We start from the raw sequence: 57,671 nt of genomic DNA, 5'->3' as shown, positions 1-57,671 counted from the left end.
AGTGAAAAAATCCGTAAGGGCTTTGCCTTTACGGATTTTTTTTGTGTATTTTATGGATAATTTTACAAAACTGGTATAATTATATTGATGCTTGTATAAGTAGAAGTGTACAACAATTTATATTTCATAAAGGGGATGAATCAATGATTGGTGAAATGAAGCGAGAAGCATTGTACTCTTTAAAGGGAAAATGGGGACTAGGTGTTGGATCAACAATTTTATATTTTATTTTAAGTTATGTTGTTTCGATGGCTGCAATGCTTATACTATTAATTCCAGGAATTATTATATTTCTCTTATTTGCTGGTTTAGTAGGTTCACTTGAAGGGCAAACAATATCAAATGGAGCAAGTGTTACATTCGGGATTTTTTATTGCATTATGATAATTTTGAGTAGTGCATCCTATGGGATTACATCATACGGTTATACAAATGTATTTTTACAGATTAGTAAACGAGAAGATGCTAAAGTAGATTACTTATTCGAAGGATTTCGTGGCTTTAAAAGAATGATGAAAACAATATGGGCAATGCTTGCAATTTTATTATATACAGGTACATGGATTCCGATATTGTTAGTAGCCTTATTTGCATTTTTTGGTGAAGAAGGAAATGCGTCGTTTGCTATTGCTATCTGTGTACTACTAGCTATTTCAATCGTTGGTATGATTGTGATGTATTTTTCTTATGCACTGACGTACTATGTGATGATTGAAAATCCAGAATATAGTGTTTCGCAGGCGATGAAGGAAAGTAAGAATCTTATGAAGGGTCATAAGTTAGATTTGTTTCTTTTATGGCTGAGCTTCATAGGATGGGCTATTTTAGCGCTTCTTACTTTTGGAATAGGACTTCTTTGGCTTAGTCCGTATATGAGTACGACGACAGCACACTTTTATCGCTATATTTCAAAAGGTGAATTTCAATAGGAACATGCTATACTAATAGAATTATTGTGTATAGGAGGCGAGGCTACGCATGATTAGTGATTTAAAAGGAGAAGCACTAGATTCATTAGAAGGAAAATGGGGATTAGCTGTTGGAGCTACACTACTCATTTCAATTCTTATCACGGCTTTTAGTTTTAGTGTTGATTGGGGATTTTCTTTGATTTTCGGTTGGCAAAAAACAAATGGTTCACTTTCAACGAATATTCTTACATTTTTTGTTACTGGACCGTTAACTTTAGGTGGATATTACCTTGGTTTAAATATCCTTCGTGAAAAGCAAGCTAGTATTGGTAATGTATTCATTTGGTTTTCAGAGGGAAAGAGATTTCTAAAATCATTTTTATTATATTTATTAGTAAATCTTTATCTTTTCTTATGGACGTTATTGTTCATTATTCCAGGTATTATTAAATCATTTTCTTATGCGATGACATACTTTATTATAAACGATCATCCTGAGTATTCACTGAACCAAGCTATTACAGAAAGTCGTCGTATGATGGATGGACATAAGATGGAGTATTTCATTTTATGTTTAAGTTTTATTGGCTGGTTTATATTAAGTTGTATTACGTTAGGGATTGGATTCTTATGGTTAATTCCATATTTCTATACGACATCTGCAGCTTTTTACGAAGAGATTGCAGAAGAATATTATGAGAAAAATATTTAGCACTAAAAAACCCCCGGTATGAATTATTTGTTCATACTGGGGGTTTTTTGTAGAAACTTTATAAACTGATTGCTAGTAAGTGGTTTACTGAAATAGTAACCTTGCATATATTTACAGTTATGTTTTTGCAGAAACTTAAGTTGTTTTTCGGTTTCAATTCCTTCGGCGACGACTGAAAGATTTAAAGTATTCGCGAGGGAAAGTATTGTAGAAACGATGGCTCGTTCTTCAGGACGATGATCAGCTAATTGTGTAAATTCTCTCGGTACTTTTAATGTGTCGATTGGAAAAATTGATAAATAAGCAAGAGAAGAGTATCCAGTACCGAAGTCATCAATGGAAGTTTGGATACCGTATTCTTTTAATTGCTTCAGTCTTAATAACGTTTCTTTCTCGTCAACCATTGCAATTCTTTCTGTTAACTCAAGTGTTACATATTTTGGATCGACTTGCACGTCGTTTAATATTTGTGAAATGCTTTCAATTAATTGATCTTGCCGGAACTCTTTTGCGGATAGATTAACACTTATTTTTAAATTTTGGTAGCCAAAGGTATGCCATATTTTTAATTGGAGACAAGCTTCTTGTAATACCCAATGTCCAAGTGGGACTACTTGTGGCGTCTCTTCTACAATTGGAATAAACTCACATGGTGAAATGTCACCTAATAGTGGGTGTTTCCAACGTATTAAAGCTTCAGCACCGATAATTTTATTTGTTGTCGTATCAATTTGTGGTTGATAAACGAGATAAAATTCTTTGTTTACTAAAGCGATTGGCAAATCTTTTTCAATTCGAGCTTTTCGTTCCATTTTTTTATATAGTTCTTTCGTGTAAAGAGAGCTACCGTTTTTTCCTTTATTCTTTGCTTCGTACATGGCCATATCAGCATGCTGCAAAATGGATAGCGCATCTTCACCTGCTTCAGGATATATTGCAATTCCGATGCTCGGTGAGATTTGTAAATGTTGATTTTCGATTTCAAATGGCTCATTCATGGCCGTTACAATCCTATCAGCTATTTTTTGGACATCTGGCTTTTTTTTGTAATTCTCGATAAGGATTGTGAACTCATCCCCAGCTAGCCGCGCGAGTTTCATATTTGATGTTGCTATTCTTTCGAGCCTTTTTGCTACTGCGATGAGCAATAGGTCTCCTACTCGATGACCGAGGGTATCATTAATAACTTTAAAACGGTCTAGGTCGAGAAACATAACAGCAAAAGGCTTTTTCGATATTTTTGCTCGCGCAATTGCCTGTTCTAAATGTTGATGAAATGCACGTCGATTTGCAAGCTCTGTTAAAGTATCATGGTATGCTAGGAAATTAATTTGTTCTTGTTGTTGTTTGCTTTCTGTAATATCTTTAATCATTAAATAAACCCCAGAAATTTTCTCCTTTAAAAAGATCGGTACGGCGGTAACGTGCAAGTAGTAAATATCTCTGCTTTTATGGTAAGCCCGTATTTCTAAAGAGATAGAATACCCCTTTTTCACGCGATGAAAGGCGTTAATCATTTCTTCTAAATCTTCTTCGTATATGAGTGAATAGTAAGGCTGGTTTAATAATTCATTCGTTTGATAACCGAGTAAAGTAGTGCCAGCGTTATTTACTTTGAGAAAATTACCGTACAAATCTAATGTGAAGATTGGATCTGGATGATGCTCGTATAAAGATTTAAACATTTGTTGATTATGATAGAGTTCATTTTTCTGTTCTACTAAATCTTCTGTACGTAGTTTAATTTGTTTCTCGAGTTCTGAGTTGAATTGCATTTGAGCAAACAATAATATTTTATTTTGTTTTCGAACTAAGCTATGACGTATGAGAACGAAAGAGAAAGTTATTATAAGTCCGATTACTATAATAGGCGCAAAAACGTATTCAACTAATATAAAAACAATAAGCATTACTACCGAAATATACGGTAATGATAATCGGATTGATTCACCAATTTTAGGTGTTAGTAGTACTTGTTCTTGTTTTTCAGGCTTTTTTGTATGGAGAATACAGGCGATTGCTACTAGTACTAAGGTTACTTGATAGAAAGGAGTAACTGTAAACATAGAATACTCTGGTATGAAGTATTTTATATACGCATAAATCGCATCTGTAGTAGCATATAAAATTAAAGCACTGCCAAGAAGTGCACCGACCTTTTTAGGTAATAAGGATAGTGGTTTGAATAAAAGGTTGATTCCTATTAAGAGAAAGAGTAAATCAGCCATTGGATAGGTAAGTTGAACAAATATGTCGATATAGGATGTTGTAAAGATATGAATAGTTCGTTCAATAAGTAAGTAGTAACTTAAAGTAAATTGGGCTGTAACGATAATACAAATATCGCATAGCATAAAAAGTTTTTCTAATAAATCTCGGTTATAAATGATTTCGTATAGAAAGGCAAACGTAAAGCTAACTAAAAAAAGTAAGTAAAAAAAGTCAGATGGATCAACGAACGTATAGAAGTCCTTTACAATTAAACGCTGATAGGCAACGACTATATCACCGATAAAATAAGAGAGAGCTCCAACAGATAATATGATCCAAAATAAACGAGATAGCCCTTCTTTCATGTTTGAAAAATAAAGTATATAACTACAAGCGATAATATCAATTAATAGGGTACTCGTTCCGATTAATAGCTGAAAAGAAAATGAGTATTCATATAGAAAAGGCATCGCTACATAGTGAAGCGTTATAGACAGCAATACAATGCTTATAAGAATACTTACATGTGTTTGTTTTTTCATTTATATCACCTACGGTTTCTTGAAAAGCATATATAAGTTTATATTTATTTTGCACAATTATAGCAAGTTGTAAAGATAGATTTTAATAATTCTTGTTTCTGCCTCCCAACATATCGACATAGGAATTTGAAGTTTGCTATAATGGTTAGAATAGTTGCATTATTTAGAAAAATTTAAAAATAATAATTACTGCAACTAGGACATATTGTTTACTATGTGAACTTGTTCTTAATTTAGGGGGGAGGGTTTCACAATGGCAAGTGTATATGAAAATAGTTATATGATCGTTTTGATTTTCTTGCTATTAGGTATATTGCTGCCGGTAGTGGCTCTTACATTAGGAAGGATGCTGCGCCCAAATAAACCAAGTGCAGCAAAGGCGACGACGTATGAGAGTGGAATTGAGCCTTTTCATGATGCAAATATTCGGTTTCATGCTCGTTATTATATTTTCGCTTTATTGTTTGTGATCTTTGATGTAGAAACTTTATTTTTATATCCTTGGGCTGTTGCGTATGACAAGCTAGGTTTATTTGCATTAATTGAAATGCTCATCTTTGTTGTAATGTTGCTAGTTGGATTAGCGTATGCTTGGAAAAAGAAGGTGTTACAATGGTTATAAATTTTGAGGAATTACATCCAAATGAGCGAGCAGAATTAGAACGAAATATCTTTTTTTCTACATTGGAACAGTTGAAAGGATGGGCGAGGAGCAATTCTTTATGGCCGATGACATTCGGACTGGCGTGCTGTGCAATTGAAATGATGGGAGTAGGCTCATCACATTATGATTTAGATCGATTTGGGTCATTTTTTCGGACTTCACCAAGGCAATCGGACGTCATGATTGTATCGGGAACGGTAACGAAGAAGATGGCTCCTATTGTTCGGCGCTTATATGATCAAATGCCCGAACCGAAATGGGTTATTGCGATGGGATCTTGTGCAACAGCAGGTGGTCCGTATGTAAATTCATATGCTGTTGTGAAAGGTGTAGACCAAATTGTACCAGTTGATGTGTATATTCCTGGTTGTCCCCCAAATCCAGCTGCTTTAATTTATGGAATTAATAAATTAAAAGAAAAAATTCGTTACGAAGCAAAGACCGGGAAGCAGGTGACGAATAAATGAGCAATCCAAATAAAGATTTAGAGGAGCTGAAAAAAGAAGCAGCTAGGCGTGCAAAAGAAGAAGCGAGAAAACGCCTTGTAGCGAAACACGAGGCGGAAATAAGTGAGCTTGAGGAAGAAGATCAAGAAAAAGAGAAAGCGCTACCAAAAAAAGATGATATTACTATAGAAGAAGCAAAACGACGTGCAGCAGCAGCTGCAAAAGCAAAAGCGGCGGCGTTAGCGGAGCAGAAAAGAGAAGGAACCGAGGAAGTAACGGAAGAAGAAAAAGCGAAAGCCAAGGCGAAGGCGGCAGCAGCTGCAAAAGCAAAAGCGGCAGCATTAGCGAAGCAGAAAAGAGAAGGAACCGAAGAAGTAACGGAAGAAGAAAAAGCGAAAGCCAAGGCGAAGGCAGCGGCAGCTGCCAAGGCAAAAGCGGCGGCGTTAGCGAAGCAGAAAAGAGAAGGGACAGAAGAAGTAACGGAAGAAGAAAAAGCGAAAGCCAAGGCGAAGGCGGTGGCAGCTGCCAAGGCAAAAGCGGCAGCATTGGCGAAGCAGAAAGCCTCGCAAGGTGATGGGGATTCGGGAGATGAAAAGGCAAAGGCAATTGCAGCGGCAAAAGCGAAAGCAGCAGCGGCTGCAAGAGCGAAGACAAAGGGGGCTGAAGGTAAGAGAGAGGATGAGCCGAAGCAGGAAGAACTGTCCGTAAATCAGCCGTATTTAAATCAGTATGTTGAGGCTATTAGGGAGAATTTAGGAGAGGGTGCATTAGTAGATTCCTACATTAATAAACTGTCAAAGGATGTGCCAACTCTTGTGGTGGATCACGAAAAATATTATGAAGTGATGGAGTCACTGCGATTCCATGAGGGACTTGCTTTTGATTATATGTCAGAGCTACATGCGACGGATTTTGTGACACATATGGAAGTGTATGTTCATTTGTTTTCATATAGTAAGAAACAATCGGTAGCGGTGAAGGTAAAGGTAGACCGGGAAACGCCGCAAGTCGAATCTGTGACAGCGCTTTGGAAAGGGGCTGACTGGCCGGAGCGAGAAGCATACGATTTGCTCGGCATTATATTTAAAGGGCATTCGAATTTAACACGTATTTTAATGCCAGAGGATTGGGTAGGATATCCGCTTAGAAAAGACTATGAACCGTATGATGTGGAGGTGTAGCTATGATCCGCACGGAAGAGATGCTTTTGAATGTAGGACCTCAGCATCCGAGTACACATGGTGTGTTCAGGCTCGTAATTAAGATTGACGGGGAAATTATTAAAGAAGCTACACCTGTTATTGGGTATTTACATCGCGGGACGGAAAAGATCGCTGAGAGCTTACAGTATACGCAAATTATCCCTTATACAGATCGAATGGACTATTTATCAGCTATGACGAATAATTACGTCATTTGCCATGCTGTAGAGACGATGATGGGGCTTGAAATTCCAGAGCGTGCCGAATACTTGCGAGTACTTGCGATGGAGCTAGGAAGAATTGCGAGCCATCTCGTTTGGTGGGGGACGAATCTTCTTGATATAGGAGCGGTTAGCCCGTTTTTGTACGCGTTTCGTGAACGAGAGATGATTATAAATTTATTAAATGAATTATGCGGGGCACGGCTTACTTTTAACTATATGAGAGTTGGTGGTGTGAAGTGGGATGCGCCAGATGGTTGGATTGAAAAGGTGGAAGAGTTTGTTCCGTATATGAGAGAGCAACTGGCAGGTTATCATGATCTTGTTAGCGGTAATGAGATTTTCTTAAATCGTGTGAAAGGCGTTGGTATATATAGCGCGGAAGAAGCGATTTCGTATTCTTTAAGCGGAGCAAATTTGCGGTGCACTGGAGTAAACTGGGATCTTCGCAAAGATGAGCTGTATTCGATTTATGATCGTTTTGATTTTGATATTCCTGTTGGAAGCGTGGGAGATGCTTGGGATCGCTACGTTTGCCGAATGCAAGAAATCGAGGAGTCTTTAAAGATTGTTGAGCAAGCGGTTCAGCAGTTCCCGAAAGATGGAGCTGTGCTGGCAAAAGTACCGAAAATTATTAAGGCACCTAAGGGAGAAGCATTTGTACGTATCGAATCGCCGCGCGGAGAGATTGGTTGCTATATTGCTAGTGACGGAAAGAAAGAGCCGTACCGCTTGAAGTTTCGTAGGCCGTCTTTTTACAATTTGCAAATTTTACCGAAGTTATTGAAAGGTGAAAACATCGCCAATTTAATTACGATTTTAGGTGGAGTTGATATTGTACTTGGGGAGGTTGATGGCTGATGATTGAAACGCTCTTACAATCACCTTCAAGCTGGACGAATTTCTTCATTTTTTTCGGATTAGCGGTACTTCTACTATTTGCAGTCCTTGGCTTCGTTACATATGGAATTTTGGCAGAACGGAAAGTGATGGGGTTTATGCAAGGGCGGATTGGACCAAACCAGGTTGGAGGCCGATTCGGTTTACTGCAAACGGTAGCTGATGTTTTAAAACTATTATTGAAAGAAGATAGTATTCCAAAAGCAGCAGATAAACCGCTGTTTATATTAGCGCCTGTCATTGCATTTGCGCCAGCATTTATGGTGCTTGCAGTTATCCCGTTCACTGATAAATTTCAATTTGCAGATATTGGAGTTGGGCTACTTTATTATATTGCTGTTTCCGGTATTACGACGATAGGTGTTGTAACTGGGGGATGGGCATCGAATAATAAATATTCCCTTTTAGGAGGAATGCGTGCGGCGGCGCAAATGATTTCTTATGAGATTCCGCTCGTAATGAGTGTAATTGGTATCGTTTTGCTAGCTGGTAGTCTGAATTTAAATGAGATTGTAGCGGCGCAGGAGAAGGTTTGGTACATTTTCGTACAGCCAATTGGCTTCGTCGTTTTCTTAATCGCAGCAGTTGCAGAGTTAAATAGAACGCCATTCGATTTGCCAGAAGCGGAGTCAGAACTTGTTTCTGGATATCATACGGAATACTCAGGTTTTCGCTGGGCGTTTTTCATGCTTTCAGAGTACGTATATTTCTTCGGGATGGCATCGTTAATTACAGTGCTCTTTTTAGGCGGATGGAATCCAGTCATGTTTCTTGGATTTATCCCAGGTGCCGTATGGTTTGCTTTGAAATTTAGCAGTGTAGTCTTTCTATTAATTTGGTTCCGCGTTACGTTCCCGCGTATAAGAGGTGACCAGTTAATGGAGTTTGGTTGGAAAGTATTATTGCCGATTGCACTTGCAAATATTTTCTTAACGGCATTGATTAAGGAGTTATTCTTCTAATCTATGAGGGGGGTGCCAGTAAGAGATGAAAGGACTATTTAAAGGATTAAAATATACATTAAGTAATTTGAGCAAGAAGAAGGTAACGTATGATTATCCAAATCAACCGTTGCCGTTGCCAGACCGTTTTCGTGGAATTCAAAAATTTTATCCGGAGAAATGTATTGTTTGTAATCAGTGCTCTAACATTTGTCCGACAGACTGTATTCAGTTAACAGGAAAGAAACATCCGGATCCTACGAAAAAAGGAAAAATTATCGACACGTATGATATTAATTTTGAAATTTGTATTCTTTGTGATTTATGTACAGAAGTTTGTCCGACAGAGGCAATTGTCATGACAAATAACTTTGAACTCGCGGAATATTCACGTGATGACTTATTTAAAAATTTGCAGTGGCTTGACGAAAACGACGAAAACGTCAGGAAGGAGAACAAGGCATGAATGGCGAGTTTGTAGCATTCTTTATACTATCCTTGTCTGCAATTATCGGTGGTGTTCTTATGTTGAACTTAACGAAAGTTATGCACATGATGCTAGCTCTCGTTCTGACATTTCTCAGCATTGCAGGTTTGTATTTTCTTTTATCAGCTGAATTTATAGGCGTTGCACAAATTTTACTTTACTCTGGTGCAATCACAATTATTATGATTTTCGGCATTATGTTAACGAAACATAACGCGGAAAATGAATCGCGTCTTACTCTTCGAAAATGGATTATCTTCTTTGCAGTTGTAGCATTTGGAGCGGTTATGTATTTCGCTGTTAATAATGTTGATTTTGCAAATGAAAGCACACAAGGAAGTTTACCTCTCCATGAAAACAACACACTTCAAATCGGTACGCTTCTCTATTCAAAATATATTATCCCATTTGAACTAACTTCAGTTATTTTACTTGTAGCACTCGTTGGCGCGATTGTACTTGCGAAAAAGGATGAGAAAGAGGAGGATTCCAATGAGTAGCGTTCCAGCTTCTGCATATTTAACACTTGCGATTATTTTGTTTTGCATCGGTCTATTTGGAGCTTTAACAAAGCGGAATACAGTAATCGTATTAGTTTGTATCGAATTAATGCTGAATGCTGCCAATTTAAACTTAGTGGCGTTTAGTAAATTAGGCTTATTTCCGAATTTAACAGGTCAAATTTTCTCACTGTTTACGATGGCTGTAGCGGCAGCGGAAGCGGCGGTAGGACTCGCTATTTTAATTGCTTTATATCGTAATCGTACAACAGTTCAGGTGGATGAAATGGATACGCTTAAAGGATAGCATTGTGACCGAAAAAGGGGGAAGGAAACAATGATCGATTATGCATGGCTCATACCGCTTTTCCCACTCGTTTCGTTTTTGTTACTTATTATATTCGGGAAGAAAATTAGAGAAGGAAGCAGCGTACTTAGTATTTTTTTCGTCTTTCTCTCCTTTATACTTGCGGTACTTGTGTTAATAGAAAGGTTTTCAGAAGCAAGCGTGAAGCATAAGTGGGTGTGGCTTAGAGCTGGAGATGTGGATATATCATTCGGCTTTGAAGTGACTGCATTAGGAGCTTTAATGTTATTTATCGTGACGCTTGTGAGTCTACTTGTACATGTGTATTCGAAAGGTTATATGAAAGGTGATGAACGATTACCAACCTTTTACGCATATTTAGGACTCTTTACATTTGCGATGTTAGGGCTTGTTATATCAACGAATTTATTACAGCTTTATATATTTTGGGAATTAGTTGGCCTTGGTTCATTTTTACTTATCGGTTTTTATTTCTTTAAAGAAGAAGCGAAGGCTGCTGCAAAAAAGGCTTTTATTATGACCCGTATTGGGGATGTTGGTTTATTTATCGGGATGATTTTAATTTTTTGGTACGCAGGTAGTTTTGAATATGACGCAATATTTAGGGCGATTTATACAGGGGATCTACCTCCTTACATGATTACAATAACAGCGATATTAATTTTTATCGGGGCGATGGGAAAATCAGGTCAGTTCCCGCTTCATACGTGGTTGCCAGATGCAATGGAGGGGCCAACGCCCGTTTCGGCACTTATTCACGCGGCGACGATGGTCGCAGCTGGCGTATATTTAGTAGCGACGATGTTTCCTCTGTTTTCAGCAAGTACAGTGGCGATGCAGACAGTGGCAATCGTTGGAGCTTTCACTGCAATCTTTGCGGCCTCTATCGGTCTTGTGCAAACAGATATAAAGAGGGTGCTTGCTTATTCTACAGTTAGCCAGCTCGGGTACATGATGCTCGCGTTAGGTTCTGCCGGTTATGTAGCTGGTATATTCCATTTAACGACACACGCTTTTTTTAAAGCACTACTATTTTTGGCAGCAGGAAGTGTAATTCATGCTGTGCATACGCAAAACATTAATAAAATGGGCGGTTTACAGAAGAAGATGAAAGTAACTGGTACGCTATTTTTAATAGGTACCCTTGCCATTAGCGGTGTTCCGCTGCTTTCCGGTTTTTTCAGCAAAGATGAAATTTTAGCGGCGACGTGGATGAATGGCAATTACGTTTTATTTACTTTAGCGGTAATTGCGGCGTTTTTAACAGCATTTTATATGTTCCGCCTATACTTTCTTGTCTTTACTGGAGAAACGAAGACGAAGGAAGAAGTGCATGAATCGCCTCGCGTTATGACGTATCCAATGATTGTTCTCGGCGTTCTTGCGGTAGTGGCAGGATATATAAATACACCGTGGTTTGGGACGTTTCTCGGAGATTGGTTGACGAAAGATGTAGGGTTTAAGGTTGAAGAAGCGCATGGACCAGTTTGGATTATGATTGTTGCGACACTCGTTTCATTTGCGGGAATCGCTCTTGCATATTTCATATATGGCAAGAAATCAATTTCTAGAGATTGGGCTGGGGGTACGGAAACATCTCTTTATAATCTTTTGAAAGAAAAATATTATGTGGATGAACTATACAACATGACGGTGATCCCTATTACGAAAGGAATCGCTCATGTGCTTCGCTTATTTGAAGTGTATGTAGTCGAAGGAATTGCAGTTTTAATTGGAAGTGTAGTTAAAGGCACAAGTAATCTTGGATCGAAACTTCAAAACGGGAATGTACAAGTGTACGGTACTGTAACGGCGGTTTCGCTCGCTGTACTCGTCATTATTTTGCTCTATACGGGAGGGGATTTACGATGAATGATTTGTTGTTAACGTTCTTCATTTTTTCCCCGCTTTTAGGAATTTTATTGCTTGTATTAACACCGAAAAAGGAATTGCGTACAGTGCGGGCGCTTGGCTTATTTGGGACGGCACTTCCATTTGGAATTGCTATCGTCCTCGCTTGTACATATGCTTCTGGAAAGAATTTGTCACTATTTGATGAAAAGGTGAAATGGATTAAGTTCGGCGATTTTACAGCGGTGGATAAAAGGTGGTTTTCTATTTATTACGAGCTTGGTATTGATGGTTTGTCGCTTGTCATGATGGTACTGACGGCTCTTCTAGCAACGCTTGCAGCAATTGCAGCCTTTTCTATTAAAAGAAATTTAAAAGCATTTTATATGCTGTTACTTATGCTAGAAATAGGAATGCTCGGCGTCTTTGCTGCTCAAAACTTAATGTTGTTTTTTATCTTCTTTGAAATTACGTTGCCACCAATGTTCTTATTAATTGGAAAGTGGGGAAAATTGTCGAGTGAAAAGGCTGCGTATAGTTATTTAATATATAACGGTATTGGCTCAGCTATTTTGCTCATTGTTTTCTCAATTTTGTTCGCGAAAACAGGTACAACAAATATTGTGGAGCTGAAAGAGATATTAAGAAGCGTAAGTGCAGAGGGAGCACTCGTCATCCCAAGTAGTTTGCAGCTTAGTGTATTTATTGCCATAATGATTGCTTTTGCAATTAAACTACCTGTTTTTCCGTTGCACCGCTGGATGGTCAATGTACACATAGAAGCGCATCCAGCTGTAGTTATGCTTCATGCGGGTGTTTTGCTAAAGATTGGAGCGTACGGTATTATTCGCTTCGGGAAAGGGCTATTCCCGGAATATTTTCACGATGTTGCAACGCTAATTGCGATATTAGGCGTAATTAATTTATTATACGGTGCCTTTTTAGCGCTCATCCAAACGGACTTTAGGAAAGTACTGGCTTACTCTAGTATTTCGCATATGGGAATTGTGTTAATGGGACTTGCGTCACTTAATGCACCTGGTACACAAGGAGCGTTATTCCAAGTTGTATCACATGGTTTAATTGCAGCCTTGCTCTTCTTCCTACTGGGTGTTATAGAACAACGATTTGGAACTTCGGACATTACGGTGCTAGGCGGACTTGCGAAAAGTGTACCGATACTTAGCGGATTCTTTTTAGCAGGAGGAATGGCATCGCTTGGATTACCAGGGATGTCTGGGTTTGTTAGTGAATTTCTTGCCTTTCTCGGTTTATTTCAAGGAGAGCCCGTCATTGCTGCAGTCGGTGTGATTGGCATCATTTTAACCGCTGTATACGTATTAAGGGCGACACTTCAAGTGACATTTGGAAAGAAAGAGTGGGAAGAAAAATCTGATATACACGGATGGGAGTATGTCCCTGTTTTACTACTTATCTTTTGTATTATTGCAATTGGAGTTATGCCAGAGGTACTAGGGGATCCGCTTCAAAATACATTGAAAACATTGGGGGTGAAGTAGGATGGATATGAATACGTTACTTAGCTTATCGTGGCATCTAATGGTGCCAGAATTTATTATTCTCGGCGCCGCCATCCTCCTTTCCATATGTGATTTGTTTTTTAAGCTGAATCATAGATATGTAGCTCTTGGTGCGATTGCTGCTATCGTATTAGCAATCGTGTCATTAATTACGCTATATAGCGAACCAGCTGGAGATATTTTAAACGGATCGTTTGTGTTAGATGGATTTTCAAAAGGGTTTAAAACATTGCTATTAGGTGCCTCAGCTCTCATTTTATGCACCGCAATGAGCGATGATAAGAAGAATCCAATTGAAGATAAGGGTGAATATTATTACTTATTTTTAATGGCACTTCTTGGTGCGATGTTCATGGCTTCTAGTGTTGATTTCATTACCCTTTTCGTTGGTTTGGAGTTACTTTCACTTTCTTCCTATATTTTAGTAGGAATACGAAAAAAGAGCCGTGCATCAAATGAAGCGGCAATGAAATACGTCATTAGCGGAGGAATTGGAACAGCGATTACGCTCTTCGGAATGAGTTATTTATACGGTATTACAGGTTCAACTAACATTATAGATATGCAAAAGGTACTCACTGGGGAGCTCGCTAGTGGTATTCAGTTATTGTTAGCTCTCGCATTTCTTTTATTGCTAGTCGGTCTCTCATTTAAAATTGCCACAGTGCCGTTTCATATGTGGGCACCTGATGTGTATGAAGGAGCGGCTACACCAGTTACTGCTTTTCTTGGAACGATTTCTAAAATTGCTGGGTTCCTGCTCATTATTCGTTTGTTCCTTATGGTTTTTGCAAGTGTATTAATACAAGGAGATATGCAATCTTTATATGGGCATATGAGTATATATATTGCGGTGCTAGCAAGTATTACGATGATTGTTGGGAATGTAGTCGCGTTAAAACAATACAATATAAAGCGTTTATTTGCTTATTCGGGCATTGCTCATGCAGGGTATTTACTCGTTCCACTTGTGGCATTATCACCATTTACGATGGATAGCATGTGGTTTTATATGCTGGCATACATGCTTATGAATATAGGTGCATTTGCTATCATCCACGGCTTAATCTTACAAAATGATGAGGAAAATATAACGATTTTCACAGGTTTATATAAAAGGTCACCATTTGCAGCGATTATGATGACAATCTTTATTTTATCGCTGGCTGGGATACCAGGAACGGCTGGCTTCATTGGAAAGATTAACATCTTTTTAGGCGCGCTTCATGTAGAGCCAGCACATTACGTACTAGCTTCGATTATGATGGGTACGACAGTTGTTTCATTCGTATATTATTTCCGTATTTTACAACAAATGTTTTTCCGCACAGGAGAGACAGAAGAGAGGATACGGTTACCGTTAAATATAAAGGTTGTTATGAGTCTTTGTGCAATTTCGATTGTAATACTAGGGATTATGCCGATGATTGGGTACAATTTCTTTTATGAATATTTTCCATTAATGAAAGATTTCTTCTTCTTAGGGAACGTGGTACAATAGTGAAAATAAAAGGTGTGGAGTCAGTACTCTGCGCTTTTTATTTTGTGTTAACTTGTAATGTAGATATACGTTTTTGGAAAGAAAATCACGATGTAAAATGTAAGATGTCTATGTGCATTTGAAAAAGTGTAGCTCCTACTTATTATGGTATCGTTTTTATATTCTTTCATAAGTAGTAGCTGAGTAAAAAGGGGTCGATTTTTTGGCACAACTTTTAGGGCAACAAGCACTGATTGCCATTGTTTCGCATTTATTGTTTATTACCATTACGTGGTGGGCCTTACAAGGCATTCACATTGAGCGTTTAATGAAGTCCGGAAAAGTGCTGCAGACGCGAGTATTACTCATCTTAATTACAATTGCAATTGGGACATCTGTAAGTAACTTTTTCCTTGATTATTTAGGCTATTCGAAGAGTTTAACGTATTTAGTAAAGTAAGTGTATAGAACCTCAAATCTCCGTTAACAATGGGGATAGGAGGGGATGAAATTGAAGCTTAAAGCCATTCTTATTGTTGCACTTAGTGTTGTTTTATTTTTGGTTGGATATAGAGAGATGAAACCGATAAGCGATGAACAGAAAATGGAGAGCATGATCAAGGCTTTAGAGAAAAATGATGCTAAAGTAGAAAAATGGTCATGGTTAGCGAGAGAAACAAAAACAATTTCTAACATACATACGTTTCAAAAGTTGTTAAACGATGTGAAGGAAAAGGCAAATATTCAAAAGTGGGAAGTAGAGCAATCTCCAGATGGATATAAAGCTACATCCTATAAAAAGCTTTCTTCTTATGAAGAACGAGTAGTAGTAACTTGGAGTAAAGAAAATACTAAAGAAAACACTTTCATTATCTTTGAAGTAAGTGGGGCGAAATGGGACCCGAAGTATGTTCAAAACATGAATAAAATTTTTAGTGAAAAACCTATAATTTACACTTGTGTTCAAGGTGTACTGAATGATAAGATTGAAGGTGTTTTGCAAAATAAAACCAATCAGGTTTTGAAAGATCTTTCAGCAAGAGCGATCGAACAAGTAGAAGAAAGAGCATTTGTGTCAGTCTCCGCATACAATAAAAAGTGGGATGACGCTCTTTCAACAAATAGAGAGAAAATAAATGTGCAAATAGCAATACGTTCTACAGACAACAAAGATACAATTGTGGTTGGCACACCGATCATAACTTCTGAGTATTGAGTGAATAGATACTGAAAAAAGGACACGGAGGGGAATAATTTGGAAAAGATCATCGTCCGTGGCGGAAAGCGGTTAAACGGCACAGTGCGTGTTGAGGGCGCAAAAAATGCTGTATTACCTATAATCGCTGCAGCCCTATTAGCGAGTGATGGAAAGAATGTACTATCTGAAGTACCAGTTTTGTCTGATGTATACACAATTAATGAGGTATTACGTCATTTAAATGCTGAAGTCGTATTTGAAAATAATCAAGTAACAATCGATTCTTCTAAAGAACTAAACATTGAAGCACCATTTGAATATGTACGTAAAATGCGTGCATCTGTTCAAGTAATGGGACCATTATTAGCACGTAACGGTCGTGCTCGTATTGCACTTCCTGGTGGATGTGCAATTGGTTCACGTCCAATTGACCAACATTTAAAAGGCTTCGAAGCAATGGGAGCAAAAGTACAGGTTGGTAACGGTTTTGTTGAGGCATATGTTGAGGGAGAACTAAAAGGAGCTAAAATCTACTTAGACTTCCCAAGCGTAGGCGCGACAGAAAACATTATGTCTGCAGCTACATTAGCAAAAGGGACAACAATTCTTGAAAACGCAGCGAAAGAACCAGAAATCGTTGACTTAGCTAACTTCTTAAATGCGATGGGAGCAAAAGTACGCGGAGCTGGAACTGGAACGATTCGTATCGAAGGCGTTGATAAATTATATGGTGCAAACCACTCTATTATTCCTGACCGTATTGAAGCGGGAACATTCATGGTTGCAGCAGCAATTACTGGTGGAGACATCTTAATTGAAAATGCTGTACCTGAACATTTACGCTCAATTACAGCGAAAATGGAAGAAATGGGTGTTAAAATTATTGAGGAAAACGAAGGTGTACGTGTTATCGGCCCAGATAAGTTAAAAGCGGTTGATATTAAAACTATGCCTCACCCAGGTTTCCCAACAGACATGCAATCACAAATGATGGCATTATTACTACAAGCTGATGGAACAAGCATGATTACAGAAACGGTATTCGAAAACCGCTTTATGCACGTTGAAGAATTCCGTCGTATGAATGCTGATATTAAAATTGAAGGTCGTTCTGTTATTATGAACGGTCCAAACAGCTTACAAGGTGCTGAAGTAGCAGCAACTGACTTACGTGCTGCAGCTGCATTAATCTTAGCTGGTTTAGTATCAGAAGGTTATACTCGTGTAACTGAGTTAAAACATCTTGACCGTGGCTATGTAAACTTCCATAAGAAATTAGCTGCATTAGGTGCAACTATTGAACGTGTAAACGAAAAAGTAGAAGAAGTGAAAGAACAAGAAGTTTCTGATCTTCACGCTTAATTGAAATAGTCTCTATGTCTTTTGACATAGGGGCTATTTTTTTGGGTTATTACTGTTATAGTCAATAAATTCTGTACTTATGCACGTACCAGTAAAAATATTTAGAAAATTTCTGTTTTATACTCTTCCCCTTAAGTATGTTCTAAAAGAAAGAGTTGTTCCATAAGAATGAATGGAGTAAAGCTTTTATATTGGGGGAAAATAGGATGAAATTTTCAAAGCCACTTTTTATTACAGTAGCGCTCTTAATAGCGCTCGTTATCATTGTACCTGCAGCCCTTGTTATTCCATTTGCGAAAGCAAAAGTAGGGGAAGAAACGGCCTCTAAAACTCCTCCAGCGATAGAAAGTATACCAGCTCCAGGAAAAGTAGATACAGCTGTTCAAGTTGCTGTATATCGCGAAAAACAGAAGAAGGTAGAAACATTACCAGTGGAGGAGTATGTGACAGGTGTAGTAGCTTCTGAGATGAATGCCAGTTTTGAAATAGAGGCACTAAAGGCGCAGGCATTAGCAGCGAGAACATTTGTAGTACAACGTATGCTAAGCGGAGGAAAGAAAAATAATGCGGACGTGACAGATACGGTGAAAGATCAAGTGTACAAAAGCAAAGATGAATTGAAGAAGCAATGGGGCAATAACTACGAAAATAATTTGAAGAAAATCGAAGAAGCCGTTTCGAAAACAGCAGGACAAGTTTTAACGTATGATGGAAAACCGATTTCAGCATCCTTCTTTTCAACGAGTAATGGCCGAACAGAAAATGCAGCTGACTATTGGGGAAATGATTATCCGTACTTGAAAAGTGTAGATAGTCCGTGGGATCAAGCCTCTCCAAAGTTTACGAGCGAGCAAACATTTACAGTAGCTGATTTTCAAAAACGTCTCGGTGTGAAAGTGCTAGCAGACGGGAAGGTTGGAAATATTAAAGACCTTACGGAAGGAAAGCGCGTAAAGGATGTAGCTTTTCAAGGAAAAACATTAACAGGAAAAGAAGTTCGTGAAAAGTTAGATTTACGTTCTTCTGATTTCACGTGGAAACAACAAGGTGATAAAATCATCGTTACAACGAAAGGCTTCGGTCACGGCGTTGGTATGAGTCAATACGGGGCGAACGGCATGGCAGCGGAAGGAAAGAAATATACAGATATCGTCGCTCATTACTATAAAGGCGTTGAAATAAAGACGATGAATGATTATGAAGGAAAACTGATGGTGAAGAAATAGGTGTCAGAACTCTGGCACCTATTTTTTTCTGTTTAAAATATCATAATTTTCCATTAACTGTTTGATATAATAGGATAAAAAGGCATTTGGGGGAGATGAAATGGCGTTACTAGAGTTGAAACAGTTAGGGAAGACGAACCAGTTACCGGAAATTGAGCTAAAGGTTGAAAAAGGACAATGTATTGTTTTGCAATGCAATAATCATACAGCTAAAGTGTTACACCGCATTATTATTGGTGAAGAAGAAGCTTCAACTGGCAACGTACTGTTTGAAGGGGAAGCAATTGGAAAGAAAAATTATTCTCGCATCGGTTTTTGTTTTTTGAAAGATGAAGCATATGATCGTTTGAAGGTGAAGGAATACTTTAAGTTTCTATTAGGACTTTATGAATCAAAGGTAAGTATAGAAGAAGTCGTACAGTATGTTGGTCTCCTAGATAAACTAAACGTTAAAATAGAAAAATTGTCATTTTCAGAGAAGCGCCGTCTTCATATAGGACGAATTATGATTCATCATCCAGATTTAGTCATTTTGGAAGAGCCAGAGCAAAATGTAGATATAGAGAGTACGATTATTATTCGAAAAGCAATTATGAAAATGAAAGAGCAAGGAAAGGCAATCTTTATTACGTCATCTTTCCTATCGGATGCCCTTTCGTTAACAGAGGATGTATACATATTAAACAACGATGGTGTGAAAAAAGTAGAAATTGAACAAGAGGAAGTGGAAGAAGTCAGTGAAGAAAAAGTCATTCAAATGATTCCGCAAATGAAGTTAGAAAGAATACCTGCGAAAGTGAACGATAAAATCATTTTACTTGATCCGATGGAAATCCATTTCATTGAAACGCAAAACGGAGTAACGCATATTCACGTTCGTGAAGGCGATTTCGTATGTGCATTAACATTAAGTGAACTAGAAGCGAGATTAACAGGTTTTGGTTTCTTTAGATGTCATCGCTCGTACCTTGTGAATTTACAAAGAGTGCGAGAAGTGATTACTTGGACTCGTAACAGTTTTAGCTTAATTTTAGACGACGAAAGAAAAAGTTCAATCCCGCTTTCAAAAGGACGAATGGATGAATTAAAAGGTGTTATTGGACTATAAAAGTGCTCCAATAAGCTCAACATGCGATTCATTCACCGGTAAAAATACTCCTTTTACCGGTATTTTAATGCGCCTACCCTTTGTTTTTCATATGATTGAGTCAAGAAAAGCGAAACAAACGAACGAAAAGCGCTAAAGCGGCTTTCATCTATAAAGAAGAAAAACAAAGGGGATGAAGAAATGACATTGGCAATTGAAATGAAAGATGTAATGAAAAGTTTCAGTGGAAAAACGGCACTTCGAAATGTAAATATTGAGGTGAAGCAAGGAGAGATATTCGGATTCCTTGGACCGAGTGGATCTGGTAAGACGACAACAGTAAAAATTTTAACTTCTCAATTGCTTCATAGTGTTGGAACGGTAAGAGTATTAGGGAAAGATATTACAGGACCAAGTAGCATCGATTACAAACGAATTGGTATTTTAACAGATAACAGCGGCTTATATGAAAGACTTAGCATTTATGATAACTTACTATTATTTTGTGACTTATATGATTGCAAAAAAGAACGAATCGATGAAGTACTAGCACAAGTGAATTTATTAGATGATAAAAAAACACCAGTAAAAAAATTATCAAAGGGAATGAAGCAACGCGTCACACTAGCAAGAGCAATCCTTCATAAACCAGATATCCTCTTCTTAGACGAACCAACATCTGCACTTGATCCAGTAAACGTACAAAATATTCATAAAATCTTAAAAGACTTAAATAAAGAAGGAACGACGATTTTCTTAACGACTCACAACATGGACGAAGCAGAAACGCTTTGTAACCGCATTGCCTTCCTGTGTGGCGGAGAGATTGTAGCACTTGATACACCGGAGAACCTTCGCTTACAATACGCGAAAGATCAAATACAAGTCGTGTTAAAGGATAAGAAGAAAGAAACGGTACAAAAAGATGAATTAGGTGCAAAACGTATTTCAGAATGGATGAACAAAGGAGAATTACTATCCATTCATTCACACGAACCAACTTTAGGCGATATTTTTATTGAAGTTACTGGGAGGGGATTATAATGACATTTTCAATGAGACGTGTATCAGCTATTTTTAGAAAAGAAGTACAAGATTTTAAGACAAATTCACAAGTGTTGTTAATGGCATTTTTACCAATTATACTTTCATTTTTGTTTAGCAGATTTGGAGCGGGAAAGGAAATGTTAGGCATTACTACTATAACGGCCTTCCTATTTGTCGCAGGCTTTGTTCAATCTATGGTAATTGCAGAAGAAAAAGAAAAACATACATTGCGTGTATTAATGCTATCACCGGCATCTTCGGTTGAAGTTCTACTTGGAAAAAGTATATTAACAGCATGTTTGACATTGGGCATTTGTATTGTGAACTTATTTATTTTGGATCAATTCAGTGGAAATCTATTATTGCTAGGATTTATTTTCTTATGTGGAACAATTTTATTTATTGTGATTGGAACAATGATTGGATTGTTAGCTGCATCTGTACCACAAACATCAATAATTGGAATGCCGATATTAATGACGATGTATTTGGCTGTACAGTTTGAGCCAATGGTTGAAAATAAAGTAATTAAGACGATGATTGGATATCTTCCAACATCTCATATTGTGAAAGCACTTAACAGTTTAGTAGGTGGGACGGGATTTGGTAGTATTAGTGGGCATGTATTAAATGTTGCAGTTTGGCTTATTATATCGCTCTTTGTATGTTTAATCGTATATAAAAAGAAACAATTAGATTAAAAACTGAGCCAAAAGTGCTCAGTTTTTTCTTTTTTCTATCATTTCCTCGGAAATTTTGCAATTCTCATACATATTTTTACAGATTTTGTCGAAAAGTAATTAGTTATACGTTGTATAGGATACGTGAATATTGTTCAAAATGATTGCTGAGGTGATGATGGAATGCGAGGAAGAAATAATAAAAAGTCGCAAAAGGTAGTACATTTATTTCAAAAAAGATGGGTGTTTCCGGCACTATACATTGCTTGTGCAGCGGTAATCTTAATGGTTGCGCTATGGTTCCAAGGAGCTAATCCGAAGAAGACTCCAAACCACGATCAAGCAACACCGTATACACAATCGGAAGATCCAGCAGTACCAGTAACAAAATCTTCAGAAGTAGTGAAAATGCCAGCTGCCGCGAATGCGGAAGTAGTCGTACAGAAGAAATTCTATGAAGATGCAGCAACTGAGGCGGAACAAGAAAAAGCACTTGTCTTTTATAACAACACATATTCCCCGAACAAAGGAATTGACATTGCTGCGAAGAATGGAAAAGAATTCAATGTTGCTGCTGCTTTAAGTGGTACAGTAACGAAAGCTGAAAAAGATTCACTTCTTGGTTATGTTGTAACAGTTGATAGTGGAAATGGTGTAGCGGTATCTTATCAAAGCTTAGGCAGTGTGAAAGTAGAAAAAGGTGCAAGAGTTGCACAAGGTGAAGTATTAGGAACATCCGGTCTAAGTGCAATGAATAAAGAGGCAGGTTCTCACGTTCACTTTGAAGTACGTAAAGACAATGTGGCTGTGAACCCTGAACGTTACTTAAATAAATCAGTAACAGAAATTAAAGCTGATGCAGGTGCTGCAAAGGCTACGAATGCTTCTGGTAAAAAAGCTGATGACAAATCTCAAAAAGAAGAGAAGTCAACGAGCACGAAACCAGAAAGTAAAACAGAAGACAAGTCTCAAAAAGAAGAGAAATCAACAAGCGGTTCAACTAGTGACAAAAAAGAAGAACCGAAGAAAGAAGAAAAATCAACAAATGGTTCTACAGAATCATCTAACGATTCTTCTTCACAAGAATAAGAAAGTGAAAAAATCAGTTCCCACTAGGGGAGCTGATTTTTTTATTTTTATATAAAAATACTCAATTTCGAGAAAAAAGTTGCAATAACAAGGAAAAATGACGAGATTCTCGAATATATATTACAAAAGGGAGGGGATACTGTGTCATTTTTGTTTGTTCTGTCGACTGCTATTATTTTATTGTTTGTTTTATTCACTTTATATTATTATATTGCCGGTAAGAAAGAGGTTCCCCACCATCAATTATTAGAAGAAGAGTTTGAAAGAGAAGAATGACGCCTTATATATAAGGTGTCATTTTTTTTCGCCAAAATAGTCACTGTTAACGTATTTCTCACAAAAAAATGTAATTTTTCTTAACTTAGTCCGCAAAAATAGTGAACATGTAGCATATATCAGTAGTGCGGGCAATACAATGGTATAAACCAAAGCAAAGAGAGTGTTTGAGGTGAGAAATCGTGAATCATTTCATTATAAATCCAAGAATGTTTAACGCTTACAAACAGCACTCACACTTACTTCTTAGTCGTATGCAGCGAGGCTCATTTCACCCTTCTCACATCCAAATTAGGGAGGCGAGTGGTGTGCACGATTACATCAAAGAGAGAACTATCAAGATTGGTAAGTATATCGTGGAGACAAGAAAGACAGTGCGTGTCATTGCAAAGGAATTTGGGGTATCAAAGAGTACAGTCCATAAAGATTTAACAGAACGTCTACCAGAAATTAATCCAGAGCTCGCAAATGAAGTGAAAGAAATTCTTGATTATCATAAGTCTATTCGTCATTTAAGAGGTGGAGAAGCAACAAAACAAAAGTATAGAAAAGAAGATGTAGAGAAGCCTGTACGTCAATAATGTTACAGTAGCAAACATTCCGTTCACATTCGGTAATATTTTTCAGAAGAATTCTTTTTGCGAATATTACGTTTCTGTTAAATTTATGATAAAATCAGAAATTAGGTGAAAAGAATTCGGGTGTAACCTGATTTTGAATATCGAGGAGGAAAAAACGGGAATGTTTGCGCGAGATATCGGAATTGACCTAGGTACGGCTAACGTATTAATTCATGTTAAAGGTAAGGGTATTGTATTAAATGAGCCATCTGTTGTGGCAATTGATCGTAATAGTGGTAAAGTATTAGCAGTAGGTGAAGAAGCGAGAAGTATGGTGGGACGTACGCCTGGTAATATTGTAGCAATTCGTCCACTTAAAGATGGTGTAATCGCAGACTTCGAAATTACAGAAGCAATGTTAAAGTATTTCATTAACAAATTGGACGTAAAGAGCTTCTTTTCAAAACCTCGTATTTTAATTTGTTGTCCAACAAATATTACATCAGTAGAACAAAAAGCAATTCGTGAAGCTGCTGAACGTTCAGGTGGTAAAACAGTATTTTTAGAAGAAGAACCAAAAGTAGCCGCAGTTGGTGCTGGTATGGAAATCTTCCAACCAAGCGGTAACATGGTTGTTGATATTGGTGGAGGTACAACAGATATTGCTGTACTATCTATGGGTGATATTGTTACCTCTTCCTCTATCAAAATGGCTGGCGATAAGTTTGATATGGAGATCTTAAACTATATTAAACGTAAGTATAAGCTATTAATTGGAGAACGTACTTCAGAAGATATTAAAATTAAAGTTGGTACAGTATTCCCAGGTGCACGTAGCGAAGAACTTGAAATTCGCGGACGTGACATGGTAACAGGCTTACCACGTACAATTACAGTATGCTCTGAAGAAATTACAGAAGCATTAAAAGAAAATGCAGCTGTTATTGTACAAGCTGCAAAAGGTGTATTAGAGCGCACACCACCAGAATTATCTGCAGATATCATCGACCGCGGTGTTATTCTAACAGGTGGCGGAGCTTTACTACACGGTATCGACATGCTTCTAGCAGAAGAACTAAAAGTACCAGTATTAATTGCTGAAAACCCAATGCACTGCGTTGCGGTTGGTACAGGTATTATGTTAGAGAATATCGACAGATTACCAAAGCGTGCTTTGAGATAATTTGAAAGAACTAAGGCTAATGCCTTAGTTCTTTTTTCGTTTTTATATTTTTTTATTTTGTTTTTTTGCGAAAATGGAAGGAAAATAGAGAAATATGAAGGAAACAGGTAAAATATTCATATATATGGTTAAATTTAATATTTCCTTAATTGAAAACGTTTATAATATAATGAGTCGAATACGACATTAAGGCAAATAATGTTTCAATACATATTGCCTTTCCCTAATTTGGGCATACACTCTTTTCCACCTCCGTGTCAGTTGCAAAAATGTGCAACTATTTTAATGGAATAGAGTGTGTGCATTTTTTTTAGGAAGTTGTGCTAAATATAAAATGTTACTTTGTAATGACAAACAATAAACAAAATGGGATAATAGCAATATGTCCAAGTGGTAAGACCAATATTACAAAAGGGGCGATTGTTACATGCTAAATATAGAACAAATTAAAGAAATCATTCCTCACCGCTATCCATTTTTACTTGTTGATAAAATATTAGAAGTAGATGAAGGAAAAAGAGCGGTTGGGATTAAAAATGTATCCGCAAACGAAGAATTCTTTAACGGACACTTCCCTGACTATGCAGTTATGCCTGGTGTACTTATTGTAGAAGCATTAGCACAAGTCGGAGCAGTTGCAGTATTAAAGAAAGAAGAAAACCGCGGAAGACTTGCTTTCTTTGCAGGTATCGACAATTGCCGTTTCAAAAAACAAGTACGCCCAGGTGATCAGCTTCGTCTAGAAGTAGAAATGACACGCGTACGCGGCCCGATTGGAAAAGGAAAAGCAATCGCAACAGTAGATGGTGAAGTTGCATGTGAGGCAGAAATTACATTTGCGATTGGTGATAAAAAAGAATAGATAGTACTAAAAAATCTCCTTGTAAAAAGACAAGGAGATTTTTTTAATTTCTGCTATATAACGATGAAACGATAATATACAAACTAATCAGAAAATTACTTGTAAATAGATGGTAATTACCATATACTTACTTTATTGTTTATCTAGAAAACAGGATAAGTGATAAAGGTAATAAAGAAATAAGGGCATTGTCATATTGTTAAGGTACTTAAATAAGACAAAGTAGAATGTTATTGATTATGATGAAATGTAGGGAAATCAGCAAGAATATTAATTAGACGTATGAAATCGAGCATAAGAGAGAGAAAAGGGAAATGTCGCATTTCACAAAAGGAGATTATGAATATGTTCGGGAGAAAGAAAAGAAAACCATTACGACAATTAATTACACATAAAGAGCCTAAATCGCGTATTACAGAACAATACCGTAACATTCGTACAAACATTGAGTTTACATCTGTAGATAATCATGTTCGTTCTATTATTGTTACTTCAGCCGATCCAGGTGATGGGAAAACAACGACAATCTCAAACTTAGCAGTTGTTTTCGGACAACAAGGAAAGAAAGTTTTATTAATTGGAGCTGACTTGCGGAAGCCGACGATACAAAACTTATTTGCTATTCATAGTTCAAATGGATTAACAAACTTATTATCAGGACAAGCAAAACTTATGCAATGCATTCAAAAAACAGATATAGAGAACGTATACTTAATGGCAGCAGGTCCAATCCCGCCAAACCCAGCAGAACTATTAGGGAGCCGGGCAATGGACGAGGCGTTGCTAGAAGCATATAACATGTTTGATATTATATTAATAGATACACCACCTGTCCTTGCGGTTACAGATGCACAAATACTTGCGAATAAATGTGATGGAATCGTACTCGTTGTACGAAGTGAAAAGACAGAAAAAGATAAAATCGTAAAAGCGAAACAAATATTAGATAAAGCATCAGGAAAACTACTAGGTGTTATTTTGAACGATAAAAGAGAAGAAAAAGAACAATATGGTTATTACTAAAATATGAAAAAGCCAACAAAAATTTTGTTGGCTTTTTTGTTTTCTGATAATTATTTATCAAGTTATACATTATAAAAACGTGATAAAATAAAAATTTTGGGAAATGATTGGAATGTGTTGTCATATTTAAGATTATTTTGTAAGATTAAACTTGTTTCTTGTGAACAAATATAGAACTGAATTATTAAAAATAAAAAATGTAAGATTTATATGTTATAATTTTTCCTATGTGTAAATTTTAGAAAGTTGGAGGAACCTATGGAAGAAACAATTAGTCTAAAAGAGTTATTTCATATCTTAAAAAAACGTTTAGCAATGATCCTCGTAATCGCCTTTGGTGCAGCTATTGTAAGTGCTATCGTTAGCTTTTTCTTTATGACACCAATCTATCAATCTTCGACGCAAATTCTTGTTAACCAAAAGAAACAAGAGGGTACAGCAATTCAGTACAATGAAGTACAAACAAATATTCAATTAACAAATACATATAAGGTTATTATAAAAAGCCCTGTTATTTTGGACCAAGTGAAAGAAAAATTAGGTTTAAACATAACAACACAAGAATTGAACAAAAAAATCGAAGTGGCTAATGAAAAAGATTCACAAGTCGTAGCGGTAACTGCGCAAGACAAAAATCCGAAATTAGCTCGTGACATTGCTAACACAACTGCAGAAGTGTTTAAAGGTGAAGTTGCGAAGATTATGAGTGTGGATAATGTTACGGTACTTTCTAAGGCAGAGTTATCAGAAGAATTATCGCCAATTAAACCACGCCCAATGTTAAATGTAGTAATTGCTTTCATTGTTGGTTTAATAGCTTCAGTTGGACTTGCATTCTTACTAGAATACTTAGATAACACAGTGAAAAAGGAAGAAGATGTAGAGAACTTACTTGGCTTGCCAGTGTTAGGTATTGTAGCTCGTATGGATGAAGAAACAATGAACGTGAAATCACACGCTCCATCATCAAGAAAAGTGAGGGGACAAACAATTGGCTCTTAATTTATTTAAAAAGAAAAAGAATCATCGTCAACGTCGTCAATTAATTGCTCATCAACAACCGAAATCACCAATTTCAGAACAATATCGTAATATTCGAACGAATATTGAGTTTGCGGCTGTTGATACGAATTTACATTCATTAATGGTAACATCTGCGAACCCAAGTGAAGGAAAAACGACAACGACAGCGAATATGGCAGTTGTGTTTGCTCAACAAGGAAAAAAAGTATTATTAATTGATGCAGATATGCGTAAACCAGCAATGCATCAAATGTTCCAAGTAGATAACATTTTCGGATTAACGAACGTATTAACACATAGTGAACGTTTAGAGAACTGCGTACAAACGACATCTGTAGAAAATCTGAACTTTTTGGCATGTGGTCCAATCCCACCAAATCCAGCAGAATTATTAGGTTCAAAATCAATGAAAGAACTTCTTGGACAAGCATACAGCATGTACGATCTAGTTATTTTTGATATGCCACCAATTTTAGCTGTAACCGATGCGCAAATTATGGCAAATGTATGTGATGCTTCTGTTCTTGTTGTTCGTAGTGAATCAACAGAGAAAGAAACAGCAGTAAAAGCAAAAGGATTATTGGAGTCTGCAAAAGGTAAATTGTTAGGTGTTGTTCTGAACGACCGTGAACGTGAAGAAGGCTTACATTATTATTACGGTGTAAACTAATTAAAAGAGTGAGATATGGTTGAAACATATCTCCTTTTTTCCCTTGAACATGAGAAATCTCTCATATTCAAGGGAAAAAAGATCTTTATAGGAGAGAGGGAGGATGAAACAAATGATAGATTTACATTGTCACATTTTACCTGGTATCGATGACGGTGCACAGACAGTAACAGATAGTTTAGCGATGGCACAACAAGCCGTGTCAGAAGGAATACATACAATTGTCGCAACGCCGCATCATCAAAATGGAAAATATGTAAATGAACGTACCTCAATTATTCATCACGTAAAACAACTAAATGATGAACTACAACAACATAATATCCCGCTTACTATTTTACCTGGGCAAGAGGTCAGGTTATATGGCGATTTATTAGAAGACTATGAAGCTGGTAAAATCGTTACTCTAAATGAAACAAATAAATACATATTCATTGAATTTCCATCGAATCACGTACCTCGTTATGCCGAACAATTATTATACGAATTACGTGTAAAGGGAATGATTCCAATTATTGTTCACCCAGAACGTAATGCCGAGTTAATCGAGCGGCCAGATAAGTTATATAACCTTGTTAATAAAGGTGCACTGACGCAAGTAACAGCAGGGAGTTTGCTAGGGAATTTTGGTAAAAAAATTAAAAAATTCTCACTACAGCTTGTGGAATATAACTTAACACATATGATTGCATCAGATGCGCACAACACGACATCGAGAGGATTTCATTTAGCAGAAAGTTATGAACTAATTGAGAAAGAATTCGGAATGAATGTTATGAGTGATTTAAAAGAAAATCCGTACTTATTAATTAGTGGGAAAGCAATTTACAAAGAAGATCCAGAACAAATTCGTCGTAAAAAATTGTTCGGTATTTTTTAAATAAAGAATTGGTGATGTCTCCTAACCGTTATCAACGGGGGCACTCGGTCATGCTGTGGGTAGAAATTTTTATTTCGAACCTACCTTAGACGCTTGTCGTCGGGAGTATGACGTGAGGATGGGTTAGATGCCCATAATTATTTGTAACAGAAACTCTACCTATGTAGTAATAACTATGACTTTATAGGTAGGGTTTTTGTTATTGTTACATATAAATATAATAATTTATTTTTGGGGGTACTAGATTTGAAAAAAGTAAGGAAAGCAATTATTCCAGCAGCTGGTCTTGGGACAAGATTTTTACCAGCAACAAAAGCGATGCCGAAAGAAATGTTGCCAATCGTCGATAAACCGACAATTCAATACATAGTGGAAGAAGCAATAGAATCAGGAATTGAAGATATTATTATTGTTACTGGAAAAGGTAAACGTGCCATTGAAGATCACTTTGATCATTCTTTTGAGTTAGAGCAAAACCTTTTAGAAAAAGGAAAGTATGAGGTGCTTGAGAAAGTCCAAGCTTCTTCTAAAATTAACATTCATTACATAAGACAAAAAGAACCAAAAGGTTTAGGACATGCAGTATGGTGTGCTCGTAAATTTATTGGAAATGAGCCATTTGCAGTATTACTTGGTGATGATATTGTACAAGCGAATACACCATGTTTACGTCAATTAATGGATCAATATGAAGCAACACAATCATCCGTTATTGGTGTACAAACGGTTCCGGAAAATGAAACACATCGTTACGGTATTATTGATCCAGTTGAACAAAATGAACGTCGTTATCAAGTACGTCAATTTGTAGAGAAGCCAGCGCAAGGAACAGCACCATCCAATTTAGCCATTATGGGTCGTTACGTATTAACACCAGAAATCTTTATGTTCCTTGAGAATCAACAAACAGGTGCAGGCGGTGAGATTCAATTAACAGATGCGATTCAACGTTTAAATGAAATTCAGCGTGTATTTGCTTATGATTTTGAAGGGATTCGTTATGATGTTGGGGAGAAGTTTGGATTTATTAAGACGACAATTGAGATGGCACTTCAGCATGAATCCCTAAGAGAAGAATTAATGAGTTATATGAATGAACTTGTAAAAAAAGAAAATGTACATATTTAAAGTGAGGTGAAAAGGCATTGGCCTTAATTAAAGTATCAAGTGGAACTGTAAAAGAACAAAGAATGCTTGTTGCTGAAGAAATCAACCAGAATGGGACTTATTTATTTATCAAAAGGTTTATAGATATATTAGCTTCTTTGTTTGGTCTTATTCTCCTTTCACCTATTTTTCTTATTGTGGCATTGCTTATTAAACTGGAAGACCCAAGAGGTCCTATTCTGTTTAAGCAAGTTCGTATCGGAAAGAGCGAAAAGGAGTTTGGGATGTACAAATTTCGTTCAATGGTAACAGATGCAGAAGATCGACTAAAAGATTTATTACAGCATAATGAAGTTTCGGGCGCAATGTTTAAAATGAAAGATGATCCTCGTGTGACGAAGATTGGTAAATTTATTCGTAAAACGAGTATAGATGAGTTGCCACAATTATTAAATGTACTAAAAGGTGATATGAGTTTAGTAGGCCCTAGGCCCCCATTACCAAGAGAAGTAAAAGAATATACTTCTTATGATAAACAGAGGTTATTAGTAACACCTGGGTGTACTGGACTCTGGCAAGTTACGGACAGAAATAGTGTCGGTTTTAAAGAGATGGTTGAATTAGATTTAACATATATTAAAAATCGTAGTTTAGGGTTAGATATTAAATTAATATTAAAGACCGTGCTGGTGTTATTTGGATCTAAGAATGCTTTTTGATAGCATTCTTTTATATTTTTGTAATTCAAAATAGGGTTTATTTGAAAAGTTTATGGCGTATGCTCTAAATTGTTTTCGAAATAGAATGATTGCAAGGGAGATGTACTAATATGAATATAGCAGTAGTAGGAACTGGTTATGTAGGGCTAGTTACAGGTGTGGGTTTATCTGAGATTGGCCACAATGTTATTTGTATAGATACTAATGAGAAAAAAGTAGAGCAAATGAGAAGTGGAAAATCACCCATCTATGAGCCAGGGTTAGACACTTTAATGTTAAAAAATATTGATGCAGGGCGTTTAAAGTTTACTACAGACCATTCTATGGCATTTGAAGAAGTAGAGGTTATTTATATAGCAGTAGGAACTCCAGAAAATGAGGATGGAACAGCAAATTTAACATATGTAAATCAGGTTATTAAACAAATTGCTCGAAATATTAAGAAGAATATTATTGTAGTAACGAAGAGCACAGTACCAGTAGGGACTAATCATCATATTAAGAATAAGCTAAAGGAAATCCTACCATCTAATATTGAGGCTGAAGTTGTATCAAATCCAGAATTTCTTCGTGAAGGTTCAGCTGTATACGATATATTTAATGGTGATCGTATTGTAATTGGAGCAGATTGTGAAAAGGCATCGGCAATAATTCGCAAAGTTAATGAACCATTTGGCATTCCTATCTATGAGACTGATATCTGTAGTGCAGAAATGATTAAATATGCATCCAATGCATTTTTAGCCACAAAAATTAGCTTTATTAATGAAATTGCTAACGTATGTGAAAAAGTAGGTGCAGATGTTGAGAAAGTAGCAGTAGGAATGGGGCTAGATAGTCGTGTGGGTAACCAATTTTTAAAAGCAGGTATTGGATACGGTGGTTCTTGTTTCCCTAAAGATACAAAGGCTCTTAAGAAAATTGCAGAAAATGTAGAATATGACTTCAGTTTATTGAGTGCAGTAATTGAGTTTAATAATAAACAACAACGTAGACTACTTGACCAAGCAGTAAAGGATTTTGGTACTTTGGATGGGAAAAAGGTAGGTATATTAGGATTGGCTTTCAAACCAAATACGGATGATATTCGTGAGGCAGCATCTTTAGTTATTGTTCCAGAATTAATAAAAATGGGGGCTCATGTAAAGGCCTATGATCCAATTGCAATGGATAATGCAAAGAGGGTTTTACCAGGTACAGTAGAATATGTGAGCGAAGTCATTGAGGCTATTAAAGATACTGATATTGTATTTATCCTAACAGAGTGGGATGAAATAAAATCAATGTCGCTAGAAATATTCAAAAATGAAATGAAAGAAGTAAATATATATGATGGTAGAAATTGTTTCTCAATAGAAGATGCTCAAAATAGTGATATAAGATATCGTTCTATAGGAAGAGTATTGGTTGATAAAAAACATGTATGTGTTTGATTTAAGTTATAAAAAGTAGGAGAATCGAAAATAGCAAATAAGCCATCTTACTAATTTTTCAAGGAAATCGAGTGAAAGAGGGAGCGCTTTGAAAATATGTTTCGCAGCTTCATCAGGAGGGCATTTAGAACAATTAATGATGCTGTATCCAATGATGAAAAAGAATGAGAGTTTTATTTTGACAGAAAAAACAAGTTATCAATTTAACTCAAAAGATATCAAGCATTATGATGTAGTTCAAATTAATAGAAGAGAGCTTACTTTCTTTTTTAAATTAATAATCTTATTTGTACAAACTTTAATAATTTTATTAAAAGAAAAACCGGATGTTGTTATTTCAACAGGTGCATTGGCAACAGTGCCAATGTGCCTGTTAGCTAAGGTATTTAGAAAGAAATTAATATTCATTGAATCTTTCTCTAAAATAACTTCACCAACTATTACTGGGAAATTATTGTATAAGCATGCAGATTTATTTTTAGTGCAATGGGAAGATATGAAAAAGTTTTATCCTAACGCCAAGTATGGGGGGGGAATATATTGATTTTTATAACAGTAGGTTCCCAAAAATTTCAATTTGATAGACTGTTAAAAGAAATTGACCGTTTAATTGAAGAAAAGAAATTGAATTCTGAGGAAGTATTTGCTCAAATTGGCTATTCAACATATGAACCGTGTCATTATTCTTATCAAAAGTTCTTAAATAAGGAAGAATTTCTGAATTTAATAGATAAAAGTGAAATAATTGTTACCCATGGGGGAACAGGATCTATTATTAATGGAGTAAAGAAAGAAAAAAAGGTTATTGGTATTCCTAGAATGATGGAACATGGCGAACATGTAGACAATCATCAATTTGAAATAATAGAGCAGTTTAAAGATTCTAATTTAATATATGGAATTTCTGATGTTTCTGAAATCGAGAGTGCATTAAAATCCGTAAAGAATATGGAATTCAGAAAATATGAGTCTAATACTGAGAATATTATAGGTATATTAGAGGATTTTTTAATAGGAAATTAAAATATAGCTAATAATTTTAGTGGAAATAATATTAGAAAAAGGTGAACTAATGAATGTTATCATGATCGGATCCCACATAAAAGTAACAGGCGGGATTACAAGAGTTGTGAAAAATTATATGCAAGCTGGCCTTAAGGAAAAGACAAATTTGGAATATTTCCCAACTTATTATGGCAGCAGTCATCTCGTAAACATTATATTTTTTATATGGCAATATATAAAGTTATTTTTCCAACTAAATGCATTAAGTCGTAAGTATGACGTAGCGCATATTCATATGTCTTATAGAGGTAGTTTTATCCGTAAGAGAAAGATTATAAACTTATTGAATCAGAAAAATATCCCCATCATATTGCATATGCACGGATCACAATTTAAAGATTTTTACAATGAAAGCTCGGATAAGAGAAAGAGACAAATTGTTGATACGTTAAATAAAGTCACTGTTATAATTGCTTTAGGGGAACAGTGGAAAGAATATTATAAATCAATCTGTGAAACGGAAGTTGTGTCATTAGATAATGCAGTATTTCCAAAACAGGTATCCGATGATCCCGAAGAAAGAATATACATTACAACTATGGGAGTACTTTCTGAGAGAAAAGGTACATATGATTTGATTCAAGTTGGTGCGAAGTTAAAAGGGAAAATAGATAGCAAATATAAATTTGTACTAGCTGGTGATGGTGAAATTGAAAAAGCCAAGCAAAAAATCAATGAATTGGAACTAGATGATTTGTTTATTCTTCCTGGTTGGATATCAGATGATAAGAAAATAGAAGATATTTATCGGAAAAGTATTATATATACATTACCATCGTACAATGAAGGTATGCCTATGTCTATTTTAGAAGCAATGAGTTATGGGCTACCTGTTATATCTACTAATGTTGGATCTATTCCCTCTGTAGTTGAGAAGGAAAATGGATTTATTACTAAACCTGGGGATATAGATGAGTTAGCAAATAAAATTATCTTCCTATTAAATAATAATGAGATAAGCAAATCAATGAGTGAGCGTAATGTTGAGAAAATAAACTCAAATTACAATGTTTATAGTTCTTTAGATGAAGTTATCTCATTATATGAAAGAATTATGAAGAAATCAAAATAAAAGTTATAGCTAAAAATTTTAGTTAAAGTGAGTTGAGCGTAATGCCTGGATTTTTTGGCTTTATTTCAAATAGAGAAGAGATATTAGATAATGATATTAATATTTATGATATAGTTGATGAAAATCAGCACTTAATTGAAGAAGAAAGAAAAATTACTACTTCAATGTTATATGGGAAATTTTTCAGAAATGCAGTTAAGAAATTTGAAAAAGATAGAGCTTTTTATGAAGATCAACATAATTTTTCTATATTAGATGGTGTAATTTTAAATAAGAGTGATTTATATAAAGAGTATAGTGTTAATGAAGATAGAATAGAGATACTATTAAACAAGATGTCTAATGTAGAACCTAAAACGTTTTTTAATAAGTTTAGAGGAAGTTTTGGAGGAGCCCTTCTTAACAAAGATGAAAACAACTTTACCCTATATACAAATCATGTGGGAGATAAAGAGGTTTTTTATTATATTCATGAGAAAGAGAACACACTGTATTTTGCTACTGAATTTGAGGTTCTTATAAGGCTAGTTCACAAAAAAACAGGTAAAAAGTTCCATATTAATCATAATGCTGCGTATAGTTTAATGACACACTCGCACGCATTATGTAATGAAACCTTGTTTGAAGATGTATATAGGTTAACACCGGGGCACTATATTGAGTATTCAAAAAGTGGAATCAATAAAAAATGCTATTATGCTTTAAGTAATACGCCTGTTGAGATTTCAGAAGAAGAAGCTTTGGAAAAAGTAGATGTTCTTTTTAAGAATGCAATTAAGAGAGCATTTGAAAAAGATTTAGAGTATGGTTATAAGCATTTGGTAGCATTAAGTGGTGGATTAGATTCGAGAATGACTGCTTGGGTTGCTCATACTATGGGATATAAAAATATGCTTAATTATACTTTCTCTCAAACCGATTATTTGGATGAAAAGGTACCCAAGCAAATAACTGATAAATTAAAAACAGAGTGGATGTTTAAAGCATTAGATAATGGAACGTATATTTATAAATATTTTGATGAATCGGTCAAAATATCAGGAGCAAGGAGTCAAGGGTGTACTATTGCTCATACATTAAGTATGGTTAGTAATATGAATTTGGAAAAATACGGTATGGTTCATACGGGACAACTTGGTGATGTAGTAATTGGAACTTTTTACGATAAGGGCGAACGTAAAAAATTCATGCCGGGTGCAGGAGCATATTCTACTAAACTTATTGATAAAGTAGAGTACGATGTAGATAGGGCCTTTCATTTAGAAGACCAAGAAATCTTTAAATTTTATAATAGGGGATTTACAGGAGTAAATACTGGATTAAAGCCTATGTTCCAATATACTGAGACAATTTCTCCATTTTTAGATATTGATTTTATGGAGTTTTGCCTAACTTTACCACTAGAGTATAGAAAAGGGCACAGAATTTATATTAAGTGGATAAATAAATATTATCCAGAAGCAGCAGATTTTATTTATGAAAAAGTAAAAGGTAAGATAAATAAAAAAGTAATAACTGTAAAAGGAGTTCCGGTTCCTTGGACGAGCATTCCAGCAGCAGGTATTAAATTAGTTAAAAATAAATTAGGTTTAAAGTTGAATTCGAAAAATCATATGCATCCTATGGATTATTGGTATAGAACAAATAAATACCTGAAAGAGTTTTATGAAGCAGGATATAATAAGAATATAGATTTAATACAAGATTCGACTTTAAAAAATGATTGTGAAGATTTATTTAGAAACGGAAGTACACTTGAAAAAGACCAAGTAGTTACATTTTTAGTATTTGTGAATCAAATGAATAAATACATTATGTAATTCTGATATTCTAAAGAAAGAACGACTAAATTTATAATAGAATAGGAGAATTACAGTGAAAATAATGCATTTGAATTCTGAGTTGTTTCTTGGAGGTGGCTTAGAACGAATAATTGTTGATTTAATGGTAAAAAATACTGAAATTCCTCACTATCTTTGTGTTATAAATGATAGGTGGAGTCAAGAATATATAGAAATACTTAATAAAGACTCCCTTTTATTATGTAATAGAAAAGAAGGTACGAGAAATCCCATTATAAATATAGGTACTATCTATAAAGCCTGTAAGTTTATAAAGAAAAACAAAATTGATGTTGTTCATTGTCATGATACGTTTAGTTTAAAGTTTGCATATTTGCTTAAGAAAATTACGAAAGTAAAAGTGGTATTTACTGTACACGATACTAAAATATATAATGAAGCATTAAATAAGTATCCTGTTGATATGTACATTACTATTTCAAAAACGGTCTATAATGTTGTGAATAAATACGTTCCAGAAGAAAAAATAAAGTTAATTTATAATGGGGTAGACCTTGAAAAGTTTAGTGGTGGCCGAGAGTTAAACGTTCAAAATAAAGATTCATTTAAAATTGCTTGTGTTGCTCGTATTGTACCAGAGAAAAAAGGTCAAGATATTTTAATTAAGGCACTTGATATTTTAAAAAATCAGTATGGGTTTTCTAAATTTAATTGCTTTTTTGCTGGAAGCGCAGCAGATCTAAAATATATTAATGAATTAAATGATTTAATTGTAGAATATCATTTAGAAGAAAACGTTGAATTTCTAGGAAATGTAGCGAATATTGAAAAGTTATATAAAGACGTAGATATTTTTGTTTTACCATCTAGATATGAAGGTTTTGGATTAGTAGTAGTAGAAGCTTTAGCAGCGGGTTGTGCGGTAGTTGTTAGTAAACTTGAGGGACCTCTTGAGATTGTAAAAGAAAATGAAGAATATGGTTTATATTTTGAAAAAGAAAATCATCAAGAACTCGCCCAAAAATTATATCGCTTAGTAAATGATAGAGAGTGTCGTCAGCGGTATGAGAGTAATAACAATACTTTAGAATATTTAAATCGCGAGTATTCTCTAGAAAATATGATTAAGAGATATAACGAAGTTTATAGAGAATTATGCACAAACTAAATATGAAAAATGAAGATAAAGGTATTTTTATATGAAAAGTTTAAAAGTTAATTTAAACAAGTATGTTAATCATTCTTTATTTAAAAATCTTAGTATCGTATTCTTAGAAAGTATTATTACAAAGGCATTAAGCTTTATAAGTATTCTAATTCTATCTAGGCAACTTGGTCCTGAAGATTATGGTAAATATTCATTTGTATTTGTCACTGTAGCTTTTTGTAGTGCATTCTTTGATTTTGGTATGGAAAATACAGCAGTACGTTTTTCAGCAAGAGATAAAGGGAAAATGCAAAGTATATTTGGTTTATATTTTTTTACAAAAATAATTATTACTGCAACTGTAGTTACAGGATTAATCTTATTTGGCAGTCATATTTTTGCTAGCCAAGGTAAAGATGAAATAATTCAATATATCCCATATTTAATCGTGGGGTATATAGGGGAATCACTTTTATTTGTTAATGATACTTATTTACAAGCTATTCAAAAATTCAAATTGAGAGCTTTTATCAATATATTTAGGTATTCTATTTTAATACTTATAGTTTTAAGTTTACTATTAAATAATATGTTGTTATTGAAGTATGTATTTATTTTATACTTCATCCCGATTATAATCTCTTTACCATTTGTATTTAAGTATTTTAAATTTATTAAAATTTACTTTTCTTCAAAATTCCCTCGAAAATTACTAAAAGAGATTATGCATTATGAAAAGTGGATGTTAATGATTTCTATACCTAATAATGTTTTGGGCAGAATTGATTTCTTTATGATTTCTATTTGGGTTACTTATGAGCAAATTGGAATTTATAATGCCGCATTTCAACTATCGGCAATTGTTTCATTTCTACCATTTGCTTTTGGAAAAGTAATGCTACCTACAATGTCTGAACTAGATGAGAAAGAAGTAGTAAGAAAGACTAAGCAAATTATAAAGCCTACATTAATAGTTTCTTTCCTTATGTTATGTATGGTACCTTTAGTACCTTTAATTGTCCCATTTTTTCTAGGGGAAAAATATTTAGGGGCAGTTTCTATTCTTCAAGTAATGTTGATTTCGGCGATATTAGGGTTTATTATTGTTCCTATTGAACAGGCTATTTATTCCTTAGGAAAGCCAATGTTTATTACTATAGGTAAATACATTCAAATGGGAGGAATCATAATTTTGATTTTCCTTACTGTTCCATATTTTGGGGTGATTTGGGCTGCAATTAGTGTGGTACTGGCACGATTGTTATATTCAATAATATTAATAAAAATGTATTTGAATTATAAAAATAAATACATATTGAATGAAAACAAGTAAATTACTCTGAGGAAATTTTGTATTGAAAAGTATTGTTTAGTAGATTTTGAATTGGCTAAATGTATTTTTATTTGCCAAAATACATTTAGCCTTAAATATTATCACTTTAAATGCCGAAAAAGTATTTTTTAACCTTTTTATAGGGATTTTAATCAATTAGTCGTTAAAAAATAATTAAATATATAACTGATTTAATGTTTTGATAAATGAATTTTTATGTGTTTATAATGTATGGAATAGGTAAGTGATCTAGTTTACCTTAGACCAATATTATATACTTTTCAGTTAAATATTTTAAAAGGATATTGAGGGGAAACATGGAAATAAAATTGAAACAAATTACTATTAATTTAGTTCTCCCACTAATTTGTATTATTGCATTTTCTTTTTTATTGGGAACAAATTATTATGCATACTTTATATATTTGTTACTAGGGTGTAATTTTTATTTATTAACAAAGTTTTTAGGTTGGGAAATATCCTTTCTATTTATAATTCCAATACTTAGCATTGCGTTAGTTTTAACGGGGGATTTTTTCCTTCTTGATTTTTATAATAATAACGAGTTAAATCCATTAAAGATTCATCCTTTTGTACTAGCATGGTTAGTTGTATTTGTTCTATTTTTTATAGAAAATTTATTAACGAAAAAAATAATCTTTGATAAGGTTTTTCTGTTGTGTATTTTAGTGCTTGTTCTATTTTTTGGAGTTACTTTTATTACAAAAGGGATAGGTGGAATGTCATTAGCAATTCATAATTATCTTGGACCTATTTCATTTTTCTTGTTTTTTTATTGTAAAAGGCAAATAAATACGAAAAAAGTTAATAAGGCAATAGATGTCATGATTTGGTGTTCGGTACTAATTGGATTACTAGGTGTTTTTGAATACTTCACAAAAACGAATGTTTTTCAGAATCTTTATAGTGCAAATAATGCAACATGGTTAGATTCAACATACCGAGAAGGATACAGGATTAAAACAATAATTGGTCATCCATTAGATAATGCAGTATTCTTCCTTTTTTCAATGATCATTGTTCAAATGAGAGTTAAGGATAATAGAACAAAGTATACTTTACTCTTATTATTTATAATTGATATTTTATTAACTGGTTCAAGAAGTATATTTGCTATAGCATTTTTAGTGCTAATATATAATGAACAGGGTTTGAAAAATAGCTTGAATAAGATTAAGCAGTATTTTATTACTCTATGTATAATAGGGGTTACATGTTTAGTGACACTTAGTACATCTTTAGGATCTACTTTAATGAGTCGAGTAGGTAGTGCAAGTGATTCTACTGAGGCGCGCTTTATGTTGATAGACTATTTCATAAAACATTTATCGTCGTTCCAAATTATGGGTTTGGGTGGGGCGTCAGAGAACATTAAAATAATAGGTCGATATAATACTCCTATAATTCTTGAAAATCCTTGGATTATTTTATTTTTCGATGTGGGATATTTTATACTAATATACATTCTGTTGTTAATTCTTATTCTATGCAGAATAGAATACAAAGTATTAGCGATTACTTTAATTTTTGCAATTTCAGGATACAATTCATTTGGTGTAAAAAATAATGCCAATTATTTTTTATTTTATTTATTAACTTATGGATATATTCTAACCAGAGAAAAAAAGTCCTCAGCTTAATTTATATAAGAATTTAATTGTTCTACAAGATAAAGAAAAAAATCCCGAACCCCGGAGAGTATTGCGGAATTTGGGATTTTTTGTTTCTTGTTTTACTTTACACTCTATAATACCTTGCTATAATAGAGGAGATTATAAAAATGAAATGTTTAAATTTAGGGCGATTATTTTCTTGAAATGTAATTGGAATATTCATAGAGGTAGAAGATTATTTCGTTACATATACTATTAACTTTTGAAATAAAAGGAAGTTATAAAATTAAACCTCGATGATTGGACTAAATTTATTAGTTGAAAGAAGGAACTGGTATGAAAAAGAAAGTATTATTTTGGATTTTTGGTATCATTGGTGTTCTTATTATTGGTGGTGGTGTATATGCATATACTGTTTACTCTAATGTATCTAATACGTTAGATGCAGTACACAAACCATTAGATCGTGATAAATCTGAAAAGCGTGATGAAAAAGTAGATGTTTCGGATCAGAAACCAGTTTCAATTTTATTAATGGGAACGGACCAACGAGAAAATGAAACGTCTAGGTCGGATTCATTAATGTTATTTACATTGAATCCGAAAACAAAATCAATGAAGATAACAAGTATTCCGCGAGATACTTATACAGAAATCATTGGAAAAGGTAAAAAAGATAAAATCAACCACGCGTATGCCTTTGGTGGAATTGATATGGCTGTAAAAACGGTAGAGAATTTTCTTAATGTACCAGTCGACCATTACATTGAAGTAAATATGGCTGGATTTAGAGATATTGTAGATGCTGTTGGTGGTGTTGATGTAAATAACGATTTGGAGTTTACGTCAAGAGAGCAACATTTTGCTAAAGGGAATATCCATTTAAATGGTGAAACAGCATTAAAGTATACTCGTATGCGTTATGAAGATCCACGCGGTGACTTTGGCCGTCAAATGCGCCAACGTCAAGTAATCCAAGCAGTAATTAAAAAGGGTGCAAGTGTATCTTCTCTAGCAAGCTACGGTGATGTATTAAAAGCAATTGAGAAAAACGTTAAAACAAGTTTAACGCAAGACCAAATGTTTGATATTCAAAAGAATTATAAAGATTGCATGCAGAACAGTGAAGAAATCCAAATTCCAGGTGACGGCCATAAAGCTGCTGACGGTATTTGGTACTACTATGTTCCGGATGCAGCGAAACAAGATTTAACAAATAAGTTAAAAGCACATCTTGAATTGACTAAATAATATGTAATAAACCCAACTCCTTTGGAAGGAGTTGGGTTTATTTTTGCATGAATTTATATTAGTATTATATATTGTGAGATTAATAGATGAGGTGAATCGATGAATAAGAAAGTAATACTTGTTCTTGTTGTTTTTGTATTATTTATTGCTTCGATTGTGAGCGGTAAGTTGTACTGGAATAAGAAAGTTGCAAATGCGACGGGGCAGACGAGTGAAGTAACGAAGAAAAAGGCTGAAGTGAAAGATAGCGGAGCGAAAAAAGCAGAGAAAAAGCAAGATGCGAAGTCATCTTTTAATGAAGCATACGCGAAGAATTTGCCAGATGCAGTGAAAGAGAAGTTGAAGAAAGCTGCTGAGGATAAAAAAGCAGTAAATCTTGTTATTGTTGGTGATGAAGCCTCTTCATCTGCAAAAGGTGCTTGGGCAGCTAAGTTAACGACTAATTTAGAAACTGCTTATGGTAAAGGTTTATGGAATGTGACTGTAAAGGAATATAAAGGTGAAAGCACAGAGGAGTTAATCGCGAATAAGCGTGATAAAGAGATTGCGAAAGAGAATCCAGATGTGATTTTATTTGAACCACCATTCATTACTGATAATGGTAAAACTGGTAATGGAAACTCTGTAGTAAATACACAGAAGTTCGTTCAGGCACTTTCTACTGGTGCAAAGGGTGCTACGATTATGATTCAACCATCAAATCCAGTGTATGGTGCGAAAAATTATCCGAAATCGATTGAAGCATTAAAACAATTTGCGACGCAAAATAATTATACATATATTGATCATTGGGGAGCATGGCCGGATGCTTCAACGAAAGCAATTTTACCATACTTACAAGAAGAATTTGGTTTCCCAAGTGAAAAAGGACATGACGTTTGGGCGAAATCTATAACTGATTATTTTGTAGCTAAGTAATGAAGGAGAGATAAAAGGTGTACGAGTTCTCGTATACCTTTTCCTTTTATAATTAAGAGATTTGAAAATAGTAGGAGGAAAACAATGAACTCAATCCTAATCTGTGGCGGAGCTGGCTACATCGGTTCTCACGCTGTGAAAAAATTAGTAGACGAAGGTTTATCGGTAGTAGTGGTAGATAACTTACAAACTGGTCATGAGGATGCAATTACGGAAGGTGCGAAGTTTTATAATGGCGACCTTCGTGATAAAGCATTTTTAAGAGATGTTTTTAAACAAGAAAATATTGAGGCTATTATGCATTTCGCAGCGGATTCTTTAGTTGGAGTTAGTATGGAGAAGCCTCTTCAATATTATAATAATAATGTGTATGGTGCACTTTGCTTATTAGAGGTAATGGATGAGTTTAAGGTAGATAAGTTTATTTTCTCTTCTACTGCGGCAACGTATGGTGAGGTAGATGTGGATCTTATTACTGAGGAAACGATGACAAATCCAACGAATACGTATGGAGAAACGAAGTTAGCAATCGAAAAGATGCTTCATTGGTATAGCCAAGCTTCTAATTTACGTTATAAGATTTTCAGATACTTTAACGTAGCTGGTGCAACTCCAAATGGTATTATTGGGGAAGATCATCGCCCAGAGACACATTTAATTCCTCTTGTATTACAAGTGGCGTTAGGTCAACGTGAGAAGATTATGATGTTTGGTGACGATTATAATACACCAGATGGTACTTGTATCCGTGATTATATTCATGTTGAAGATTTAGTGGCAGCCCACTTCTTAGGGCTTAAAGACCTACAGAACAGCGGAGAAAGTGATTTCTATAACTTAGGGAATGGTAATGGTTTCAGTGTAAAAGAAATCGTTGATGCAGTTCGTGAGGTTACAAATCATGAAATTCCTGCTGAAGTAGCACCGCGCCGTGCGGGTGATCCAGCACGTTTAGTTGCTTCTTCTAAGAAAGCGAAAGAGAAGCTAGGATGGGATCCTAAGTATGTAAATGTGAAGACAATTATTGAGCATGCTTGGAATTGGCATCAAAAGCAACCGAATGGATATGCTAAATAAATATAATAAGTGAAAGAGAGGGTATCGTCGACAAAATATGTTCGACAATACCCTCTCTTTTTTTATAGGATTTTTGCTATACTAAACTGTACTATAATACGTGGTGGAAGGAGGAGAATGATGAAAATACTTGTGGTTGATGATGAATCGAGTATTCGTAATTTGATTCGGATGCAGTTGGAGATGGAAGGTTATGAAGTGTTGGCAGCGGCTGATGGGAGAGAAGCTTTAGAGAGATGGAATGAAGGGCCGGATGTATTGATTTTGGATGTTATGCTTCCGGATACGGATGGGTATGAGTTGCTTCGTTTGTTCCGTGAGAGGGATAGGGATATTCCGGTGCTTATGTTAACTGCAAAGAGTCAGATGAATGATAAGTTGCTTGGCTTGCAGCTTGGTGCTGATGATTATGTGACGAAGCCGTTTAATTATGCGGAGCTTATTCTTCGGGTTAAGAATATGGCGCGGCGTGTAAAGAAGACGGAGGCGGCTGTAAGTCATGAAGTAATTGAGGCTGGAGAGATCGTGATTTGTCCTAAGGAAAGAAAGGTACATGTGAGTGGACAAGAGATTCAGTTAACGTACCGAGAGTTTAATTTATGTCAGTTATTTGTTTCAAATCCACAGCGTGTGTTTATGAGGGATGAGTTACTTGAGAAAGTATGGGGGTTTGAGTATATCGGAAATACGAGAGCCGTTGATATTATGGTGCAGAGACTTCGCAAGAAGCTTGGGACGAGCGGAGAATATATTAAGACAATTTATGGCGTTGGCTATAAACTGGATTGTTAAGTGGTGATGGTATGTCTTTAAAGCGAAATATGGTGTTCGGAATAGTTGGGCTGTTAATTCCGATTTTTGTTCTTTTATATGCAGTTGTTTATATTACGTTAGAAAAGAATATGTATCATAACGCAGCAGATTCTTTAGAAAAGTTAAGTGTAGAAGCACAAATTTATACGATGAATTATTTAGAGAAGGAAGCAGAAGTGGATACGCTTGGTCCGAATTCACTTTTAATTGCGTCGTATTTAGCGAAGCGTATGGATGTCCGTGTGCAGATGATTGGGAAGAATGGCGATGTTGTTGCAGATACACAAAAAGGGGCATTGCTTCACCGTAACATCGACATTGAGAGTTCTTTGAAGGGGAAGAAGTCTTACGTTTTTGAGGAGGCGGATCCAGCTCCTATTCTTTTGTTTTCAAGCCCGGTTTATTATGGAAACGATGTCATTGGAAGTATTCGTTTTATAAATGAGTTAACGGGTGAGAAGGAAATTTTAACAAATGTGAGCTGGACGTTCTTAATGACGTCTCTTTGTTTAGTAGCTACCGGTATTTTCTTTGCAATTCGTTTGGCGAAGTCTCTTCATAAACCAATTGATCAGTTGAGACAAATGGCACAGCGGCTCGCGAATGGTGATTATAAGAGTAAGATTGAGTTAAATGAGTACGTGGAAATCGCTCAGCTTTCAGCATCTTTTAACGCGATGGCCGATGGAATTGAGTTGCATATTAAGCAACTGCAGGAGGAGAAAGAGAAGCAGAAAGATTTCCTAGACCGCATTACGCATGAGCTAAAAACACCGCTAACGGCAATTATCGGTTATGTTGATTTAATTCCGAAGTTACAATCGAAAGAAGATGTACAGGAAAGTCTTCGTTATGTGGCTGTGGAAAGTGAGCGTTTATTATCACTTGTAGAGGAACTGCTTAAGTCTTCGAAATATGGGACGAGTACGTTTGAAGTGTCTCCTACAGTTGTGAATATAAAGGAATTGGCAGAAGAAGCAGTTTCAATTGTGAAACCTCGCCTAAATCAGTTTGAAATTGAAGTGATAAATGAGTTAACGGATGTACATGTTGTTGCGGATTTTGATAAGACGAAGCAAATTTTCTTAAATGTGCTTGATAATGCAATTAAGTATAGTGATGCTTCGCACATTCGTATGAATGTAATTGTAAATGAGCATGAGGCGAAGGTTTTTGTTCATGATGATGGGATTGGTATAGATGAAGTGGTGCTTGCAGAGTGGAATGAGTCTCCGAAAGGAAAGGCACTTCCTTCTAGTTACGGGAATGGTTATGGTTTGTATATTTGTCAGGAGATTATGAGTAAGCAGGGCGGAAGCATGCGGATTGAGAGTAGTGAAGAAATAGGTACTACAATATTCATTACATTTTTGCTTCCGAGAAGGATGGAAGACATAAAAAACTTGAAAGCGGTTAAATGATACATTTATGAAACAATTATGCGGTATTTTCGAAACAACGTTTTTTTATCTTGGAGGTAGGCAGAAATGAAAAGGCTATCATTTCAAATTCTTATGTTTGTCATTTGTATGATTGTTTCTCTTGTTTTGTTTTATGTTATGGAGAAGCAAATCTATAATCGAATCAACATTGTAAATGATAAACAAGCCGTTTTACAAAGGGTGAATGAATCTCTTCCAATTGAAGTGAAAGTAAGACATGAAAAGTGGGGAGAAATTGTTGTAACGGATGAAGTTCGTTTGCATACGATTGTTTCATTCTTTGACCGAATTCGAATAGAGCCTGGGGACGTTAAGAGCCAAGAACAAGTATTTACTGGAGAAGTAACGTACTTGAATGGACATAAGCGTACTTTTGCAGTAGGTGACTTGTTCCAGTATGGGGAAAATGTATACGGAAAGAATGGCGTGGATCCGATGATTTCAGCACTTCAAACGTATTTATTAAGCCTGTATTACACGCCAGAGCGTATTAGTGATTTCTTTGCTTCAGCAAAGGATGTCGTAGTACGTCAAGGCGATGTGTTACGTACTATCAATCTTACGCACATACTTGATTCTATTCGGTCCGCAAAGCAAATTACAGATTACGGAGAAATTCAGAAGTTATTACAATCGCAGAATGAACCGATTGCTTATATTACAGCTTATAAAACAGGTAAGCGTGTAAAGAATGATCGTGAAGATATTCTTACGATTTCTGTGTATCCATCGTACTTTGTTGTGCAATATCTCGGTGATAATAACGGAAATGTCATGTATATGAAAGGCTCTCTAGCAGAGTTATTCGTAAAGGAGAATGCGTCATGAGAAAGATAGCCTTTTTCTTCTTTTTGCTAGTAATTGGAGGAGCGATGTCTAGTTGCTCTCGAGATACAACCTCTATTAAATATAGTAAAAATGGTCTCCCTATTTTGGATGATCGTCATATTGTTGCGTATGTAGCGGCTCGTGAGGAAGTTGGTGAAGCGTTACTTTCATCATTTTGTAAACCACGTGGATGTACGTATGAATTTATTCGTCTTTCAACAGAAGAACTTCTTCGTAGAGTGGAAGAAGAAGCTGGAAATCCGAAGGCGGATATTATTATTGGCGGTACAGTAGATGCGCATCAAATGATGAAGCAAAAAAATCTTTCTATTCCTGTGATAAGCCAACATGCAAATCGTATTTCAAAAACTGTTAAAGATAAAGATGGTTATTGGTACGGTTATGAAGTGGAGAAGCTGGCAATTGCGATTAATAAAGAGCGGTGGAACGAGGAAATAGCGCCGCTCGGTCTCTCGTATCCGTTAAGATGGAAAGATTTATTGAATCCAGTATATAAAGGAAAGATTGTCATGCCCGATCCAAATGTTTCAGGTACAGCATATACGTTTTTCCAATCACTGATTGATACGTTAGGTGAAGAGGAAGCGAAGGGATATGTGAAGAATCTGGCAGAACAAGTTGGAGAAGTAACAGTGAATGGTTACATCCCAGCAGAACTTGTTGCGAGCGGTGAATATATGATAGGCATCAACTTTATGGGAGATCAGAGAATGCTTCAAAAACAAGGCTTTCCGATTTTAAGTAACGAACCTGAGCAAACAGGGTTATCTGTTAATGCGATTTCGAAACTAAAACGTGCACCGAGTGGTATTATTGCGGATTTATTTATTGATTATTGTTTATCAGAAGAAGCGGGGCATATTTTAGAAAAAGTGTCGTTTGGCGTACCAACGATGTTTGCGAAGAATGAGAAAGAAATAGAAGGACAGCCGGTTAGAAGGACGAACCAAAATATATCAAATAGCGGAATAATCGAGATATGGAATAGACAGCGTCTCTCTCTGAAGTGAGAAAAGGAGACGGAAATATATGTTTAAATGGCTCAAGCCAGCACCTGCAATTGAAAGATTGCCAGCGGATATGATCGATCGTGTATATCGATTACTACGTATTCGTGTGTTAATCGGGATTTCAGTTGGATATGCGGCTTATTATTTAGTTCGTAGTAACTTTACGTTATCAAGTACGTATTTAGTACAAGAATATGGTTTTAGTACAGCTGAAATTGGTCTACTAGGTTCAGTAATGGCAATTGTTTATGGATTTAGTAAGTTCTTTATGGGGAATTTATCAGATAAAGCTTTCGCCCAGCGCTTTATCGCAGTCGGTTTATTCTTATCAGGGCTTGTAAATATTTGTTTCGGCTTTGCATCATCATTTGGGATGATTGTTACATTACTTGTTGTTAACGGTATTGTACAAGGCATGGGAGCACCACCTTGTAGTATTGTTATGACGAAATGGTTCTCGAAGAAAGAACGCGGTACGAAAACAGGTCTTTGGAATATTTCACATAACGTTGGTGGAATGCTTGTGCCACCACTTGTCGGAATTGGTGTAGGTATTTTCGGTGAAAATCATTGGCAAGGCGGCGTGTTTATTTTCCCAGCGATTATCGCAATGGTAATTGCAGTACTTGTTTGGATCAATGCGAAGGATACACCAGAATCTGAAGGTCTTCCTCCAATTGATGAGTATCGTAATGACTATGAAAATCTTGAAAAAGCAGATAATGCTAACAAGATGTCACCAAAAGAAATTTTAATGAAGTATGTAGTGAAAAATAAATTTGTATGGTTCTTATGTATTGCGAATGCTTTTGTTTATTTAATTCGTTTCGGTGTTATTAACTGGGTTCCACTTTATTTAACGACAGTTAAAGGATTTTCAAAAGCAGAAGCGCATGCGGCATATGCAATCTTTGAAGGTATGGCAATTCCAAGTTCATTAATCGTTGGCTTTTTAAGTGATAAATTATTTAAAGGAAAACGTATGCCATTATGTATTATTAGTATGGTTGGAGTTGTTATTGGTACGTTTATATATTGGCAAGCAACTAGCGTACTTGTTGTAAGTATTGCAGTTTCTATTATCGGTTGTTTAATTTATGTACCACAGTTCTTAATCGGTTTAAGTGCGATGGAATTAGTACCGAAATTTGCAGTTGGTACGACAGTTGGTATGTGTGGTCTATTCGGTTATGTAGGCGGAAGTCTTGTAGCTAACGCAGCAATTGGTGTTATTGTTGATAGTTCTGGTTGGGATGGTTGTTTCATCTTACTATTAACAGGTGCGGTTTTATCAACAATCTTCTTATTTATTGTTCAACGCGGACATGAGAGAAAAGATCCTAAAGTAGCGTAATATTTTGTTTGAAAAGCTATCCAATTGTGTGTGATTGGATAGCTTTTATATTAGAAAAAACAAACAGTATGAAAAATTGCAGTTTAATATATAAATGATTTTTGTTAATTAATATAATTTTTTTAGATTCCATAAACCAAATAGATACATGGTTATACCGAAAAATCCGCCGCCACAGATGAAAATTACAACCTTAAATAAAGAAATAGAGATTTCCTCTGAACCTACATAGGGAAGGATATAATTCATAAAAACAAACATTTGAAAGCCCCAAAGCACACCTGCTTTTAAGCCAGCTTTTCTTAATTTTTTCTTGTGTTGTAAATATTCTTCTTTTGTTGCACATTCAGTATCACTTAAACCTTTTTTCTTGAATTTAAAGGCTAAATAATTAGCGTAAATCATATTAGATAGAAAAATAAATATAGTTCCTATAGATATTGTGTGGTTCATAGTATCAACAAGTAACATAATAAGCATTACCAACATATTTAACCACCATAAACCAATTCCAGCTACAGATAACTCTTTATTGATTTCTTGTTTTTGATATTCATCTCTCTCACTTAGTGTTCCAACAAAACTATTATAAACTCTTTCTTTCCATTCAATTTTCATCATTTAATCTCCCTCCCAAAATAGACTATTTAAATCTGTTTTTAGTGCTTTTGCTAATTCGATACACAAGGCTAAAGAGGGATTATATTTATTGTTTTCAATTAAATTTATTGTCTGTCTCGCCACGTTAACTTTTTTAGCTAACTCTAGTTGCGATAGACCTTCAGATTTTCGATATTGTTTAACGTTATTCAAATATAAACCTCCCATTGATGGTTGTAGACCTCGTGTACCAAAATGTCATTTATATGTGACATTTTATAATTGAATAGATGAAATGTCAAATATATATGACAAAATAGCGATGGTGCAATTAGGAAAATGATTTTAATGATTCATTTTGGCAAGAAGTTTGTTAATAAAGAATGGCTTCCATTCAATTAAAATTGCTCTTTTTCCTTTCCTTAAATCTATCTTAAAAGATATAATGTCATATTTCTAATCATTGGAATTTTTGTTACAATATAAATGGATGTGTAAAACTTTGTAAAAAGATTGTAATAATATACAATTTATTTTCAGAAAGTTTTATACAATTATGGTATTTATTACACTATTAATTTATAAAGGGAGAGAGACTATGTTACCAAATACGGTTCGTACTCCAAACAAGAAGAAGAAATGGATTATTATAGGGGTTATTGCACTAATTGTTATTGTAGCGGCAATTAATATTTTTGTTATGCAAGGTAAGAAGAAGGGTGCATCAACAAATGCTGATGCTGTAAGTTTTGAGAAAGTGACAGAGCGTAAGCTGAATAATACGAAGTTAATTTCTGGTCAGGTGAAGCCTGGTAATATTGAAAGCTTCTATGCAGATCCGGCCAAAGGGAAAGTGAAAGATATTGAGGTAAAAGAAGGGCAAGAGGTAGAGAAAGGTACGAAGTTATTCTCTTATGATAATGAAGAGATTAACCTTCAAATGAAGCAAGCTGAGCTTGATCAGAAGATGGCGGATATGCGTTACGATCAAGGGAAAAAGAAGATTGATTCGTTGAAGAAAGAAATTAAGAAGGCGAAAGATAGCGGAGCTGGGAAAGAAGCAATAGAACAGCTGGAAGATAGCTTGAGTGATTTAGAAATGCAGCAAAAGACATATGATCTTGAGAAAGAAAAAGGAAAGTTGCAGAAAGAAGAGTTAAGTAAGAAGCAGAAAGAACTTACGATTTATAGTAATTTCGCTGGTGTTGTTCAAAAGTTAGATAAAGATGCGGCGCAAAGTTCATCTCAAGCGTTAGGTGGTCAAGGAAAAGCGTTTTTACAAGTAGCTTCTAAAGATCCATTCCAAGTTCAAGGTACGTTAACTGAGCTTCAGAAGTCACAAATTCAAAAAGATCAAACATTCACTGTAACTGCAAAAGCAAATAATAAGAAGAAGTGGACAGGTAAGATTACAGAGGTAAGTGAGTTCCCAACAAGTGCAGAGATGGCGCAAGCTGGCGGCATGGGTGAAGCAACTCAAAATATGTCTCAATATACATATAAAGCTAGCCTTGATAGTCAAGATGGTTTATCTCCAGGTTATCACGTTTCTCTGCAAGTAAACTTAGAGAATAAGACGATGATTGCTGTTCCAAGTAAAAGCATTGTAGAAAAAGGCGATGATGCATTTGTTTATGTTGAGGATAAAGGGAAGCTTCGTAAACAAAATGTGAAAAAAGGTTCTACTGATGGAGACTGGACAGAGGTTGTAGAAGGCGTAACAGTGGGGCAAAAGGTGGTTAAAAATCCTTCCGACGATGTGTATGACGGAATGGAAGTGAAAGAGAAATGATTACGTTAAATAATATTGCTAAAACGTATTATCAAGGAAAATTGGCGGTGCCGATTTTACATGGTATTAGTTTAACGATTCAGAGCGGTGAGTTCGTTTCGATTATGGGACCGTCTGGTTCTGGTAAGTCGACGCTTATGAATATTATCGGTTGTTTAGATCGTCCAACAGAAGGCGAATATATGCTGAATGACGTGAATATCTTAACAGCAGACGAGTCAAAGCTTGCTTTAATTCGCAATGAATATATTGGCTTTGTATTCCAGCATTTTAATTTACTGCCTCGTCTTTCAGCGGTGGAAAATGTTGAGCTTCCGCTCGTATATGGTGGCGTGAAGAAAGCGGAGCGTCGCAAGCGTGCTTTGGAGGCGTTAGGTAAAGTTGGATTGGCAGATCGCGTGCATCATTTACCAAATGAGTTATCAGGTGGACAGAAGCAGCGTGTAGCGATTGCAAGAGCGATTGCGAATAATCCAACGTTCATTATGGCCGATGAACCGACTGGTGCACTTGATACGAAGTCTGGTGAGCAAGTTATGAATATTTTCACGAAGCTTAATGCAGAAGGTACGACGATTGTTATGGTTACGCATGAAGAGGAAGTAGCAGCGTATTCTTCTCGCCGCATTGTACTGCGAGACGGGAAAGTTACAGAAGATAGAAGGTGTGCGGTATGAGTTTACTAGATAGTATAAAAATTGCCCTGTCTTCTATTTTAGCTCATAAACTGCGTTCAGCTCTTACGATGCTCGGTATTATTATCGGGGTAGGTTCGATTATTACTGTCGTTGCAATTGGGCAAGGCGGGGAAGCGATGCTGAAGTCGAAAATCGCTGGTTCTGGTAATAATCTTATGCCAATTCAATTTAAACCGGATATTAATGATGAGTTTAGTATGGGGGGGCATCAAGTACCGAAATTAACAGAAGAAGATATTATGGAAGTAAAGCAAGTTAAAGATGTTTCTCATGTTATTACGACGAATAATACGATGGAAACAATGGATATTAATGATAAAAAATCAATGATTAATGTTATTGGACTTGATAGTGAATATTTTGAAGTAAATAAAGTGAAAGTGGTTAAAGGTCGTTCATTAAATGAATCTGATATTTCACAAGGAAATAACGTTGTTATGATTAGTACGAAATCAGAAGAGACGTTATTTAAAGATGAAAATCCAGTAGGGAAAATTATTGAAATGAAAGGACAACCGATGCAAATTATTGGTGTCTATAAATCAGATAATGAATTTATGGGGTTCGAGGCTGAGGAAATGTTAATTCCTCTTACTTTATGGCCTGTTTTATACGGAACGGATGAAATTCAAAGTATCGCCATTCAATCTAAAAACGTAGATAATTTAGAAACGGCAGGGAAAAAAGCTGTTGATGTATTAAATAGTCGTAAACCAAGCGATATTCCAGGTAAATATGAATTGGTGAATTTAAAAGAATTCCAAGAAGGTGTTTCTAAAGTTACTAACATTATGACGATGATTATTGGTGGTATCGCGGGTATTTCATTAGTTGTTGGTGGTATTGGTGTTATGAATATTATGCTTGTATCTGTAACGGAGCGTACACGCGAAATTGGGATACGTAAAGCACTAGGAGCAACACGTAGTAAAATTTTATTACAGTTTTTAATTGAAGCCGTTATGTTAACACTTCTAGGTGGTTTAATCGGAATTGGTCTTGGGTATGGCGGAGCATATATCGTTTCTACATTTGCAAAATGGCCGCCACTCGTTTCATGGGAAGTTGTCGTTGGAGGCGTACTGTTCTCGATGACACTCGGTATTATTTTCGGATTAATTCCAGCAAATAAAGCTGCGAAATTAGATCCAATTGAAGCATTGCGTTATGAGTAATTAATAGTGTAGTAGAACTACACATTACCGTTCTAGTGGGCGGTTCGTAGCCTCTATATGAGGAAGTGAACCGCCCGTTAGAACGGGTTATATAAATAGAAGGAGGCGTTATAATGGAAGCAAATATTAATACGCAAGATGTAGGCATGAAGAAGCCATCATTATTAGGAATGATTACTTCTCCAGGTGAGCAGTTTGAGAGAATGAAGACGAAAAGTCCGGTTTGGGGAGCATTTGTCTTATTTGTTATATTAGGAACGATTATAGCAACAGCAGTGTCTTACTTAACATTAATTAGTACTCCAGAATTGGCAAAAGAATTAAATGGTGAAGCAGGGGCAATGGTAAAAGGATTTACCCTTGGTGGAGGCGCACTTGTTGGTCTATTAGGAACACCTATAGGTCTCTTTATTGCGGCAGGTTTTTATAAAATTATTATGATGTTTATGAGCAATGATACACCATACATGAAAATATTATCGATTTACTTATATGCTAATCTTGTTTATTATATCGGCGGATTGTTAAATGCAGGATTAGGCTTTATTTTTGATGGAAATGGCACTGATGTTTATACAAGTTTAGCTCCTTTATTTGAACAAGGGACAGTAGCACATGGAATTGCCTCTTCAATTGAAATTTTTAATATTTGGAGCCTCATTCTAACAGGACTAGGCTTACACATTGTAGCTGGTTTAAGTAAGAAACAAGCTACGATTTTAATTGTAATCTTCTTTATCCTAACAATTGCATTCGGCGTTGTAAGAGGTTTAGTAAGCGGCTTTGGTGCATAACATATTATTTTAAAAAGGTGACTCTTTAAAGGAGTCACCTTTTTTATTTTTACCCCTATTTCAAATACCACCAACAAAATTTCAAATACTATCTATTGTAATTTCAAATTCTGTCGGTAGTATTTGAAATTACTCACAGTGAAATCTTTTCTTTATTTTTATATTGTGAAGGTACCGCGGAATACTAGAAAGGTATACCTTTTAGAAACGGGTACTGTGTGAAGCCAGCGACTTTTAAAGAAGCAGTTGTTTTGTATGAAGGGATGATTGTAAATCAAATAAAGAAATTAGGTATTCGTAAAGATTATGAAGAGTATTATCAATGTGGTTTAATTGGTCTTTGGCATGCGTATGAAAGGTTTGATGCAAAGAAGGGGTATTTCCCTGCATATGCACTTGTAACGGTGCGTGGTTATATATTAGAAAGATTGAAGAAAGAATCTACTTTGCAAGAAAGATGTGTATGTGTAGGTGAGTATGAGGAAATCTTTCATTTTGAAGATGTTGAAATAAGAGTGAAGGATTTTATGAGTGTGTTAGACGAGAAGGAGAAGTATATTATTTTTGAACGTTTTTTTGTAGGGAAGACGATGGGAGAAATCGCTTTAGAGACGGAAATGACATATTATCAAGTAAGATGGATGTATCGGCAAGCACTCGAGAAAATGCGAGATAGTGTAAGAGGATAAATATTAATATAAGAATGGAAGGCAAGAGATATTGCTTTCCATTCTACTTATTAGTTTAATGTAGTAAATGTAACAAGGGGTTTTTAAAGTGTAGTGAATCTTGCATGTTCATACGAGATAGTATGTATCCAGCTTTTAATAATTGTTGCTGCAATTTATGGGGACTGATAGATATTGTTGTAGTAGTGCCATTTGAAAAGTGTATTTTAGTCTTTTTAATCTTTGGGCAAAATTCTATATCATGTATGTGGTTATAAAATAGCCATATACAGCTTGGAGATGAAGGAGATTCTGTTGGAAAAGCACAAATGTATTCCCGATGATTAATTGGAATTGGAACGTTTTGTTTGAATCTAAAATTTGTTTGGACTGCATTGCGCCTGCCTTGATAAGTAGAGTGAATATGGGTTAAGCAAGATTTTTTGATGAGTTGTAATGCGGTTTGGCAGGAACGAAGATCATTTCCGCTACTGTCGATAAGTTTTGTACGATAATAAGGGTGATTGTATGGAACAAGCATCATAGTAGAACTAGAAATAATAATGTTATTTTCATCATTCATGATTTTAAGTCCTCCCTTATGAAATTAATATTTCGAATATAATTATATACAAAATAAGTAAATTAAGTGTTAATATTTTGTTTTGTATTGTAAATTTTGTCTATTCGTTTACAATCAATAGGTGATAGCCTTTCTAATTTGCATCGCTTGTACATATATATGAAAATAGAAAAGAGTAGGCGGTGATATAGTATGAAGAAAAAGTATATTATTATGGCTTTAGTTGTCGTTCTCCTAGTATATTTAGCAAACAGTAATCCGAGTAAGGGAGAATATACAGAATGGGCAGCGAAGCAGTTTATGAAGCGTAATGATGTGAGTAAGAAGCTAGATGAAGTTCAAAAAGAGAATGAAGAGGGTCTCCTTGGCGACTTGGCATCGGCCGGTAAAAAGTTAGCGAAAAAGTATGTTGAGCCACAAGTTGGGTTATTAGTTGATCATTATACGAAGCGAAATGATTATATATTCTTCTCAACATATACGACTGAGTTTGATATAGGTGAAGAACATTATAAGTACGTATGCGTTGGTTTCTCAAAGATTTTTATTCCGATTGAAATGCCGAAGAAAAAAGACGAATCTGCAAAATGATGCAGATTCGTCTTTTTCATTTTATAGAGTAATGGGAACTTCAGATACATTTTTTTCTACAAGGCGAGCTCCCTTTTTTCTTGTATTTTCATCAATGGATGAAAATACAGATGAGGCAAGGATTGTATTCATTACTTGATTTACGACTTGTGCATCGATTGGTGTGATGGGCGTATCGATAGAAAAAACGACTGTTTTTCCATCTTCTTTCGCGAAAATCAACTCTAGTACTTGCATGTGTTATTCCCTCCTTTGTATTTATCCCGCTATTTATGGGATTTGGGTCTGCCGGTTAAATTGTGGGCTAATAATCAGCGGGGATGAATAAAATCCCCACTGATCCGAGTTTTACTTTATAGTTTAGAAAGATCTGATGTGCTTACAAGTTGTACAGCGTGAAGTGGTGATGCTTGTAAGGAAGCTAGAGCATGAGCTACATTGTGTACTTGATCTAAGCTCGCATTTGTTTTAACACGTTTAAATTGTTTGCTCTTGAAAACTGTTTTGCCGTTCTTATCTAATCCGTTGTTTAAGACAAGACGTAAAGTTAAATCCATTACGATTGTTTCAATTGCCATGTGTATCACCTCCTTTCACTTTATAAATAGGATGCAAATGTCATGTTTTGGCGTGAAATTTTTTCTTTTTTTTGGTACCCTTAAAAGATTAAGAGAGGAGAATTCTGGATAATGAATCGTAAATGGTTATTTTGGATTCCTGTATTACTATGGATGGGGCTGATTTTCTATTCTTCGGCACAACCATATAAAAAGCAGGATATGCGTTCAGATATTGAACAATATGTAAATGTTGAATTTGTGAAAGAGCATTTTTCATGGGTATCTATCGATTATGGTGGAGGAACCCCTGTTAGTATTGCGAATAAAGGTGTAGGCGGATTTATTGAGTTTTTCCTTCGTAAAGGTGCTCATTTTATGGTGTTCTTTATCCTAGGTTCATTAATTTATTACGCTTTTCATCGATCAGGTTATTCGAGGAAAAGATGTTTTATATATGCCCTTCTTTTCGTTGCGGGTTATGCAACATTTGATGAAATTCACCAATGGTATACGGGAGACCGTACACCAATGTGGCAAGATTCATTGCTTGATACGTGCGGCGGGTTAACGGGGATTATAATAAGTAATTGGTTTTGGAATAGAAAAAAGCGCTAATCTCATTTTGAGATTAGCGCTTTTTTTGCGGGTAGTAAAACTCCTCGTAAATGGTCTAATTAAAGTTTCACTTTATACACCAAGTAATTCTTTTAGTTCGTCTGTTGATAGTTCAGTCATCCAACTATCGCTTGTGATGACTGCATTGTTTAGAGATTGTTTTCTTTCTAGCATTTCATCAATTTTTTCTTCTAATGTTCCTGTTGTAATGAGTTTGTGAACATGAACAAATCGTTTTTGACCAATGCGATATGCGCGGTCTGTTGCTTGATTTTCCACAGCTGGATTCCACCAACGATCGTAGTGAATGACATGGTTGGCAGCGGTTAAGTTTAATCCTGTTCCGCCAGCTTTTAAGGATAAGATGAAAATGTCATACGTTCCGTTTTGGAACTCCTCAATCATCTTGTCGCGATCTTTTTTCGGTACACTACCGTTTAAGAAGAGGACACGCTGGCCGAATTTT

At 35.4% G+C, this 57,671-nt stretch carries 62 protein-coding genes (2 of these 62 running past the window's edge); 55 read left to right on the top strand and 7 right to left on the bottom strand.

The window, feature by feature from the left end; all coding sequences use genetic code 11:
• The 3 genes from atpC to ACK1U5_RS22070 form a co-directional block, all read left to right on the top strand.
• On the top strand, positions 1 to 5 hold the 3' portion of the coding sequence (gene atpC / locus ACK1U5_RS22080; protein WP_000847211.1) for a F0F1 ATP synthase subunit epsilon. It extends 397 nt beyond the left edge of the window; 5 of the gene's 402 nt are visible here — the last part of the coding sequence; its start codon lies beyond the left edge, outside the window; it ends in the stop codon at positions 3 to 5.
• 138 nt (positions 6 to 143) lie between these two features.
• Positions 144 to 929, top strand: coding sequence for a DUF975 family protein (locus ACK1U5_RS22075; protein ID WP_069604706.1), 786 nt, complete (start codon positions 144 to 146; stop codon positions 927 to 929).
• 49 nt (positions 930 to 978) lie between these two features.
• Positions 979 to 1,623, top strand: a complete 645-nt coding sequence (locus tag ACK1U5_RS22070) for a DUF975 family protein (RefSeq protein WP_000622467.1) — start codon at positions 979 to 981, stop codon at positions 1,621 to 1,623.
• 23 nt (positions 1,624 to 1,646) lie between these two features.
• Here ACK1U5_RS22070 and ACK1U5_RS22065 read toward each other — a convergent pair whose 3' ends face one another.
• The gene (locus ACK1U5_RS22065) at positions 1,647 to 4,376 is read right to left on the bottom strand and encodes an EAL domain-containing protein (RefSeq protein WP_000745004.1); all 2,730 of its coding nucleotides are present in this window, start codon (positions 4,374 to 4,376) and stop codon (positions 1,647 to 1,649) included.
• A gap of 253 nt (positions 4,377 to 4,629) precedes the next feature.
• Between ACK1U5_RS22065 and nuoA the strand changes: the two genes are divergently transcribed.
• The 45 genes from nuoA to pgtP all read left to right on the top strand — a co-directional run bounded on the left by nuoA (position 4,630) and on the right by pgtP (position 49,129).
• Positions 4,630 to 4,998, top strand: a complete 369-nt coding sequence (gene nuoA / locus ACK1U5_RS22060; protein WP_000179273.1) for an NADH-quinone oxidoreductase subunit NuoA — start codon at positions 4,630 to 4,632, stop codon at positions 4,996 to 4,998.
• Complete coding sequence (nuoB, locus tag ACK1U5_RS22055) at positions 4,989 to 5,507, top strand: NADH-quinone oxidoreductase subunit NuoB (protein ID WP_000236331.1); 519 nt, start codon at positions 4,989 to 4,991, stop codon at positions 5,505 to 5,507. The genes nuoA and nuoB overlap by 10 nt, the downstream gene beginning before the upstream one ends.
• Complete coding sequence (locus tag ACK1U5_RS22050; protein WP_069604705.1) at positions 5,504 to 6,667, top strand: NADH-quinone oxidoreductase subunit C; 1,164 nt, start codon at positions 5,504 to 5,506, stop codon at positions 6,665 to 6,667. Before nuoB ends, ACK1U5_RS22050 begins: the two co-directional genes overlap by 4 nt.
• Positions 6,668 to 6,669: 2 nt before the next feature.
• Positions 6,670 to 7,770 (top strand): NADH-quinone oxidoreductase subunit NuoD, encoded by a 1,101-nt coding sequence (nuoD, locus tag ACK1U5_RS22045; RefSeq protein ID WP_069604704.1) that lies wholly within the window; start codon positions 6,670 to 6,672, stop codon positions 7,768 to 7,770.
• Positions 7,770 to 8,771, top strand: a complete 1,002-nt coding sequence (gene nuoH / locus ACK1U5_RS22040; protein WP_000573426.1) for an NADH-quinone oxidoreductase subunit NuoH — start codon at positions 7,770 to 7,772, stop codon at positions 8,769 to 8,771. Before nuoD ends, nuoH begins: the two co-directional genes overlap by 1 nt.
• Positions 8,772 to 8,796: 25 nt before the next feature.
• On the top strand, positions 8,797 to 9,216 hold the full coding sequence (nuoI, locus tag ACK1U5_RS22035; protein WP_000677191.1) for an NADH-quinone oxidoreductase subunit NuoI: 420 nt from the start codon (positions 8,797 to 8,799) through the stop codon (positions 9,214 to 9,216).
• Positions 9,213 to 9,737 carry an NADH-quinone oxidoreductase subunit J gene (locus tag ACK1U5_RS22030; RefSeq protein WP_001012814.1) on the top strand — a complete coding sequence of 175 codons (525 nt, stop codon included), beginning with the start codon at positions 9,213 to 9,215 and terminating at the stop codon, positions 9,735 to 9,737. The genes nuoI and ACK1U5_RS22030 overlap by 4 nt, the downstream gene beginning before the upstream one ends.
• On the top strand, positions 9,730 to 10,044 hold the full coding sequence (nuoK, locus tag ACK1U5_RS22025; RefSeq protein WP_000100079.1) for an NADH-quinone oxidoreductase subunit NuoK: 315 nt from the start codon (positions 9,730 to 9,732) through the stop codon (positions 10,042 to 10,044). The genes ACK1U5_RS22030 and nuoK overlap by 8 nt, the downstream gene beginning before the upstream one ends.
• A 30-nt stretch (positions 10,045 to 10,074) precedes the next feature.
• Entirely contained in the window at positions 10,075 to 11,937 is a 1,863-nt protein-coding gene (gene nuoL / locus ACK1U5_RS22020; protein WP_000568224.1) for an NADH-quinone oxidoreductase subunit L, read from the top strand.
• Positions 11,934 to 13,436, top strand: a complete 1,503-nt coding sequence (locus tag ACK1U5_RS22015; RefSeq protein WP_069604703.1) for an NADH-quinone oxidoreductase subunit M — start codon at positions 11,934 to 11,936, stop codon at positions 13,434 to 13,436. Before nuoL ends, ACK1U5_RS22015 begins: the two co-directional genes overlap by 4 nt.
• A 7-nt stretch (positions 13,437 to 13,443) precedes the next feature.
• Entirely contained in the window at positions 13,444 to 14,958 is a 1,515-nt protein-coding gene (gene nuoN / locus ACK1U5_RS22010; protein ID WP_009327433.1) for an NADH-quinone oxidoreductase subunit NuoN, read from the top strand.
• Positions 14,959 to 15,160: 202 nt separating this feature from the next.
• Positions 15,161 to 15,397: a DUF1146 family protein gene (locus ACK1U5_RS22005; protein ID WP_000057889.1), complete on the top strand. Its 237-nt coding sequence runs from the start codon at positions 15,161 to 15,163 to the stop codon at positions 15,395 to 15,397.
• Between the two features lie 51 nt (positions 15,398 to 15,448).
• Positions 15,449 to 16,153 carry a YwmB family TATA-box binding protein gene (locus tag ACK1U5_RS22000; protein WP_000767916.1) on the top strand — a complete coding sequence of 235 codons (705 nt, stop codon included), beginning with the start codon at positions 15,449 to 15,451 and terminating at the stop codon, positions 16,151 to 16,153.
• Between the two features lie 39 nt (positions 16,154 to 16,192).
• Positions 16,193 to 17,497, top strand: coding sequence for a UDP-N-acetylglucosamine 1-carboxyvinyltransferase (gene murA, locus ACK1U5_RS21995; RefSeq protein ID WP_000411274.1), 1,305 nt, complete (start codon positions 16,193 to 16,195; stop codon positions 17,495 to 17,497).
• 206 nt (positions 17,498 to 17,703) lie between these two features.
• Entirely contained in the window at positions 17,704 to 18,723 is a 1,020-nt protein-coding gene (gene spoIID, locus ACK1U5_RS21990) for a stage II sporulation protein D (protein ID WP_000672663.1), read from the top strand.
• A gap of 100 nt (positions 18,724 to 18,823) precedes the next feature.
• Entirely contained in the window at positions 18,824 to 19,831 is a 1,008-nt protein-coding gene (locus ACK1U5_RS21985; RefSeq protein ID WP_069604702.1) for a LytTR family transcriptional regulator DNA-binding domain-containing protein, read from the top strand.
• 180 nt (positions 19,832 to 20,011) lie between these two features.
• A complete protein-coding gene (locus tag ACK1U5_RS21980) occupies positions 20,012 to 20,854 on the top strand; it encodes an ABC transporter ATP-binding protein (protein WP_000170864.1) in 843 nt (280 codons plus the stop codon).
• A complete protein-coding gene (locus ACK1U5_RS21975; protein ID WP_000144443.1) occupies positions 20,854 to 21,558 on the top strand; it encodes an ABC transporter permease in 705 nt (234 codons plus the stop codon). Before ACK1U5_RS21980 ends, ACK1U5_RS21975 begins: the two co-directional genes overlap by 1 nt.
• 162 nt (positions 21,559 to 21,720) lie before the next feature.
• A complete protein-coding gene (locus tag ACK1U5_RS21970; RefSeq protein ID WP_001214926.1) occupies positions 21,721 to 22,626 on the top strand; it encodes a M23 family metallopeptidase in 906 nt (301 codons plus the stop codon).
• Positions 22,627 to 22,767: 141 nt separating this feature from the next.
• A complete protein-coding gene (locus ACK1U5_RS21965) occupies positions 22,768 to 22,902 on the top strand; it encodes a hypothetical protein (protein WP_000008901.1) in 135 nt (44 codons plus the stop codon).
• 308 nt (positions 22,903 to 23,210) lie between these two features.
• The gene (gene spoIIID / locus ACK1U5_RS21960; RefSeq protein ID WP_000544012.1) at positions 23,211 to 23,483 is read left to right on the top strand and encodes a sporulation transcriptional regulator SpoIIID; all 273 of its coding nucleotides are present in this window, start codon (positions 23,211 to 23,213) and stop codon (positions 23,481 to 23,483) included.
• Positions 23,484 to 23,643: 160 nt separating this feature from the next.
• A complete protein-coding gene (gene mreB, locus ACK1U5_RS21955) occupies positions 23,644 to 24,645 on the top strand; it encodes a rod shape-determining protein (RefSeq protein WP_000457978.1) in 1,002 nt (333 codons plus the stop codon).
• 427 nt (positions 24,646 to 25,072) lie between these two features.
• Entirely contained in the window at positions 25,073 to 25,507 is a 435-nt protein-coding gene (gene fabZ, locus ACK1U5_RS21950; RefSeq protein WP_000931959.1) for a 3-hydroxyacyl-ACP dehydratase FabZ, read from the top strand.
• 345 nt (positions 25,508 to 25,852) lie between these two features.
• Entirely contained in the window at positions 25,853 to 26,530 is a 678-nt protein-coding gene (locus ACK1U5_RS21945; protein ID WP_061139594.1) for a CpsD/CapB family tyrosine-protein kinase, read from the top strand.
• A gap of 258 nt (positions 26,531 to 26,788) precedes the next feature.
• Entirely contained in the window at positions 26,789 to 27,532 is a 744-nt protein-coding gene (locus tag ACK1U5_RS21940; protein WP_061139595.1) for a YveK family protein, read from the top strand.
• Positions 27,522 to 28,223 (top strand): CpsD/CapB family tyrosine-protein kinase, encoded by a 702-nt coding sequence (locus tag ACK1U5_RS21935; RefSeq protein WP_061139596.1) that lies wholly within the window; start codon positions 27,522 to 27,524, stop codon positions 28,221 to 28,223. The genes ACK1U5_RS21940 and ACK1U5_RS21935 overlap by 11 nt, the downstream gene beginning before the upstream one ends.
• A gap of 112 nt (positions 28,224 to 28,335) precedes the next feature.
• Positions 28,336 to 29,103 (top strand): tyrosine-protein phosphatase, encoded by a 768-nt coding sequence (locus tag ACK1U5_RS21930; RefSeq protein WP_061139668.1) that lies wholly within the window; start codon positions 28,336 to 28,338, stop codon positions 29,101 to 29,103.
• Positions 29,104 to 29,349: 246 nt separating this feature from the next.
• Positions 29,350 to 30,231, top strand: coding sequence for a UTP--glucose-1-phosphate uridylyltransferase BpsC (bpsC, locus tag ACK1U5_RS21925; RefSeq protein ID WP_061139597.1), 882 nt, complete (start codon positions 29,350 to 29,352; stop codon positions 30,229 to 30,231).
• A gap of 17 nt (positions 30,232 to 30,248) precedes the next feature.
• Complete coding sequence (locus ACK1U5_RS21920) at positions 30,249 to 30,929, top strand: sugar transferase (protein ID WP_061139598.1); 681 nt, start codon at positions 30,249 to 30,251, stop codon at positions 30,927 to 30,929.
• A gap of 110 nt (positions 30,930 to 31,039) precedes the next feature.
• Positions 31,040 to 32,362, top strand: coding sequence for a UDP-glucose dehydrogenase family protein (locus ACK1U5_RS21915; RefSeq protein WP_061139599.1), 1,323 nt, complete (start codon positions 31,040 to 31,042; stop codon positions 32,360 to 32,362).
• A gap of 88 nt (positions 32,363 to 32,450) precedes the next feature.
• Entirely contained in the window at positions 32,451 to 32,906 is a 456-nt protein-coding gene (pssD, locus tag ACK1U5_RS21910; RefSeq protein WP_061139600.1) for a PssD/Cps14F family polysaccharide biosynthesis glycosyltransferase, read from the top strand.
• Positions 32,903 to 33,385 (top strand): PssE/Cps14G family polysaccharide biosynthesis glycosyltransferase, encoded by a 483-nt coding sequence (gene pssE / locus ACK1U5_RS21905; RefSeq protein ID WP_061139601.1) that lies wholly within the window; start codon positions 32,903 to 32,905, stop codon positions 33,383 to 33,385. Before pssD ends, pssE begins: the two co-directional genes overlap by 4 nt.
• Positions 33,386 to 33,434: 49 nt before the next feature.
• Positions 33,435 to 34,499, top strand: coding sequence for a glycosyltransferase family 4 protein (locus tag ACK1U5_RS21900; protein WP_061139602.1), 1,065 nt, complete (start codon positions 33,435 to 33,437; stop codon positions 34,497 to 34,499).
• 41 nt (positions 34,500 to 34,540) lie between these two features.
• Positions 34,541 to 36,319: a hypothetical protein gene (locus tag ACK1U5_RS21895; RefSeq protein WP_097918891.1), complete on the top strand. Its 1,779-nt coding sequence runs from the start codon at positions 34,541 to 34,543 to the stop codon at positions 36,317 to 36,319.
• A gap of 64 nt (positions 36,320 to 36,383) precedes the next feature.
• On the top strand, positions 36,384 to 37,469 hold the full coding sequence (locus ACK1U5_RS21890) for a glycosyltransferase family 4 protein (RefSeq protein WP_223277254.1): 1,086 nt from the start codon (positions 36,384 to 36,386) through the stop codon (positions 37,467 to 37,469).
• 31 nt (positions 37,470 to 37,500) lie between these two features.
• A complete protein-coding gene (locus tag ACK1U5_RS21885; RefSeq protein ID WP_069604998.1) occupies positions 37,501 to 38,781 on the top strand; it encodes a lipopolysaccharide biosynthesis protein in 1,281 nt (426 codons plus the stop codon).
• Between the two features lie 317 nt (positions 38,782 to 39,098).
• Positions 39,099 to 40,442: a hypothetical protein gene (locus ACK1U5_RS21880; protein ID WP_097918892.1), complete on the top strand. Its 1,344-nt coding sequence runs from the start codon at positions 39,099 to 39,101 to the stop codon at positions 40,440 to 40,442.
• Between the two features lie 309 nt (positions 40,443 to 40,751).
• Positions 40,752 to 41,666 (top strand): polyisoprenyl-teichoic acid--peptidoglycan teichoic acid transferase TagU, encoded by a 915-nt coding sequence (gene tagU, locus ACK1U5_RS21875; protein ID WP_061139606.1) that lies wholly within the window; start codon positions 40,752 to 40,754, stop codon positions 41,664 to 41,666.
• 99 nt (positions 41,667 to 41,765) lie between these two features.
• Entirely contained in the window at positions 41,766 to 42,584 is an 819-nt protein-coding gene (locus ACK1U5_RS21870) for an SGNH/GDSL hydrolase family protein (RefSeq protein WP_069605268.1), read from the top strand.
• Between the two features lie 84 nt (positions 42,585 to 42,668).
• Positions 42,669 to 43,661 (top strand): UDP-glucose 4-epimerase GalE, encoded by a 993-nt coding sequence (galE, locus tag ACK1U5_RS21865; protein ID WP_061139608.1) that lies wholly within the window; start codon positions 42,669 to 42,671, stop codon positions 43,659 to 43,661.
• Positions 43,662 to 43,781: 120 nt separating this feature from the next.
• Positions 43,782 to 44,453 (top strand): response regulator transcription factor, encoded by a 672-nt coding sequence (locus ACK1U5_RS21860; RefSeq protein WP_000699553.1) that lies wholly within the window; start codon positions 43,782 to 43,784, stop codon positions 44,451 to 44,453.
• A gap of 11 nt (positions 44,454 to 44,464) precedes the next feature.
• The gene (locus ACK1U5_RS21855) at positions 44,465 to 45,895 is read left to right on the top strand and encodes a HAMP domain-containing sensor histidine kinase (protein ID WP_030029408.1); all 1,431 of its coding nucleotides are present in this window, start codon (positions 44,465 to 44,467) and stop codon (positions 45,893 to 45,895) included.
• A gap of 66 nt (positions 45,896 to 45,961) precedes the next feature.
• On the top strand, positions 45,962 to 46,744 hold the full coding sequence (locus ACK1U5_RS21850) for a DUF3919 family protein (protein WP_030029406.1): 783 nt from the start codon (positions 45,962 to 45,964) through the stop codon (positions 46,742 to 46,744).
• On the top strand, positions 46,741 to 47,775 hold the full coding sequence (locus ACK1U5_RS21845; protein WP_001225645.1) for an ABC transporter substrate-binding protein: 1,035 nt from the start codon (positions 46,741 to 46,743) through the stop codon (positions 47,773 to 47,775). Before ACK1U5_RS21850 ends, ACK1U5_RS21845 begins: the two co-directional genes overlap by 4 nt.
• A 19-nt stretch (positions 47,776 to 47,794) precedes the next feature.
• Entirely contained in the window at positions 47,795 to 49,129 is a 1,335-nt protein-coding gene (gene pgtP, locus ACK1U5_RS21840; RefSeq protein ID WP_000477602.1) for an MFS transporter, read from the top strand.
• 108 nt (positions 49,130 to 49,237) lie between these two features.
• Here pgtP and ACK1U5_RS21835 read toward each other — a convergent pair whose 3' ends face one another.
• Both ACK1U5_RS21835 and ACK1U5_RS21830 read right to left on the bottom strand, forming a co-directional pair.
• Positions 49,238 to 49,750 (bottom strand): DUF3278 domain-containing protein, encoded by a 513-nt coding sequence (locus tag ACK1U5_RS21835; protein WP_000975590.1) that lies wholly within the window; start codon positions 49,748 to 49,750, stop codon positions 49,238 to 49,240.
• Complete coding sequence (locus ACK1U5_RS21830; RefSeq protein WP_001067016.1) at positions 49,751 to 49,942, bottom strand: helix-turn-helix transcriptional regulator; 192 nt, start codon at positions 49,940 to 49,942, stop codon at positions 49,751 to 49,753.
• Positions 49,943 to 50,327: 385 nt separating this feature from the next.
• On the opposite strand from ACK1U5_RS21830, the gene ACK1U5_RS21825 reads away from it, so the two are divergent.
• The 5 genes from ACK1U5_RS21825 to ACK1U5_RS21805 all read left to right on the top strand — a co-directional run bounded on the left by ACK1U5_RS21825 (position 50,328) and on the right by ACK1U5_RS21805 (position 54,877).
• Positions 50,328 to 51,521 carry an efflux RND transporter periplasmic adaptor subunit gene (locus tag ACK1U5_RS21825; protein ID WP_069605267.1) on the top strand — a complete coding sequence of 398 codons (1,194 nt, stop codon included), beginning with the start codon at positions 50,328 to 50,330 and terminating at the stop codon, positions 51,519 to 51,521.
• Complete coding sequence (locus ACK1U5_RS21820) at positions 51,518 to 52,198, top strand: ABC transporter ATP-binding protein (RefSeq protein WP_000631626.1); 681 nt, start codon at positions 51,518 to 51,520, stop codon at positions 52,196 to 52,198. Before ACK1U5_RS21825 ends, ACK1U5_RS21820 begins: the two co-directional genes overlap by 4 nt.
• The gene (locus tag ACK1U5_RS21815; RefSeq protein ID WP_000054380.1) at positions 52,195 to 53,394 is read left to right on the top strand and encodes an ABC transporter permease; all 1,200 of its coding nucleotides are present in this window, start codon (positions 52,195 to 52,197) and stop codon (positions 53,392 to 53,394) included. Before ACK1U5_RS21820 ends, ACK1U5_RS21815 begins: the two co-directional genes overlap by 4 nt.
• 113 nt (positions 53,395 to 53,507) lie before the next feature.
• Complete coding sequence (locus ACK1U5_RS21810; RefSeq protein WP_069605266.1) at positions 53,508 to 54,188, top strand: Yip1 family protein; 681 nt, start codon at positions 53,508 to 53,510, stop codon at positions 54,186 to 54,188.
• A gap of 218 nt (positions 54,189 to 54,406) precedes the next feature.
• Positions 54,407 to 54,877 (top strand): sigma-70 family RNA polymerase sigma factor, encoded by a 471-nt coding sequence (locus ACK1U5_RS21805; RefSeq protein ID WP_061139612.1) that lies wholly within the window; start codon positions 54,407 to 54,409, stop codon positions 54,875 to 54,877.
• Positions 54,878 to 54,932: 55 nt separating this feature from the next.
• On the opposite strand, the gene ACK1U5_RS21800 is transcribed toward ACK1U5_RS21805, so the two are convergent.
• On the bottom strand, positions 54,933 to 55,439 hold the full coding sequence (locus ACK1U5_RS21800) for a competence protein ComK (RefSeq protein ID WP_061139613.1): 507 nt from the start codon (positions 55,437 to 55,439) through the stop codon (positions 54,933 to 54,935).
• 192 nt (positions 55,440 to 55,631) lie between these two features.
• Here ACK1U5_RS21800 and ACK1U5_RS21795 point away from each other — a divergent pair, with 192 nt between their 5' ends.
• Positions 55,632 to 56,030, top strand: a complete 399-nt coding sequence (locus ACK1U5_RS21795) for a DUF4359 domain-containing protein (RefSeq protein ID WP_025966401.1) — start codon at positions 55,632 to 55,634, stop codon at positions 56,028 to 56,030.
• Between the two features lie 21 nt (positions 56,031 to 56,051).
• Here ACK1U5_RS21795 and ACK1U5_RS21790 read toward each other — a convergent pair whose 3' ends face one another.
• Both ACK1U5_RS21790 and ACK1U5_RS21785 read right to left on the bottom strand, forming a co-directional pair.
• Complete coding sequence (locus tag ACK1U5_RS21790) at positions 56,052 to 56,267, bottom strand: DUF2922 domain-containing protein (protein WP_069605265.1); 216 nt, start codon at positions 56,265 to 56,267, stop codon at positions 56,052 to 56,054.
• A 116-nt stretch (positions 56,268 to 56,383) separates the two neighbouring features.
• Positions 56,384 to 56,608, bottom strand: a complete 225-nt coding sequence (locus tag ACK1U5_RS21785; protein WP_000963861.1) for a DUF1659 domain-containing protein — start codon at positions 56,606 to 56,608, stop codon at positions 56,384 to 56,386.
• Positions 56,609 to 56,719: 111 nt separating this feature from the next.
• Here ACK1U5_RS21785 and ACK1U5_RS21780 point away from each other — a divergent pair, with 111 nt between their 5' ends.
• Positions 56,720 to 57,205, top strand: coding sequence for a VanZ family protein (locus ACK1U5_RS21780; RefSeq protein ID WP_061139615.1), 486 nt, complete (start codon positions 56,720 to 56,722; stop codon positions 57,203 to 57,205).
• 72 nt (positions 57,206 to 57,277) lie between these two features.
• Here ACK1U5_RS21780 and ACK1U5_RS21775 read toward each other — a convergent pair whose 3' ends face one another.
• Positions 57,278 to 57,671 carry the 3' end of a DEAD/DEAH box helicase gene (locus ACK1U5_RS21775; RefSeq protein ID WP_048534548.1) on the bottom strand. Its footprint extends 2,363 nt past the window's final position, so only the last 394 of its 2,757 coding nucleotides appear in the window; the start codon falls outside the window, past its right edge; the stop codon is at positions 57,278 to 57,280.

The sequence above is a fragment of the Bacillus sp. XB1 genome, assembly GCF_053557995.1.
This window is presented reverse-complemented; position numbering and strand designations above follow the sequence as displayed.

What these genes read in the sequence shown, in the direction of transcription:
- ACK1U5_RS21980 (WP_000170864.1), top strand. Translation starts at nt 20,012, where the DNA reads ATGACATTGGCAATTGAAATGAAAGATGTAATGAAAAGTTTCAGTGGA.
- fabZ (WP_000931959.1), top strand. Translation starts at nt 25,073, where the DNA reads ATGCTAAATATAGAACAAATTAAAGAAATCATTCCTCACCGCTATCCA.
- ACK1U5_RS21825 (WP_069605267.1), top strand. Translation starts at nt 50,328, where the DNA reads ATGTTACCAAATACGGTTCGTACTCCAAACAAGAAGAAGAAATGGATT.
- nuoH (WP_000573426.1), top strand. Translation starts at nt 7,770, where the DNA reads ATGATTGAAACGCTCTTACAATCACCTTCAAGCTGGACGAATTTCTTC.
- nuoL (WP_000568224.1), top strand. Translation starts at nt 10,075, where the DNA reads ATGATCGATTATGCATGGCTCATACCGCTTTTCCCACTCGTTTCGTTT.
- nuoK (WP_000100079.1), top strand. Translation starts at nt 9,730, where the DNA reads ATGAGTAGCGTTCCAGCTTCTGCATATTTAACACTTGCGATTATTTTG.
- ACK1U5_RS21915 (WP_061139599.1), top strand. Translation starts at nt 31,040, where the DNA reads ATGAATATAGCAGTAGTAGGAACTGGTTATGTAGGGCTAGTTACAGGT.
- ACK1U5_RS21835 (WP_000975590.1), bottom strand. Translation starts at nt 49,750, where the DNA reads ATGATGAAAATTGAATGGAAAGAAAGAGTTTATAATAGTTTTGTTGGA.
- ACK1U5_RS22050 (WP_069604705.1), top strand. Translation starts at nt 5,504, where the DNA reads ATGAGCAATCCAAATAAAGATTTAGAGGAGCTGAAAAAAGAAGCAGCT.
- ACK1U5_RS21785 (WP_000963861.1), bottom strand. Translation starts at nt 56,608, where the DNA reads ATGGCAATTGAAACAATCGTAATGGATTTAACTTTACGTCTTGTCTTA.
- ACK1U5_RS21870 (WP_069605268.1), top strand. Translation starts at nt 41,766, where the DNA reads ATGAATAAGAAAGTAATACTTGTTCTTGTTGTTTTTGTATTATTTATT.
- ACK1U5_RS22075 (WP_069604706.1), top strand. Translation starts at nt 144, where the DNA reads ATGATTGGTGAAATGAAGCGAGAAGCATTGTACTCTTTAAAGGGAAAA.
- ACK1U5_RS21850 (WP_030029406.1), top strand. Translation starts at nt 45,962, where the DNA reads ATGAAAAGGCTATCATTTCAAATTCTTATGTTTGTCATTTGTATGATT.
- ACK1U5_RS22015 (WP_069604703.1), top strand. Translation starts at nt 11,934, where the DNA reads ATGAATGATTTGTTGTTAACGTTCTTCATTTTTTCCCCGCTTTTAGGA.
- tagU (WP_061139606.1), top strand. Translation starts at nt 40,752, where the DNA reads ATGAAAAAGAAAGTATTATTTTGGATTTTTGGTATCATTGGTGTTCTT.
- ACK1U5_RS21800 (WP_061139613.1), bottom strand. Translation starts at nt 55,439, where the DNA reads ATGAATGATGAAAATAACATTATTATTTCTAGTTCTACTATGATGCTT.
- ACK1U5_RS21970 (WP_001214926.1), top strand. Translation starts at nt 21,721, where the DNA reads ATGCGAGGAAGAAATAATAAAAAGTCGCAAAAGGTAGTACATTTATTT.
- pgtP (WP_000477602.1), top strand. Translation starts at nt 47,795, where the DNA reads ATGTTTAAATGGCTCAAGCCAGCACCTGCAATTGAAAGATTGCCAGCG.
- ACK1U5_RS21945 (WP_061139594.1), top strand. Translation starts at nt 25,853, where the DNA reads ATGTTCGGGAGAAAGAAAAGAAAACCATTACGACAATTAATTACACAT.
- spoIID (WP_000672663.1), top strand. Translation starts at nt 17,704, where the DNA reads ATGAAATTTTCAAAGCCACTTTTTATTACAGTAGCGCTCTTAATAGCG.
- nuoA (WP_000179273.1), top strand. Translation starts at nt 4,630, where the DNA reads ATGGCAAGTGTATATGAAAATAGTTATATGATCGTTTTGATTTTCTTG.
- ACK1U5_RS21820 (WP_000631626.1), top strand. Translation starts at nt 51,518, where the DNA reads ATGATTACGTTAAATAATATTGCTAAAACGTATTATCAAGGAAAATTG.
- ACK1U5_RS21845 (WP_001225645.1), top strand. Translation starts at nt 46,741, where the DNA reads ATGAGAAAGATAGCCTTTTTCTTCTTTTTGCTAGTAATTGGAGGAGCG.
- nuoB (WP_000236331.1), top strand. Translation starts at nt 4,989, where the DNA reads ATGGTTATAAATTTTGAGGAATTACATCCAAATGAGCGAGCAGAATTA.
- ACK1U5_RS21790 (WP_069605265.1), bottom strand. Translation starts at nt 56,267, where the DNA reads ATGCAAGTACTAGAGTTGATTTTCGCGAAAGAAGATGGAAAAACAGTC.
- galE (WP_061139608.1), top strand. Translation starts at nt 42,669, where the DNA reads ATGAACTCAATCCTAATCTGTGGCGGAGCTGGCTACATCGGTTCTCAC.
- ACK1U5_RS21895 (WP_097918891.1), top strand. Translation starts at nt 34,541, where the DNA reads ATGCCTGGATTTTTTGGCTTTATTTCAAATAGAGAAGAGATATTAGAT.
- nuoI (WP_000677191.1), top strand. Translation starts at nt 8,797, where the DNA reads ATGAAAGGACTATTTAAAGGATTAAAATATACATTAAGTAATTTGAGC.
- ACK1U5_RS21900 (WP_061139602.1), top strand. Translation starts at nt 33,435, where the DNA reads ATGAATGTTATCATGATCGGATCCCACATAAAAGTAACAGGCGGGATT.
- ACK1U5_RS22070 (WP_000622467.1), top strand. Translation starts at nt 979, where the DNA reads ATGATTAGTGATTTAAAAGGAGAAGCACTAGATTCATTAGAAGGAAAA.
- ACK1U5_RS21780 (WP_061139615.1), top strand. Translation starts at nt 56,720, where the DNA reads ATGAATCGTAAATGGTTATTTTGGATTCCTGTATTACTATGGATGGGG.
- ACK1U5_RS21795 (WP_025966401.1), top strand. Translation starts at nt 55,632, where the DNA reads ATGAAGAAAAAGTATATTATTATGGCTTTAGTTGTCGTTCTCCTAGTA.
- mreB (WP_000457978.1), top strand. Translation starts at nt 23,644, where the DNA reads ATGTTTGCGCGAGATATCGGAATTGACCTAGGTACGGCTAACGTATTA.
- ACK1U5_RS22065 (WP_000745004.1), bottom strand. Translation starts at nt 4,376, where the DNA reads ATGAAAAAACAAACACATGTAAGTATTCTTATAAGCATTGTATTGCTG.
- ACK1U5_RS21940 (WP_061139595.1), top strand. Translation starts at nt 26,789, where the DNA reads ATGGAAGAAACAATTAGTCTAAAAGAGTTATTTCATATCTTAAAAAAA.
- ACK1U5_RS21860 (WP_000699553.1), top strand. Translation starts at nt 43,782, where the DNA reads ATGAAAATACTTGTGGTTGATGATGAATCGAGTATTCGTAATTTGATT.
- ACK1U5_RS21930 (WP_061139668.1), top strand. Translation starts at nt 28,336, where the DNA reads ATGATAGATTTACATTGTCACATTTTACCTGGTATCGATGACGGTGCA.
- ACK1U5_RS21880 (WP_097918892.1), top strand. Translation starts at nt 39,099, where the DNA reads ATGGAAATAAAATTGAAACAAATTACTATTAATTTAGTTCTCCCACTA.
- ACK1U5_RS21810 (WP_069605266.1), top strand. Translation starts at nt 53,508, where the DNA reads ATGGAAGCAAATATTAATACGCAAGATGTAGGCATGAAGAAGCCATCA.
- ACK1U5_RS21815 (WP_000054380.1), top strand. Translation starts at nt 52,195, where the DNA reads ATGAGTTTACTAGATAGTATAAAAATTGCCCTGTCTTCTATTTTAGCT.
- ACK1U5_RS22030 (WP_001012814.1), top strand. Translation starts at nt 9,213, where the DNA reads ATGAATGGCGAGTTTGTAGCATTCTTTATACTATCCTTGTCTGCAATT.
- ACK1U5_RS21885 (WP_069604998.1), top strand. Translation starts at nt 37,501, where the DNA reads ATGAAAAGTTTAAAAGTTAATTTAAACAAGTATGTTAATCATTCTTTA.
- ACK1U5_RS21975 (WP_000144443.1), top strand. Translation starts at nt 20,854, where the DNA reads ATGACATTTTCAATGAGACGTGTATCAGCTATTTTTAGAAAAGAAGTA.
- ACK1U5_RS21985 (WP_069604702.1), top strand. Translation starts at nt 18,824, where the DNA reads ATGGCGTTACTAGAGTTGAAACAGTTAGGGAAGACGAACCAGTTACCG.
- ACK1U5_RS21855 (WP_030029408.1), top strand. Translation starts at nt 44,465, where the DNA reads ATGTCTTTAAAGCGAAATATGGTGTTCGGAATAGTTGGGCTGTTAATT.
- ACK1U5_RS21890 (WP_223277254.1), top strand. Translation starts at nt 36,384, where the DNA reads ATGCATTTGAATTCTGAGTTGTTTCTTGGAGGTGGCTTAGAACGAATA.
- nuoD (WP_069604704.1), top strand. Translation starts at nt 6,670, where the DNA reads ATGATCCGCACGGAAGAGATGCTTTTGAATGTAGGACCTCAGCATCCG.
- nuoN (WP_009327433.1), top strand. Translation starts at nt 13,444, where the DNA reads ATGAATACGTTACTTAGCTTATCGTGGCATCTAATGGTGCCAGAATTT.